General features: G+C 33.6%; 33 protein-coding genes. 12 read left to right on the top strand and 21 right to left on the bottom strand.

Features of this window, described 5'->3' with window-relative positions:
- Nucleotides 1-54 precede the first annotated feature (54 nt).
- The 4 genes from KQA_RS19785 (at nt 55) to KQA_RS0202020 (ending at nt 4,963) form a co-directional block, all read left to right on the top strand.
- Nucleotides 55-567 carry a peroxiredoxin family protein gene (locus tag KQA_RS19785; RefSeq protein ID WP_081483225.1) on the top strand — a complete coding sequence of 171 codons (513 nt, stop codon included), beginning with the start codon at nt 55-57 and terminating at the stop codon, nt 565-567.
- 123 nt (nt 568-690) lie between these two features.
- Nucleotides 691-960 carry a 30S ribosomal protein S15 gene (gene rpsO / locus KQA_RS0202030; RefSeq protein ID WP_010177556.1) on the top strand — a complete coding sequence of 90 codons (270 nt, stop codon included), beginning with the start codon at nt 691-693 and terminating at the stop codon, nt 958-960.
- Between the two features lie 272 nt (nt 961-1,232).
- Nucleotides 1,233-3,449, top strand: coding sequence for a polyribonucleotide nucleotidyltransferase (locus KQA_RS0202025; protein ID WP_010177554.1), 2,217 nt, complete (start codon nt 1,233-1,235; stop codon nt 3,447-3,449).
- 173 nt (nt 3,450-3,622) lie between these two features.
- The gene (locus tag KQA_RS0202020; RefSeq protein ID WP_010177551.1) at nt 3,623-4,963 is read left to right on the top strand and encodes a M28 family metallopeptidase; all 1,341 of its coding nucleotides are present in this window, start codon (nt 3,623-3,625) and stop codon (nt 4,961-4,963) included.
- Nucleotides 4,964-4,975: 12 nt separating this feature from the next.
- Here the strand turns inward: KQA_RS0202020 and KQA_RS0202015 are convergent, their stop codons facing one another.
- The 7 genes from KQA_RS0202015 to KQA_RS0201985 all read right to left on the bottom strand — a co-directional run bounded on the left by KQA_RS0202015 (nt 4,976) and on the right by KQA_RS0201985 (nt 14,319).
- Nucleotides 4,976-5,842: a DUF5694 domain-containing protein gene (locus KQA_RS0202015; protein WP_232285834.1), complete on the bottom strand. Its 867-nt coding sequence runs from the start codon at nt 5,840-5,842 to the stop codon at nt 4,976-4,978.
- Between the two features lie 11 nt (nt 5,843-5,853).
- On the bottom strand, nt 5,854-6,429 hold the full coding sequence (locus KQA_RS0202010; protein ID WP_010177547.1) for a MarC family protein: 576 nt from the start codon (nt 6,427-6,429) through the stop codon (nt 5,854-5,856).
- A 41-nt stretch (nt 6,430-6,470) separates the two neighbouring features.
- A complete protein-coding gene (gene pruA, locus KQA_RS0202005) occupies nt 6,471-8,099 on the bottom strand; it encodes an L-glutamate gamma-semialdehyde dehydrogenase (protein ID WP_010177545.1) in 1,629 nt (542 codons plus the stop codon).
- Between the two features lie 3 nt (nt 8,100-8,102).
- Complete coding sequence (locus KQA_RS0202000; RefSeq protein ID WP_010177543.1) at nt 8,103-9,356, bottom strand: arginine deiminase family protein; 1,254 nt, start codon at nt 9,354-9,356, stop codon at nt 8,103-8,105.
- A 24-nt stretch (nt 9,357-9,380) separates the two neighbouring features.
- On the bottom strand, nt 9,381-10,379 hold the full coding sequence (gene ctlX / locus KQA_RS0201995; RefSeq protein WP_010177541.1) for a citrulline utilization hydrolase CtlX: 999 nt from the start codon (nt 10,377-10,379) through the stop codon (nt 9,381-9,383).
- Nucleotides 10,372-11,640 carry an ornithine--oxo-acid transaminase gene (gene rocD, locus KQA_RS0201990; RefSeq protein WP_010177539.1) on the bottom strand — a complete coding sequence of 423 codons (1,269 nt, stop codon included), beginning with the start codon at nt 11,638-11,640 and terminating at the stop codon, nt 10,372-10,374. The genes ctlX and rocD overlap by 8 nt, the downstream gene beginning before the upstream one ends.
- A gap of 84 nt (nt 11,641-11,724) precedes the next feature.
- On the bottom strand, nt 11,725-14,319 hold the full coding sequence (locus KQA_RS0201985) for a TonB-dependent receptor (RefSeq protein WP_010177537.1): 2,595 nt from the start codon (nt 14,317-14,319) through the stop codon (nt 11,725-11,727).
- A gap of 155 nt (nt 14,320-14,474) precedes the next feature.
- On the opposite strand from KQA_RS0201985, the gene KQA_RS0201980 reads away from it, so the two are divergent.
- The 5 genes from KQA_RS0201980 (at nt 14,475) to KQA_RS0201960 (ending at nt 20,865) form a co-directional block, all read left to right on the top strand.
- On the top strand, nt 14,475-14,933 hold the full coding sequence (locus KQA_RS0201980; RefSeq protein ID WP_010177534.1) for an Lrp/AsnC family transcriptional regulator: 459 nt from the start codon (nt 14,475-14,477) through the stop codon (nt 14,931-14,933).
- Between the two features lie 174 nt (nt 14,934-15,107).
- A complete protein-coding gene (locus tag KQA_RS0201975; RefSeq protein ID WP_010177533.1) occupies nt 15,108-15,971 on the top strand; it encodes a sigma-70 family RNA polymerase sigma factor in 864 nt (287 codons plus the stop codon).
- A 187-nt stretch (nt 15,972-16,158) separates the two neighbouring features.
- Nucleotides 16,159-16,818, top strand: a complete 660-nt coding sequence (rpe, locus tag KQA_RS0201970; RefSeq protein WP_010177530.1) for a ribulose-phosphate 3-epimerase — start codon at nt 16,159-16,161, stop codon at nt 16,816-16,818.
- Nucleotides 16,819-17,032: 214 nt separating this feature from the next.
- Complete coding sequence (locus KQA_RS0201965) at nt 17,033-19,588, top strand: sugar-binding domain-containing protein (RefSeq protein WP_010177529.1); 2,556 nt, start codon at nt 17,033-17,035, stop codon at nt 19,586-19,588.
- Between the two features lie 83 nt (nt 19,589-19,671).
- Nucleotides 19,672-20,865 carry a glycoside hydrolase family 117 protein gene (locus KQA_RS0201960; protein ID WP_010177527.1) on the top strand — a complete coding sequence of 398 codons (1,194 nt, stop codon included), beginning with the start codon at nt 19,672-19,674 and terminating at the stop codon, nt 20,863-20,865.
- 131 nt (nt 20,866-20,996) lie between these two features.
- Here the strand turns inward: KQA_RS0201960 and ftsY are convergent, their stop codons facing one another.
- From ftsY to KQA_RS0201920, 8 genes are all read right to left on the bottom strand, one after another.
- On the bottom strand, nt 20,997-21,950 hold the full coding sequence (gene ftsY / locus KQA_RS0201955) for a signal recognition particle-docking protein FtsY (protein ID WP_010177525.1): 954 nt from the start codon (nt 21,948-21,950) through the stop codon (nt 20,997-20,999).
- Between the two features lie 112 nt (nt 21,951-22,062).
- Nucleotides 22,063-22,215, bottom strand: coding sequence for a DUF4295 domain-containing protein (locus tag KQA_RS19780; protein WP_010177523.1), 153 nt, complete (start codon nt 22,213-22,215; stop codon nt 22,063-22,065).
- Nucleotides 22,216-22,222: 7 nt separating this feature from the next.
- The gene (gene rpmG, locus KQA_RS0201945; protein ID WP_010177521.1) at nt 22,223-22,405 is read right to left on the bottom strand and encodes a 50S ribosomal protein L33; all 183 of its coding nucleotides are present in this window, start codon (nt 22,403-22,405) and stop codon (nt 22,223-22,225) included.
- Nucleotides 22,406-22,432: 27 nt separating this feature from the next.
- Nucleotides 22,433-22,672, bottom strand: a complete 240-nt coding sequence (rpmB, locus tag KQA_RS0201940) for a 50S ribosomal protein L28 (protein WP_010177519.1) — start codon at nt 22,670-22,672, stop codon at nt 22,433-22,435.
- Between the two features lie 136 nt (nt 22,673-22,808).
- Entirely contained in the window at nt 22,809-24,071 is a 1,263-nt protein-coding gene (locus KQA_RS0201935; protein WP_010177517.1) for a competence/damage-inducible protein A, read from the bottom strand.
- Between the two features lie 6 nt (nt 24,072-24,077).
- Nucleotides 24,078-24,419: an Hpt domain-containing protein gene (locus tag KQA_RS0201930; RefSeq protein WP_010177515.1), complete on the bottom strand. Its 342-nt coding sequence runs from the start codon at nt 24,417-24,419 to the stop codon at nt 24,078-24,080.
- Nucleotides 24,420-25,031: a fumarylacetoacetate hydrolase family protein gene (locus KQA_RS0201925; RefSeq protein ID WP_010177513.1), complete on the bottom strand. Its 612-nt coding sequence runs from the start codon at nt 25,029-25,031 to the stop codon at nt 24,420-24,422.
- A gap of 6 nt (nt 25,032-25,037) precedes the next feature.
- The gene (locus KQA_RS0201920; protein ID WP_010177510.1) at nt 25,038-25,805 is read right to left on the bottom strand and encodes a 3'-5' exonuclease; all 768 of its coding nucleotides are present in this window, start codon (nt 25,803-25,805) and stop codon (nt 25,038-25,040) included.
- Nucleotides 25,806-25,954: 149 nt separating this feature from the next.
- Here KQA_RS0201920 and KQA_RS0201915 point away from each other — a divergent pair, with 149 nt between their 5' ends.
- Together KQA_RS0201915 and KQA_RS19435 are read left to right on the top strand one after the other, a co-directional pair.
- The gene (locus KQA_RS0201915) at nt 25,955-26,569 is read left to right on the top strand and encodes a glutaredoxin family protein (RefSeq protein WP_010177509.1); all 615 of its coding nucleotides are present in this window, start codon (nt 25,955-25,957) and stop codon (nt 26,567-26,569) included.
- Nucleotides 26,570-27,203: 634 nt separating this feature from the next.
- Entirely contained in the window at nt 27,204-33,857 is a 6,654-nt protein-coding gene (locus tag KQA_RS19435) for a putative Ig domain-containing protein (RefSeq protein WP_010177507.1), read from the top strand.
- Nucleotides 33,858-34,039: 182 nt separating this feature from the next.
- On the opposite strand, the gene KQA_RS0201905 is transcribed toward KQA_RS19435, so the two are convergent.
- From KQA_RS0201905 to KQA_RS0201885, 5 genes are all read right to left on the bottom strand, one after another.
- Entirely contained in the window at nt 34,040-35,104 is a 1,065-nt protein-coding gene (locus KQA_RS0201905; RefSeq protein ID WP_010177505.1) for a hypothetical protein, read from the bottom strand.
- 154 nt (nt 35,105-35,258) lie between these two features.
- Nucleotides 35,259-36,053: a hypothetical protein gene (locus KQA_RS0201900; RefSeq protein ID WP_010177503.1), complete on the bottom strand. Its 795-nt coding sequence runs from the start codon at nt 36,051-36,053 to the stop codon at nt 35,259-35,261.
- Entirely contained in the window at nt 36,040-36,615 is a 576-nt protein-coding gene (locus tag KQA_RS0201895) for an RNA polymerase sigma factor (protein WP_010177501.1), read from the bottom strand. Before KQA_RS0201895 ends, KQA_RS0201900 begins: the two co-directional genes overlap by 14 nt.
- A gap of 135 nt (nt 36,616-36,750) precedes the next feature.
- Entirely contained in the window at nt 36,751-37,926 is a 1,176-nt protein-coding gene (locus KQA_RS0201890; protein ID WP_010177499.1) for a GlmU family protein, read from the bottom strand.
- A gap of 138 nt (nt 37,927-38,064) precedes the next feature.
- Nucleotides 38,065-38,316 carry a type B 50S ribosomal protein L31 gene (locus tag KQA_RS0201885; protein WP_010177497.1) on the bottom strand — a complete coding sequence of 84 codons (252 nt, stop codon included), beginning with the start codon at nt 38,314-38,316 and terminating at the stop codon, nt 38,065-38,067.
- Nucleotides 38,317-38,671: 355 nt separating this feature from the next.
- On the opposite strand from KQA_RS0201885, the gene KQA_RS0201880 reads away from it, so the two are divergent.
- Complete coding sequence (locus KQA_RS0201880; protein WP_010177496.1) at nt 38,672-39,919, top strand: OmpA family protein; 1,248 nt, start codon at nt 38,672-38,674, stop codon at nt 39,917-39,919.
- Nucleotides 39,920-40,305: 386 nt separating this feature from the next.
- Here KQA_RS0201880 and KQA_RS20645 read toward each other — a convergent pair.
- A partial coding sequence (locus KQA_RS20645) for a DNA gyrase C-terminal beta-propeller domain-containing protein (protein ID WP_010177495.1) occupies nt 40,306-41,434 on the bottom strand: 1,129 nt, incomplete at its 5' end.

The raw sequence follows: 41,434 nt of genomic DNA, 5'->3' as shown, positions 1-41,434 counted from the left end.
AGAGTAGATGATTTTGGCATCCTTAAATATACGAAATATTTATATTAAAAGCGTATTATTAGCAAATCATATAACAAAGCTAATGAGCTAACCAAAAATTCAAAATACGGAAAAATAATAGGCACATTTATTAAGTTAAGTAAAAACCCTAAAAAAGGAGATCAATTCACTGATTTTACACAAAATGACTCCAATGGAAAATCGATTACTTTTTCAAATGTAAAAAAGAAATATACACTAATTGATTTTTGGGCTTCGTGGTGTTTACCCTGTAAAAAATTAAATCCAGAATTAAGAAAAGTTTACCATGAATTCAACGCTAAAGGTTTTGAAATTGTAGCCGTATCATTAGATCAAAATCAAGAAGCTTGGCTTAATGCCATTCGTAAGGATCAATTAGATTGGATACAATTAAGTGACTTAAACGGATGGGAAAATCCTGTGGGCTATATGTACGGAGTTAAAAATATTCCCGAAAACTTTTTAATAGATACCAAAGGAACTATTATTGACACCAGACTAAATCCTAAAAAGCTCAGAAAAGTACTTTCTAATGTCCTAAATTAATATGTATTAAAAAACATCCATTATATTTTACATATTAAGCAAAATATAATAATAAAAATGGTACATTTGCAGCCTTGAAAGAAAATCTTTCAAATGCATAATAATCATTTAAATAATATTGGAATGTATTTAACAAAAGAAGTTAAAGAAGAAATCTTTGCTAAACACGGTAAAGGAAAAAACGATAGTGGAACTGCAGAAGCACAAATTGCTTTGTTTACACACAGAATTACACATTTAACTGAGCACTTAAAACAAAATCGTAAAGATTATAATACTGAGCGTTCATTAGTAAAATTAGTAGGTAAGCGTAGAAGTTTATTAGACTACTTAATCAAAAAGGATATCTTAAGATACCGTGCAATTGTAAAAGAGCTTGGTTTAAGAAAATAAGCCAACGATATTTATATAAAAAAAACGGAGCTAATGGCTCCGTTTTTTTTTATCACCAAATGAAAAGAAAAACGTATCTTTCGTCAAATTACAGATTAAGCTTTTTTTTGAAAAACACCTTTTCAAAACTTACTTTTTTAATAATTTAAAAAACAAAGCTTTATATAAATTGTCTCCCTTGCTAAAAGGAACTTCTCACGAAGCCTAGCAACACAACAACAAATGATTTGCCACCAACAAATCGAGACAAACTAAAATGATTAAAAAAAATTATGATTCCACAAGTTTTTAAGGAGGTCATTGACCTTGGTGACGGTAGAGAAATTACTATCGAAACTGGAAAATTAGCAAAGCAAGCCCACGGGTCTGTTGTTGTAACTATGGGTAAAACAATGTTGCTTTGTACAGTAGTATCAAACTACAAGCAATCTGATGTAGACTTTTTACCTTTAACTGTTGATTACAGAGAAAAATACGCTGCCGCAGGTCGTTATCCAGGTGGTTTCTTTAAAAGAGAAGCGCGTCCTAGTACCGAAGAAATTTTAGTAATGAGAATTGTTGACCGTGTATTACGTCCACTTTTCCCAAAAGATTACCATGCAGAAACTCAAATCATGATACAATTAATGTCTCATGATCCAGAAGTAATGCCAGATGCTTTAGCTGGTCTTGCTGCTTCAACTGCCATTCAATTATCGGATATTCCTTTTGAAGCACCTATATCTGAAGTAAGAGTAAGTAGAATAAATGGCGAATTCATAGTAAATCCAACTTTTGCTCAGTTAGCAGAGTCTGATATTGATATGGTTATTGGTGCATCAGCCGATTCTGTAATGATGGTAGAGGGTGAAATGGATGAAATTTCTGAAGAAGAAATGATTGAAGCTATCAAAGTAGCTCATGAAGCCATAAAAGTACAATGTGCTGCGCAAGTACGTTTAGCCGAAGCTTTTGGTAAAAAAGAAACGCGTGAATACACACCAGAAGATACTGACGAAGAATTAGCAAAAGTAGTTAATGATTTTGCTTATGATAAATGTTATGCGATTGCCAAACAAGCATCTGCTAAACATGATAGAGGAGCTGCTTTTGGAGAAATTAAAGAAGAATTACAAGCGCAATATTCTGAAGAAGAATTAGCTGAAAAAGGTGATTTAATTTCTAAATATTTTAATAAAACACAAAAAGAGGCCGTTCGTAATCTTACGCTAGAAGAAGGAATTCGTTTAGATGGACGTAAAACAACCGATATACGACCAATATGGTGTGAGGTTGACTACTTACCAACCACACATGGTTCTGCAATTTTTACGCGTGGAGAAACTCAAGCATTAGCTACAGTTACCCTAGGAACTTCTCGTGATGCAAATATTATAGATAACGCTTCGCATGAAGGAGAAGAACGTTTCTATTTACATTATAATTTCCCTCCATTCTCTACTGGAGAAGCAAGACCGTTAAGAGGTACTTCTCGTCGTGAAGTTGGACACGGAAACTTAGCACAACGTGCATTAAAAGGTATGGTACCCGAAGATTGTCCTTACACTGTTCGTGTAGTTTCTGAAATTTTAGAATCAAATGGTTCTTCATCTATGGCAACGGTATGTGCCGGTACAATGGCACTAATGGATGCTGGTGTACAAATTAAAAAACCAGTATCGGGTATTGCAATGGGATTAATTTCTGATGGTGATCGCTATGCTGTATTATCTGATATTTTAGGAGATGAAGATCATTTAGGTGATATGGATTTTAAAGTTACAGGTACAGAAGATGGTATTACCGCTTGTCAAATGGATATCAAAGTTAAAGGCTTAAGCTATGAAATTTTGGTAAATGCATTAAAGCAAGCTCGTGATGGTCGTTTACATATTTTAAGTAAACTTACAGATACCATTGCTACACCTGCAGGAGACGTGAAAGATCATGCCCCTAAAATGGTTACACGTGTAATTCCTAATGAATTTATTGGAGCTCTAATTGGTCCTGGAGGTAAAAACATTCAAGAATTACAAAAAACTACAGATACCACTATTGTAATTAACGAAGACCCTGTTACGGAGGAAGGAATTGTTGAAATTTTAGGAACAGGTGCCGAAGGTATTGATGCTGTTTTAGCACGAATTGAAGCCATGTTATTCAAACCTCAAGTTGGTAGTGTGTATGAAGTTAAAGTAATTAAAATACTTGATTTTGGTGCCGTTGTTGAATACAAAGAAGCTCCTGGTAACGAAGTTCTTTTGCACGTATCTGAATTTGCATGGGAACGTGTTGAAAACGTTACCGATGTATTAAACCTTGGTGATGAGCTTGATGTTAAATATTTTGGTATAGATTCAAGAACTCGTAAAGAAAAAGTTTCAAGAAAGGCGTTACTACCTAAACCAGAAGGTTATGTAGCACGTCCACCAAGAGACGATAAAGGAAAAGGCAGAGATAACAGAGGAAGAGACAATCGTGATCGTAAACCTCGTGAAAAAAGAGATTAACCCACCAGTGGGCTTATTCTTTTGAATAAATTACTATTAAAACGCCTCAACAAATTTAATTTGTTGAGGTGTTTTTTTATACATACAAGCATCTAAAAAATACATTCGTTAGCGCTTTGTTAAGGTTACTCATAGATCCTTAGTTTTTATTTATTTTAGAAAAAAATATTGCTATGAAGAAAGGCCTACTTTTAGTTTCGTTTTTATTTTTAATCAAATTTTCATTCGCACAAATCGAATCCAAAATTTATGATATTATAGAAAATGTTTCTGCCAAACAAATAGAAAAAGACATTCGTAAACTCGCTGGTTTTGGTACTCGAAATACATTTAGCGACACCCTTTCTGAAACTCGAGGCATTGGAGCGGCTAGGCGTTGGATTAAGGCTGAATTTGAACAAATTTCAAAAAACTGTAACCATTGTTTGGAAGTTTCTTATCAAAAAGATTTTGTAACAAAAAGTATGAGCAAAAGAGTCCCTAAAGATGCTTGGGTGGTAAATGTACTCGCTATTCAAAAAGGTTCAAAATATCCAAACCGATATGTAATAATGAGTGGTGATATTGATTCTCGCGCAAGCGACACTATGGATTTCACAACAGATGCTCCTGGTGCTAATGACAATGCTAGTGGAATGGCAGGTACTATTGAAGCAGCTAGAGTATTATCAAAATACACTTTTGAAAATAGCATTATTTATGTTGGTCTTTCAGGCGAAGAACAAGGCTTATTTGGAGGAGCAGGTTTAGCTAAATATGCCAAAGAACAAGCTTGGGACATTATAGGCGTACTCAATAACGATATGATCGGAAATATAAAAGGAGTAGATGGAGTTATTGACAACAGATCATTTCGAATTTTTTCGGAACCTACAAATATTACTGATACCGAGGATCAAATAAAGCGTAGACGTTATTATGGAGGAGAAGTCGATGGGATATCTCGCCAATTAGCACGTTATGTACATAAAAGCGTACAAACCTATATGCCCGAAATGAATCCAATGCTCATTTATCGTTTAGATCGTTTTGGTCGTGGTGGTCATCACAAACCTTTTAATGATTTAGGTTATGCAGGTATTCGAATTATGGAAGCACATGAAAATTACACCCAACAACATCAAGATATTCGTACCGAAAATGGTATTGATTATGGAGATACTGTAGAACATGTAAATTTTGGTTATGCAGCAAAATTAACTGCTGTTAATGCTATAAACTTAGCGCAATTAGCTTGGGCTTCTCCCCCACCTACCGAAGTAAAAATAGGTGGTATCGTAGAATCTTCGGTAAAATTGAAATGGAAAAAAATAAGCGATAGCAATATCAAAGGCTATAAAATTTATTGGCGTAGCACTACTTCCCCAACTTGGGATTATTCTCGCTATGTTGGGAATGTTGATCAATTTACTTTAAAAGGAATTGTTATTGACAATTATTTTTTTGGTGTTTCTAGTGTAAGTATGGAAGGTATTGAGAGTCCTGTTGTTTTTCCTAATGCGGTTTTTAAGTGATAACTAAATTATTCATTTTAAATAATCAAATGTATCTACCATTTTATATTTAGGACTTCTTTTAATAAAATCTCTAAAAAAAGCTGTGTGAGATGCCCCCATAATCATAAAAACGCGATCTGTAGGTTCTAATTTGATTCTATTTAAATTTGAATACATTCTTAAATTTCTTTTGTAATATTTTGCTGCTTCATCTGCTCCTTCAAAATTAGCATCTGTCCCAGCATGAGTAAGTATATCTGCATTTGCTTCAATAAGAAAATCTAAGTAATCATCTTGATTCGTTAATTTTAATTTATCAAGCAGACTTAATTTATCCTCATCTACATTAATTTTGGGGTAATACAGTAGTGGGTTTATGTCAAATTGATTATACATAGTAGCATCTATTTGATTCTTAATTTCGTCACCTATCATGTAATTATAATCCATATGGTGATCAATCCCATACATTCTTTTTGTATTACTCAGTCTCCCAACTTCGAATGCTAAAAGTTCAATTTCGCTAGGATTTTTAAAAGACTCCTTAGGATTTTTTATGTACTCATTATAGCTAGCAAGCAATTTTTTATCATATTTAGGTAATCTCTCTACTATTATAACCGTTGGTTTAAATTTGGCAAGTGCGTTGGCTATTTTATGAACTTTTCTTTTATTTTCTTCATTTTTTTCATCAAATTCGGTTTTACGAGCATCATTGGTATTGCCCATGTGAAATGTTCCAAAATTAAGTATTGGCACTTTAGAAATTTCTTCTTCGTTTGAAAGGTGTGATCTGGAAATAAATTCTGTATCAGCTTCTGCTATTTGTGGCACTTCTTTTTTACATGCCGATAATGATAATAACATTGACACATAACAAAATAAAATTAATTTCATAAAATAATAATTTAGGCTAACAAACCTTTAATATTGGTTGTAAATAACTTTACTGCTATAGCCAATAAAATAACACCAAAAATTTTCCTTACTACATCTATCCCTTGATTTCCAAGTACTTTTTCAATTTTGACTGAAGATTTTAATACTATGTAAACCACCAAACAGTTAATCAATATGGCTATTATAATATTTACAGGTTGGTACTCTGATCGGAGTGATAAAATTGATGTTAGCGTACCGGCCCCAGCTATTAAAGGAAAAGCCAAAGGGACTATGGCCGCAGTTTGTAAACTTTCGGCTTTGTACAATTGAACACCTAAAATCATTTCCAAGGCTATAAAAAAAATAATAAATGACCCCGCAACGGCAAAGGAATTTACATCAATTCCTATAAGTTCCAACATTTGCTTTCCTACAAATAAAAATGTGACCATTAATATTGCTGAAACTATAGTCGCTTTTCCACTCTGAATATGCCCTACTTTTTTACGTAAATCAATAATAATGGGAATGCTACCTACAATGTCTATAACCGCAAATAGAATCATGGTTGCGGTAATAATTTCTTTAATATCAAATACCATAATAGTTAATTTAAAACATGATAAAACACTTTTACTTAATATTATTCTTCCAAAAATGGATAGCTATAATTTGTAGGAGGTACAAAATTTTCTTTTATAGTACGCGGAGAAACCCAACGTAATAAATTATAAATAGAACCTGCCTTATCATTAGTTCCTGAGCCTCTGGCTCCACCAAATGGCTGTTGCCCCACTACAGCTCCAGTAGGCTTGTCATTAATATAAAAATTACCTGCCGAATTACGGAGTATAGCTGTTGCTTTTGTGATCACAGAACGCTCTTGGGCAAAAATGGCTCCTGTTAATGCATATTCCGAGGTTTGATCTACTGTTTTTAAAACTTTTTCCCATTGTGTGTCTTCATACACATAAATACTTAAAATAGGTCCAAATAGCTCTTCCGTCATTGTTCTAAAATTGGGATTTTTAGCAACTATAATTGTTGGATCAACAAAGTAGCCAATATTATTATCATAGCCCCCTCCAAAAAGTATGGATGCATCATTTGAGGCTTTTACAAATTCAATAATTTCTACTAATTTTTTAAATGAAGCTTCATGAATTACTGCATTTATAAAATTTGAAACCTTACGTGGAGAACCTACCCTTATCGTTTTAAGTTCAGCTTCTAAAAAAACTTTCAATTCGGCCCACATTGACTTTGGAATATACGCCCTAGAAGCTGCTGAACATTTTTGCCCTTGATATTCAAATGCGCCTCGGATAAGAGCTGTTCCAACTATAGCTGCATCCGCCGATGGGTGCGCCCAGACAAAATCCTTCCCTCCTGTTTCCCCTACAATTTTTGGATACGTCTTATAATGATCTAAATTAAGTGCTATTTGCTTCCATAAGGTTTTAAACACTTTTGTAGAACCTGTAAAATGAAGCCCACTAAATTCTTTATGATTAAGTACACTGTCTGATATCATAACCGGGTCACCAGATACCATATTAATTACTCCTTTTGGTAAACCAGCTTCTATTAAAACTTCCATAATAATGTTAGCCGAATACATTTGGCTTTCCGAAGGCTTCCAAACACAAACATTTCCCATTAAAACGGGTGCCGCTGGCAAATTTCCCGCAATTGCGGTAAAATTAAATGGGGTAATGGCATATACAAAACCTTCCAAAGGGCGGTATTCGGTTCTATTCCATATTCCAACAGAAGAAATGGGTTGCGAACTATATATTTCTTCTAAAAACTTAGCATTAAAATTAAAGAAATCGATTAATTCACAAGCGCTATCAATTTCTGCTTGATATACATTTTTAGACTGACCAATCATGGTAGCGGCATTTATTTTATACCGATAGGGTCCCGAAATTAAAGCTGCAGCTTTTAAAAAAATTGCCGCTCTATCCTGCCAAGGCATTTGCTCCCAATCCGCCTTTGCTTTTAAACATGAATCAATGGCACTTTTAACATGACTAGGACTAGCTTTAACATAATCTCCTACCACATGATTAAAATCGTGTGGCGGCCTAATTGCCTCTTTATTTTCAGTAAAAATTGCTTCCCCATTAATGTACAGAGGAACCACAATTCGCCTTTTATACATTTCATCGTAAGCCTCAAATAATAATTTTCGCTCTAATGATCCTTTAGCATATGATTTTACTAATTCATTACTTGGTTCTGGAATGGTATAAAAAGCATTACTCATACATCATATTTTACGATTAATAACTTGGGTGGTACAATGTGCCGCACCCCAACCTTGTTTTAAATTTTCAAAATCGACCCACTCGACAGCTACATTATGAAGTGCCATTTTATTTTTATAATCTTCAGACTGCCCTTTTACAGCTATAATATTCCTTGGACTAATACATAAAAAATTTAAGCCATAATTTTTTTGATCTTCGTCAGAAATTACAATCACCTCTACTTTTAAATAATCTTCTAAATACTTTTTAAAAGGAATGGATACTTCCGTCAATTGATATGAAGCTGCACCTTTTACATAAATATCAACTAATAACTCTTGTTTAGTACCTGGTCCAGCGTTATAACGATTATGCGAAATAGCTACCAAATCCTTATCAATAATATTAAAATAAGTATCCAAATGCATTTGAGGTTGATAGTGATAGTTATCCTTTATCAGAGCTACTTGCTCTGTCCCAATCACATCGGCTTTCATTAAAATTTCAATAGCCAATCGATTACTTCTCATCCCTTCACCTATTAAGGCTATGTTATTTAACATAAAAAAATCTCCCCCTTCGATATGAGCACTTTTATTTACTTTAGAAAGGTCTAATAGCGGTTTAATTCCTATTTTTTTTAAACACATACATAAAATACGTGTTTCTATTTCTCGCTGAGGCGAATTCAAATTGGTCAATACAACTCCTTTACCTGTAGTAATAATTTGATCTCGGGAAAAATATAAGTTCATTACTGGATTTGCATTATAATCCGCTGTAACAAATGTATTTGTAAGTGTTCTTTTTAAAATTAAATTAGGTTGTAACAAAATAGTACGCACTAAGTCAACAGGATGCATTTTTTTAAACACCTTGTCTAAATAAATATGTTGTTCTACAATTTCATCATAACTTAAACCTGTTAAACTTGGTGTGTTTAAACGCACGCATGAACGGGCAAAATCTCTAAATTCCTCCAACTCTTTACCTTCAATAGGTTCACCTAACTCATCTACTACATTTTTCAATAAAGCTTCTTTAACAGTAAAAACTTCAATACCTCTGTTTTTTAGTAATTGCTGAAATTGCTTGTGTTCTTTAGCCGCTTTGGCTGCATTAAAATAAGAATCAAAAAGAGCCGCATGTGGATGCAATACACCATAATATAATTCACTAGAGGGTTCATGCATTATTACTGCTTGCGCCCTATTGAATTCGGCTTGCACACTATATTTTGGTTGAGAATCTATAAGTATTTTTGTTTCTTCCATTAATTGGATATTAGTATAAATTGTCTATTTCCCATGTAAGGGTTTTAAAAAAATTTCAGCGATCATACAACGCGCTCCTCCTCCTCCATAAGTTTCAATTACATCCAGATCAGCATGTATAATTTTAGCATAATTTTCCATTTCAATTAGTTGCACTTGGGTCAATGAATTAAATGCTTTAGAAGACATAACCAATAAAGATTCTTCATTTTTATTTTTAAGCTGTATCATATTTCCCGCAAACTGTTCCATTTGCGGAATGGATATGGGTATTATGGCTTTTCCTGTTTCTTTAAATAATGCTTCTAGCTTTTTACGGTCAACAACAGAAGCAATACTTTCCATGCAAATGATTACAAAATCTACTCCAACAGTCATCATCACATTTGTATGATAAATTGGCTGTCCTTTTTTATCTACTGCATCAAAAAGTATGGGAGTAAAATGTAAATCTTCACAAAATTTATTGAATAGATATTCATTTGTTCGAATAGATTTACAAGCATAGGCTATTTTATGAGTGCGATCAAAAACAATACTTCCTGTTCCTTCTAGAAACATTTTTTCTTTCTCGAAATGTTCAAATTCAAATTGCGCCTTTATGCTATATGCTAATTTTAAATCATCAATAATTTCTTTTCTCCGTTCATTTCTTCGTTTTAATGCAAACATTGGATAAGTAACCACAAAATCGGGATGATGAAAGCTTATCCAATTGTTAGGAAATACAGCATCTGGATTTACAGGAAATTGTGGATCCTGAATTACTTCTACATTTACATCATTCTTTTTGAGCATAGTTACAAAACGATCAAATTCCTGAACCGCTTTTGCAGCTATTTCTGCTGTGGAAATCTCGGTATTATTTATCTGAAATGCATTATTTTCAGCTGTTTCATCATTAAATCCAAAATTAGCAGGTCGCACCATCATTACGTTAGAAGTTAATGCAGGCCGTTGAGAAAAAACCTTTGTTCCTTCTGTGTTTACTTTATCCTGTACCATGCTATTTCCCTTATTCATGACAAGAAAATTTTTGTAATGATTTATTAATAATACACACACACTCATCTATTTGATCGTATGTAATAATCAATGGAGGTGCCAATCGAATTTTATTCCCGTGAGTCGGCTTGGCCAATAAACCATTGTCTCGAAATTCTAAACAGATTTGCCAAGCCAATTCTGACTGCTCCGAAGAATCTATTTCAATAGCATTTAACAAGCCTTTACCTCTTACCGAAATAATTAACGGGTATTTATCTTTTAACATCTCTAATTTATCACGTAAATAAGCTCCTTTTTCTTTTGCTTGTATTGTCAGTTTTTCTTCAATAATCACATCCAAAGCAGCTCTTGAAACTACACAAGCTAAAGGATTCCCTCCGTATGTGGAACCGTGTTCCCCAGGTTGTATACAAAGCATTACTTCATTATTTGCTAAAACTGCCGAAACTGGATACACTCCACCTGACAAGGCTTTTCCTAAAATTACAATATCTGGTTTAATTTCTTTTGTAAGATTACACCTATCGGTACATTTGCAATCACCACATGAAGCCAACAAGTTTCCTGTTCTTGCTATTCCTGTTTGAATTTCATCTGCTATATACAATACATTATACTCCGTACAAAGTGCTCTTACTCTTTTTAAATAAGTAGCATCTGGTAAAATCACACCTGCTTCTCCTTGGATAGGTTCCACTATAAATCCCACTATATTTTTATTTGTACTCAAACAGACTTCCAAAGCCTCAATATCATTGTAGGGAACTATGCTAATCCCTTCCATATAAGGTCCAAAACCATTTTTACTTACTGGATCCTGCGAAGCAGAAATAATTGACAATGTTCTCCCGTGAAAATTACCGGTTACAAATACTAATGTTGCCTTATTTTGCGCTACTCCTTTTTTCTGATACCCCCATTTCCTCGCCAGCTTCATAGCAGTTTCGACTGCTTCGGCTCCGGAATTCATTAATAAGACTTTATCATAACCAAACATTTTTGATATAAACTCCTCAAAAGGCCCTAGTTGATCATTAAAAAAAGCTCGAGAAGTTAAGGTTAACTTATTCGCCTGACTAGTAAGTGCTTCTATTATTTTAGGATGACAATGCCCCTGATTTACTGCAGAATAAGCAGAAAGAAAATCATAATATCTTTTATCATCAACATCATAAACATAAACTCCTTCTCCTTTTTTGAGCACCACTGGAAGTGGATGATAGTTATGTGCACCATACATTTCCTCTTGGTCTATAAACGTTTTTTCTAAATTCATTTGTTTATGGTATTTAAAACGAGTTTGACTATTCCAATTTACAAATACAGAATTGCCTTCTTTATATTTTTTTACTAAAAAAAACTAAAAACTATAACTTAAACGTGTATAGTAAAATGCGCCACCGAATCCTTGTTGCACGGCATCATAAATTCCAAAGCTTTCGGTTCCATTGGGATCTTGTTCATCTGGATATTGATTAAACACATTATTAGATCCTATAGTAATCTTTATATTGTCTGTAATGCTATAAGCAACACTTATATCTGTAGTTGATGTACTGCCGTAAGTATTTTTTAAGCTTGAATCATCATTACTTACAAAAGGTCCTACATTACCAAAAAATGTGGTTACTATATTGGCACTGTATTTAGAGTATGCGTAATCAACACCTAAGCTAATTTTATATTCTGGAGACGAAAATTTTAAAAATGCTTGCTCCCCTTCACCAAAAAATGTATCAATATTCGCTTCAGATATATCACCGGTATTAATTTCTGTTATGTTAAGCTTGTTTAAATTCCCTATAAGGTTAGCCCCTAATTTATGTTCATCAAAGCGGGTAGTATAGGTAAATACGAAATCCAAACCTAAGACTTCGGTATCCACCCCATTTGCAAAAAAGCGTGCTGCAGCTACTCCTAAATTCGGATTTAACCCACTGGACTCATTAAAACTACCTGTTAATACAATACGATCATCTACTTTAGTGTAGTAACCATCTATAGAAGCAGAAAAACCATTTCCAGAATAACTAAAACCAACACTGGCACTTTTAGCTTTTTCCTCCTTTAATTTACCAATTCCAAATGATTGGGTTACAGGACTAGCATTTTGAGAAAGTAGTGTTTCGGTTAACTCGCCTGCTTCAAAATCACTAAACTTTAAATTATAAAATAATTGAACTAACGAAGGTGCTCTAAAACCAGTACTTAAAGAGCCTCGCATATTTAAATTTGGAATTAGCTTTAATCTTGAAGATAATTTTCCGGTAAATGTTGACCCAAAATCACTGTAATGTTCAAACCTTCCTGCCAAAGCAATTAAAAAATTGTCATTTACATCAAGTTCTCCATCAATATAAGCAGAAAGATTTGTTCTAAATTGATCTACTTCATTTGCTGGGCTATAACCCGGAAAACCTTGCGAACCGCCTGGTCTACTTTGTGCTGCGGTTGGTCTATCTTCAACTGGGGTGGCAGATGATAAAGGAACCCCTTTTAAATCATATTGGGTGTATGATGCCTCTTCGCCTGTAAAAATGTTAAAGTTTTCAATTCTATATTCACCGCCAAAGGCAATATTAAGCCCAGATAATACATCAAAATTTCTGGTCAAATCTATTCCTGTTGTATTTTGACTTAAACTATGTCCTCCCGCATCAAATTCTGTTGGTGAAGCTTCCAATAATGACGCATTTAAACTTCCTTTGATAAAATAATGAAACTCATTAATACCATAAGTAGTATTAAAATCTACATCCCAGTCTCTAAATTTAGACTTAATTCCTGCAGATATAGAACGATCTCTAATTATAGAACTAATTCGAGGTGTAAATCCATTTGGATAAATTGTTGTTACATTTCTATTATCATTAGCACCTCGATCAAACGCAAAAGCATCTGTATCTTTTATACTTGCTCCTCCAAAAGCATAAAATGTTGACAGGTCATTTATGGGAATTTCCGAATTAAAAAAACCATGAAAAGCATCAATACTTGCTTCTCCAAATTTTGATCTAAAATCGGCACCAGGTCTAAATGTTTTTTCCTTTTTTAAAAACTCACCAGTTACATTAACATAGCCTCCTTTTTCATTTAAAGCTACCCCATAGTTTGCTGTTGCTTTATACGTATTTCCATCTAATCCTTCTTTAGCTGGTATACCAAAGCCTCCGTTATCATTTACATCACTAGCTCCATAAAAAACTTCGCCTGTTAACTTATTTACACTTGTTTTTAATACAATATTAATTACCCCAGCAATAGCATCAGATCCATATTGAGCAGATGCCCCATCTCGTAAAACTTCAATTCTTTTTATTGAAGAAGCAGGAATAGCGTTTAAATCTGTCCCCGTGTTACCCCGACCTCGGGTTCCAAATAAATTAACTAATGAAGATTGATGCCTACGTTTACCATTAATTAAGACCAATGTTTGATCTGGTCCTAACCCCCTTAGTGTTGCTGGTGTTATATGATCTGCACCATCTGCTCCAGATTGCTTTTGAGCATTAAAGGAAGGCGCTGCAAATTGCAATAATTCCGTAATTTCAACTTTCCCAGTTTTAGAAGTCACCTCGGCTATATCAATAATATCAACGGCAACAGGACTATCAACCACAGTACGCTTGGGACTCCTACTCCCCACTAAAACAATTTCTTTTAGTGAATTATCTGGATTCAGTGTTATTTGAAAAGAAGTTTGTGTTGTTATTTCGATTTCTTGTGATTCAAATCCAACATAACTAATTACAATTGTAGCTCCTTTATTAACTTCCAACTTAAAGTTCCCATTAAAATCAGTTGTCGTACCATTGGTTGTTCCTTTTTCTATAATATCAGCATTGGGAAGAAAATTCCCTATATTGTCTGTAACCGACCCTGTAACTTCAATTTGGCCAAGCATTCCAAATGTGGACAATAACAACAATCCTAATAAAAAGTTAATTTTAATCATAAAAATACCTTAAAAGTTAAATTTTAAATTTATTAAGCAATTTATGATTTAAAATAATTTTTAAGACACTTGAAAAAGTAAATTTAACAATTAATTAAATTTATATTAATTTGAAAAAAATTTCATCGCTAATTTTAAAATTCTTAGTTTTCAGCATGGAAAATTTTGAACTTGACAACTACGACAGAAGCATCATAAAAGAATTAGAGTTGGACGGAAGAAAAGCCTACTCTGCAATTGCTCAAAAACTAGATATTTCTAACACAATGGTCAACCAACGTGTCAATAAAATGATCGAAAACGGGATATTGACAGGCATTGGCCCTATAATTAATGAAAAAAAGGCGGGTTATGATTGGGGGGCGTTTACAGGGCTTACCCTAAAAAAAGATCATGACAGTGAAAAGATTATAAAAAAACTAAAGGAAATTCCTGAAATAACTGAATGTTACTTTGTGACGGGATCTTTTACACTTTTTGTACGCATCAATGCAAAATCTCATGAGCACATGCGCGAAATTTTATACAATAAATTAGATCATATAAAAGGAATTCAAAAAACTGATTCTATAGTTGATTTAGGTTGTGCGTTCAAGCGGAATATTACTTTATAGAAAAAACTATATATCACTACCTAATTATCTCAAATCTAATTCCATAAACCAACATAAAACAGCTACTAACTACTAAGATTATCAAAAACTTAAAAAAAATTTAATTTTTTTGTAACATTAATCTCTCAATTTACGTAATAGACTGTACATAACCATTTAAACACAAGTGCGTAGATGAGACAACTAAAGATTACCAAGCAGGTTACCAATAGAGAAACAGCATCATTAGATAAGTATTTACAAGAAATTGGAAAGGTAGATCTAATTACTGCTGATGAAGAAGTGGAATTAGCACAACGAATTAAAGCAGGTGATGAACGTGCTTTGGACAAGTTGACTAAAGCTAACTTACGTTTCGTAGTATCGGTTGCCAAGCAATATCAAAATCAAGGACTTACGTTACCTGATTTAATTAACGAAGGTAATCTTGGACTTATTAAAGCTGCTAAACGTTTTGATGAAACTCGTGGTTTTAAATTTATCTCTTATGCTGTATGGTGGATTCGTCAATCTATTTTGCAAGCCTTAGCAGAACAATCACGTATTGTACGTTTACCATTGAACAAAATTGGTTCTATTAACAAGATCAATAAAACATATGCTTTTTTAGAGCAGTCTCATGAACGCCCTCCAAGTGCTGAGGAAATTGCAAACGAGCTAGATATGACTATTAGTGATGTAAAAGAGTCTATGAAAAACTCTGGTCGTCACGTATCCATGGATGCTCCTTTAGTTGAAGGTGAGGATTCTAACCTATACGATGTTTTACGTTCTGGAGAATCACCAAATCCTGACCGTGAATTAATGCACGAATCATTACGCACGGAAATTGAACGTGCTTTGGAAACATTAACTCCACGTGAAGCTGATGTGATTCGTTTATATTTCGGCCTTGGAAATCAACACCCAATGACATTAGAGGAAATTGGAGAAACTTTTGACCTTACTCGTGAGCGTGTTCGTCAAATTAAGGAAAAAGCAATTCGTCGCTTAAAGCACACTTCAAGAAGTAAAATTTTGAAAACTTATTTAGGATAAATTCCTTAAAAATTTATATTTAATTAGACTGTCTGCAATTGTAGACAGTCTTTTTTTTCGCTTAAGCGAAGAATTTAATACTTTTGAAAGTCTGGCGTATTGATCAACTATAAAATTAAAAATATAGTACAAAACACTATATTCTTTCTTAATTTAACTTAAACCAACGCTATTAACTATAAAAACTATGGGAATTACAAAAATTGCACCTTCCGTACTTGCAGCTGACTTTGCAAACTTACAACGCGATATTGAAATGATTAATAACAGTCAAGCCGATTGGTTTCATATTGATATTATGGATGGTGTTTTTGTACCTAATATTTCATTTGGAATGCCTGTTTTAAAAGCTATTCAAAAACACGCCACTAAACCATTAGATGTACATTTAATGATTGTTGATCCCGATCGTTATATTAAAACTTTTGTTGAATTAGGCGCCGAAATCATTACCGTGCATTACGAAGCTTGTACGCATTTACACCGTACACTTCAATTAATTAAATCATATGGAGTAAAAGCAGGAATTGCCCTTAATCCGCACACTAATATTGAATTATTAAAAAACGTACTTACCGAAACTGATCTGGTTTGTTTAATGAGTGTAAATCCTGGTTTTGGTGGACAATCGTTTATTGAAAACACCTATTCAAAAATTACAGCATTACGTCAAATGGCAACCGAACAACAAACCGATTTACTTATTGAAATCGACGGAGGTGTTTCCAATAAAAATGCCAATCAACTTATTGATGCTGGTGCAAACGTATTGGTCGCGGGGAGCTATATTTTTGGAGCTAGCAATCCTGTTGAAACCGTAAAAAATTTAAAAGAGCAACTCTTATAACAAAACAAAACCATAGTAAAAAATTATCACTTTTACCCATTTATACCTAAAGCCAATCTATTTGTGCTATAATGTACCACATATGTAGATTTACAAATAGGGAGATAGCTTTTCACTGGTAAAATAAGTACTTTTGATCAGGTATGATTTCATAGCAAACAACTACTACAACGATATAATTAATAAAATTTCACTCATAGAATATTGAACGAAAATGAAGCTATTTTTCCTTATTTCATCACTGGCACTTTTTTTTATATCGTGCAACCAACCAAAGTCCCAAGACACAGTTACTCCAAAAATCACTGATTTTAATTTTGGTTGGAAATTTTATTTAGACAAAGGCACTACAGATGCAAGTAGCGAAAACTTTGACGACTCCAAATGGAATGCCGTGCTATTACCTCATGATTGGGTTATTGAAGAATCCATTGATACTACAAACGCATCCAATCAATTATACATGGGATCGGGCTATCGAAAAGGGGAAGGCATTGGTTGGTACCGAAAATCATTTGCTTCTCCTTCAAAAGATAAAAAAGTGTACATTTTATTTGATGGAGTGTATAATAATTCTGAAGTTTTTTTAAATGGAAAATCATTAGGCATTCATCCCTATGGGTATTCTCCATTTTATTTTGATATATCGAACAAATTAAAAACCGATGCTACTCAAAATATCCTAGCTGTTAAAGTTGATCATCGCACTTATGCCGATAGTCGTTGGTATTCTGGAGCAGGTATTTACCGTAATGTTTCCTTAATAACTACGAATAAATTACATATTCCTGTTTGGGGAACTTTTATTACAACACCTAAAGTAAGTAAAGAGAGTGCTGACGTTTCTATTAAAACAACACTTAAAAACAACACTCAAGCAACTCAAAATTTTACACTCAAAACAGTAATCATTGACCCTACTACGGACAATATTATAACTTCTAGCGCAAGCGAACAAACAGTTGAAACTAATACAACTATTGAAGCCACTCATATTTTAAACATTACGTCTCCTAAATTATGGGATATTAAGCATCCCAACTTGTACAAAATTGAAACCACAATTACTCAAAATGACAAAATAATAGACCGTGATCAATCTAGTTTTGGAGTAAGAAGTATTCGTTTTGACTCAAATACTGGATTTTTCCTTAACGGAGAAAACCACAAAATAAAAGGAGTCTGTCTGCACCATGATGGTGGTCTTGTGGGAGCGGCTGTACCCAAAGGAGTTTGGAAACGCAGGCTTTTAAAATTAAAGGAAGGAGGCGTAAATGCCATTCGAATTTCGCATAATCCAGCCTCTAACGAATTTTTAGACTTATGTGACGAAATGGGATTTTTGGTACAAGATGAATTTTTTGATGAATGGGATTATCCTAAAGACAAACGTTTTAATCAAAAAGAAAAGAAAGCACTCCCAGAAACGGAAGGCTATCCACGCTTTTTTCAAGAATGGGCTGAAAAGGATTTAAAAAACACTATTCTAAGTCATCGCAATCATCCATCGATTTTCCAATGGAGTATTGGGAATGAAATCGAATGGACCTACCCTAGAAATGCTGCTGCGACTGGATTTTTTAATAACATGAATTGGGATGGAAATTATTTTTGGTCCGAACCTCCTTACGCTCCCGAAGAAATTAAAAAACAATTAGAAACACTTCCTAAAGGAAAGTATGATATTGCCACTACTGCCCAAAAATTATCTAAATGGACAAAAGAATTGGACAAAACACGTCCAGTAACGGCGAACTGCATCCTACCCTCGGCAAGTCATTTGTCGGGTTATGCTGATGCCCTTGATGTTGTAGGTTACAGTTACCGAAGGGTATTGTATGATTATGGTCATAAAAACTACCCTAACAAACCAATTATGGGTACCGAAAACTTAGCACAATGGCATGAATGGAAATCCATAATGGAACGCCCTCATATTTCGGGTACTTTCCTATGGACTGGAATAGATTATCAAGGTGAAATTAGAGAACCTTGGCCTACTGTAGTACAACCTTCGGGCTTATTAGACATTGCAGGTTTTGAAGGTGGCTCGTTTGGTATGATGCGCTCTTTATGGAACAATAAGCCAAATATGTTTGTGACTACACAACACATTGAAAAATCCTTATACAAATTAGACAACAAAGGTAAAATCATTGCAAAAGACCCCGAAGCTTGGAAACATGCTTTGTGGCAATGGCACCCTATTAATAGACATTGGAATTACGAAAATGGAAAAATGATTGCCGTTGAATCTTATTCTAACTGTACCGAAATAGAACTATTTTTAAACGGAAAATCATTTGGTAAAAAATTCTTAATAGACAATGATGACCACATATACAAATGGGCCGTTCCATTTAATGCTGGTACTATTAAATTAGTCGGGATAAAAGATGGAAAAACAATCACAGAAAATATAACTACCGCTGGAGCGCCTACTAAAATTAAATTAAGCGTTGACAATTCACAGCTTACTAACAACAACTACGATGTATCGCACATTGTAGCTCAATTAGTAGATAAGGATGGTAATCCTGTTAAAACTGAAGAACAAAAAATCACATTTAATGTACCTGCATCACTTCGTGTTTTAGGTGTTGATAATGGTGACAAACAAAACAACCAAGATTTTAATTCCAACAGCCTCACAACAAGTAAAGGAAGAGCTTTACTAATTGTACAATCCACCGAAACTATCACCGAAGCTACAATCAACGCTACGTCAAATACACTTAAATCTAACGAAATATTAATAAAAGTTAATTAATCAAAATCTTAGACCAAAATTAAAATTTTTGCTAATATTGCTATAGCTACTTATGTGGCGTGATAATAAGTAAAGTAAAGAAAATGAGCACACAAAAAGAGACTAATCTTAGAGAAGAATATCAATTAACGGATGAAATAATTGACAAATTTGGGATTACCAATCCAGATAAGTTAAGTGCTGCTACTAAGCGAGCTTTAAAATGGCCAAGAGACCTTGGTAAAGATTGGTTTTTTGAATATGAAGTTTATGATTTAAAAGGAGACCTTGCTTACGAGGAAGGTGTTGTTCGAAGAGATCCTAGTGCCTTAATAAAGGTTGACGGATTATATTATGTATGGTACACCCGTAGTACTGGTCCTAGCCAAGGATTTGGTGGTGATATCGAAAATGATAAAGTATTTCCTTGGGATCGTTGTGATATTTGGTACGCTACTTCGGAAGATGGTATTACATGGAAAGAACAAGGTCCTGCGGTTGAAAGAGGTCCTAAAGGAGCTTATGATGACCGATCTGTTTTTACTGTTGAAATTATGGTACACGAAGGGGTTTACTACTTAAGTTACCAAACCGTAAAATCACCTTACACGGTTCGTGTAAAAAATCAAATTGGTTTAGCTTGGTCCAATTCACCTAATGGACCGTGGACTAAAAGTGAAGAGCCTATTTTAAGTCCTGCCGACAATGGAGTTTGGGAAGGAACAGAACAAAATAGATTTAGAGTAGAGAAAAAAGGTGATTTTGACAGCCATAAGGTACACGACCCTTGTATTATTCCATTTAATGGGAAGTTTTACTTATACTACAAAGGAGAACAAATGGGTGAAGAAATTACATTTGGTGGACGTCAAATTCGCCATGGCGTAGCCATTGCCGATAATCCAAAAGGACCTTATATTAAATCTGAATATAATCCCATTTCAAATAGTGGACATGAAATTTGCGTATGGCCATATAACAATGGTGTTGCCGCATTAATCACTACCGATGGCCCTGAAAAAAACACCGTACAATGGTCACCCGATGGAATTAACTTTGATATTAAATCTGTTATTAAAGGTGCGCCACATGCTATTGGATTAAACAGAACCTTAGATAGTGAAAAAGGACCCGTAGAAATTCTACAATGGGGGGTTACTCACAAATACATGAATTATGATTATCAATACATCCGAGGATTTAAAACTTGGACCATTGAAAACCATACCGCCCCTGGTGAAGCTACAAAAGATGGTACTACATCCAATGAAGGATCTGTAATTACTGATAAATTCTAAGAAGCGACACATCACAATCATAGAAAAAAAAAGACCAAACTTATAAAAGTTATGGTCTTTTTTTTTATGATCCATTCTTTCTATATGCTTCATAAAAGATCCAAGCGGAACTCTTATCAATATTTCTTCTCCTATTTAAAAAATGAATCTACGAATTCAAATTTATTAAATACCTGTAGATCATCAATCCCTTCACCTACTCCAATATATTTTACGGGAATTTGGAATTGATCACTAATTCCGATCACCACACCACCTTTAGCGGTACCATCCAGTTTTGTAATTGCCAGACTACTCACCTCGGTAGCTGCTGTAAACTGCTTCGCTTGTTCAAAAGCATTCTGCCCTGTGGAACCATCTAAAACTAACAAAACATCATGTGGAGCATCGGGAATTACTTTTTTCATTACATTTTTTACTTTCGTAAGCTCATTCATCAAATTAATCTTGTTATGCAGACGTCCTGCTGTATCAATAATAATTACATCAGCATTTTGTGCTACACCCGATTTTAACGAATCAAAAGCTACCGATGCGGGATCACTCCCCATACTCTGCTTTACAATAGGCACATCCACTCTATCTGCCCATACTTGTAGCTGATCAATAGCAGCTGCTCTAAACGTATCTGCTGCACCTAAAACAACGCTCAAACCTTGTTTTTTAAATTGGTTCGCCAACTTTCCTATAGTAGTTGTTTTACCTGCTCCGTTTACACCAACCACCATTAACACATAAGGTTTTTTATCCTTAGGAATAACAAATTCTTCCGCTTCGCCTAAATTAGTTTCAGATAAAAGTCCTGCAATTTCTTCTCTAAGAATTTGATCCAATTCTGCAGTTCCTAAATATTTATCCTTAGCTACACGCGCTTCAATGCGATCAATTATTTTCACTGTAGTTTTAATCCCTACATCACTACTCACCAAAACTTCTTCTAAATTATCTAAAACCTCATCATCTACTTTTGATTTTCCGGCTACTGCTTTACCTAGTTTAGAAAAAAAGCTAGTTTTAGATTTTTCCAGTCCTTTATCAAGACTCTCTTTTTTATCTTTTGAAAAAATTTTCTTAAAAAACCCCATAATTTATATGCTGTATAGTTTGAGTGGTTATATAACAAAGATAACAACTTAGCCATAACCAAAAAAAGCCATTCTGCAAATGAAGAATGGCTTTTTATCTATTTTGAAAATACTATTTCTTGTTGAAAAAATCTTTCGTTGCGTCTGGCGCCATGATAGATTCTACAAAAGTATATGATCCTGACTTAGGAGATTTCACCATTTTGATGGCTTTAGTTAATCTCTTTGAACCTGTCTGTAATGTTGCTACTGATTTCTTTGCCATAACTTAATTATTTAATCTCTTTATGAACAGTCATGCGCTTTAAAATAGGATTGAATTTTTTGATTTCAATTCTATCTGGCGTATTTTTTTTGTTCTTTGTTGTTATATATCTTGACGTTCCTGGTTGCCCGGTTGCTTTATGCTCCGTACATTCCAAAATTACTTGAATTCTGTTTCCTTTTTTTGCCATGGTGCTTTATTTAACCCTATTAAGGAATTATTTTTTATAAATACCTTTCTCTACAGACTCCTTAATAGCAGCCGAGATTCCGATCTTGTTAATTGTTTTTAACGCTGCAGTTGACACCTTAAGTGTTACCCAACTATTCTCTTCAGGAATAAAGAAACGCTTTTTGATTAAATTTGCATTAAATCTACGTTTAGTTTTATTCATTGCGTGAGAAACATTGTTTCCCACCATTGCTTTCTTTCCGGTAAGCTCACAAACTCTTGACATGGTTGTATCTTTTGTATTATTTCAAAACAGGGTGCAAATTAACGAATTTTTTACCTTTCAAACAAACTGTTTTTTAAAATAAATTAGTTTTTTTTTATTTAATTACTTTTTAGATAACATTACTTAAAAAACAGCACTATTCTGCAGTACCTAAAACTGCTAAAATTTGCTCCTGAAGTAACTCTAATGACTTATTAACTGCCTTACCTATGGTACGCTCTCGGTGGTTACTAAACACAAATTGTTCAGAAACTACGCCTTTCGGCGAGGCAATTGCAATACAAACTGTCCCCACTTCGGCATCACTATCTCCTTTGGTTGGCCCAGCATTACCTGTGGTAGCTATCGCAAAATCTGATTGAAACAGTTTTAACGATTGCTCGGCCATTGATGCTGCCACTTGGGTACTCACTACCGAATGCGCTTCAATTAAAGCTTTGGGTACACCTAAAATAGTTGTTTTTAAAGCCGTATCATAAGGCACTAAACCTCCTTTAAAATACGCTGAAGCTCCTCCTATTTTAGTAAAACCTCTAGCGATCTTACCTCCCGTACAACTTTCTGCCAAAGCTAATGTAAAATTATGAGTAGTAAGCAAATTAGCTATAACATGTTCTAAACTTTCATTCTCATCAAAACCAACGATAATATCTCCAATTAAATCTTTTAATTGCTCAACAGCTTTAGCTATTCCTAGTTTCAATTGTTTCTCATTGTCTCCACGGGCACTTAAACGTAATCGTACACGACCTAAGCTTGGCAAATAAGCCAATTTAATATAAGTAGGTAGGTTATTTTCAAAATCTTCTATCCGTTCCGCAACCCTACTCTCCCCCATACCATAAGTTAATATTGTTTTATGGAGTATGTAAGGACGATTAAATCGTTCTTGCAAACGGGGTATCAATTGATCTTTTACGATCGCCTTCATTTCAAAAGGTACTCCCGGCATGGATACAAAAACAGTATTTTTATCAACCAACCACATTCCAGGAGCTGTTCCAAATTCATTAGTAAGCACTTCTGCTTTACTTGGAACCAAGGCTTGCTTTTTATTTACTTCCGAAATCGGAGATTTAATATACTTATCAAATAAACCTTTAACATGCTCAAGAACATCTTTATTTTCAATTAAAGTATCATTAAAAAACTCACAAAAAGTATGTTTTGTAATATCATCCTTAGTTGGGCCTAATCCTCCGGTAACCAAAACTAAATCTACTCGTGATTGTGCTTCGGCGAGTGCTTTTAAAATATGCTCACGATCATCCCGTATGGAACTAATCTGATGTACATCTACTCCTATTTTATTGAGTTCAGTCGCAATAAAAACGGAATTGGTATCCACAATTTGACCAATGAGTATTTCATCACCAATCGTTATAATTTCTGCTAGCATTTGATGTTACTTATTAAGTAATTCCCTAAGCGAAACAATCGCTTTTTCGGCTTTTTCTTCCACAACAAGTAATGCCACCTTAGCTTCATCAAAAGTTATTTCTTCATTAGCCCAAGATTCAATACGTTTTATATGATCAATAACATCAATGCCAAACAATTGAAAATTAGGTTTCATTTTATGCGCATATTGATAAGCTACTTTAGCATCATTAACAGCCACAGCATCGGACATATTTTTTAAATCCTCTGGTATCTCCTCTAAAAAAGTTTGCAATAAAATTTCCACAAAACTTTCATCCCCACCTGCCAATTCTTTAACCTTTTCCAGGTCATACGATATACTCATCTATTTAACTTTTATGTGAAACATTTCTTCTTCTTCCAAATAACCCTTTAATTGATCATTTACTGCCACCGGACTAACCCCTGCTGGGGTTCCTGTGAAAATTATATCTCCTATTTTTAATGTAAAATATTTTGAAACATAGGCAATCAACTCATCCACCGAATATAACATTAATTTAGTAAATCCATCCTGAACAACTACATCGTTTTTGTAAAGTTTAAAATTTACATTCGATATATCCGGGAATTTTGATTTCGAAACCCATTTACCAAGCACTGTAGCCCCATCAAAAGCTTTGGAACATTCCCATGGTAAACCTTTAGCTCTAAGTTCATTTTGAACATCTCGTGCCGTAAAATCTATTCCAACACTAACCTCATCATAATATTTATGTGCAAACTTTGGATTTATATGCTTTCCTATTCTATTTATTTTAATTATAAATTCGATTTCATGATGCACATCATTACTAAAATCGGGCATAAAAAATGGTTGTTTTTTTAACAATACCGAAGTATCTGGCTTTAAAAAAACTACAGGATCACTTGGCTTTTCATTTTTCAACTCCTCAATATGTGCCGCATAATTACGACCTATACAAATTATTTTCATAAACAATTAAGCATTAAACTTACGTAAACGAATGGCTGTTAAAATCTTTTTTGTATACAATGGAAAATCTGCATTTTGGATCCATCCAAAATAACCAGGCTCTTTATCCAACACTTCCTCAACTAATTTCCCTTTATGCTTTCCAAAGGTAAACACCTCTTGTTCTTTTTCATTAAAGGCTATAAAACCAGCAAAATCTGCTGTTTTTCTTCGTGTACTAAATTCAGATAAAAACTCCATATCATTTTCCAAATCTGGATATTTATCTAATTGAGAACAAAGTACCTCATAGGTTGCCGTAGTATCGGCTTCGGCGCTATGCGCATTTGTTAAATCCTTATCACAATAAAATTTATACGCAGCAACAAGTGTACGCTGTTCCATTTTATGAAAAATATTTTGCACATCAACAGCCACGTTATTTGACATATCAAAATCCATATCAGCTCTAAGCATTTCTTCTGCTAATAGTGGAATATCAAATTTATTTGAATTATACCCCCCTAAATCACAACCCTTAATCATATCACTTATTACTTTTGCTAGTTGCTTAAAAGTAGGCTCGTTTGCTACTTTTTCATTAGTCACACCATGAACAGCCGTAGTTTCCGTCGGTATTGGCATTTCTGGATTCACTAACCAGGTTTTACTTTCTTTATTTCCGTTAGGGAAAACTTTAAGAATTGATATTTCTACAATTCTATCTTTAGATATATTAACACCCGTAGTTTCTAAATCAAAAAAACAAATGGGGCGACTCAACTTTAATTCCATAAATAAATTTAAAAAGTAAAGTTACTAATAAACCTAATCAAAGCCTAATCGTGATCATTACTAAGAAACTATGATAAAAAAATAATTAAAAGCAATTTCAATAACAGTTTTAAAAATAGTAAATTTATTGATAATCAAATATATAAACTATGATTAAAAACCTATTTTTAACCATTTCAATCCTATTCTTTTTAAACACGTACAGCCAAAAAAATGGAGTTAATATTATTGAAGAAGTCGGAAAAAAACGCACATTAATTTTTGCAAAGAACACTACCAATAAACCAAGAAGTGTGTTTTTTAAAGTACATGCTAATGGCTATCGCAGAAGCGGAGATAGACCCGTTATTAAACAACTGCCTCCCAATTCCAAAACACTTTTAATTACATTAATTCCACTAGTTGATGTTCCTTCAAGATATACCTATACTTTTGTAGCTAACAAAACACTTGAAAACATTCAACTAAAAGGAAAAGAGGAAAGCGAAGCAGATGTTGCCGAATTAATGAAACAAGAAATTGTTGTTTTTACAAATAGCTCCTGCAGCAAATGTGACAATTTAAAAAAGCAACTCAATAACAAACACATTAAATATCGAGAAATTGATATTGATTTACGAGAACGATTTTATAAATATACTTGGAAATTACTCGAAAAAAAAGGTTACAGAACAGACACCCTTAAACTCCCTTTAGCCTCCGTAAAAGGCAAAATTTTCCATCCAATTAATAGCATAGCTACTTTTTTAAATGAAATTGAGTAATACAAAAAATATCAATCTCAAAAAATAGGCTGTTTAATGACACAAAACTCAAATTGTAAGAAAAAAACAAATTACTTATTATAATTAAAAATCCTATTAAAAACCAATCAAGTAACCCCCTCTTTATCAGATCTAATTATTATATTTTTAACAATTTAGACAAAAAACAAACCAAGCTCAAAAAATTGAACTAGCCCATTCAACTAAAAAAAGACAATCATTAACGACACAAACTCTCCTGTTTGCGAAGAAAAATCACCCAAAAACTCAAATTTAACAAACATTAAGCTTTATAAAAATGTTGAAAAAAAAATTAAAATAGTTGTAAGGTTTTCAAAAAGACAAAACACATCTTCTCTATTAAACATTACATCATAAGAAATTGACTACATGTTATTTAGTTTAATTCTTAAAATACTTGATACATCCTTTTTTTATATTCATTTAAAGATTTTTTACTAAAATTTATCAGCTCAATACTAATTCTGATAAAAGCCTTAAAAACCAAATTAACAGTTTAGCACAGCCAATAAAATTGTTAAAAAATCAGCTAACCCAACATCAAACTTACAATTCATTCAAAGTATATTTATAAGTGTATTAAACTGTACAACAAATAAATAGAACCACCTTTATGAAAACAAAAACACTTTATCTAGTGTTACTATTTTTAGTGACACTGAGTAGTTACGCCCAAACTTATGAGGCACGAATCAACTTCCAAAACAACCCAAACATCACCACTCCACCTACTGGATATATAGCTGATCACGGTAAAGCTTTTGGAACATCTCAGATCACCATTGATAACAGCAACTATAATTATGGTTGGAAATTAAAAAGTGACGATACCCCTTTTGATGCTTCGGCAGATGTTCCAGGAAACAACAATGGAATTGGAAGAAACAGACTTGGTATAGCTTACGATAACGCTACAGACATCGAAAAATTAACTGGTACACTCGTCCATTTGCAAGGAAATCACATTTCAACTTGGGAATCACAACCTCGAGGAAATGAAATATACTGGGAAATTGAAATTCCTAACGGAATATATGATATCACTATTGGAGTTGGAGATGTAAGTAATTCCATAGATAGTCGCCATGCATTAACCATTGAAGGTATTAGCATTGTACCTGGTTTTATACCTACTCCAAGAGAAACTAGAGAAGAAACATTAACTATCGAAGTTACTGATGGCTTATTAACTGTTAATGCTTTGGGCGGGTTTAATACAAAAATCAACTACATCAACATTGATACATCAACGAACACTGCTGATCTAAATAGTTTAAACTTCACCAACACTAATGTATCAACCATTACTCCCGAAAACACAACAGTTACGTTAATTGAAGAATTAACAGCCTCTTCCGATCCTGCAACACTCACGCTATCAATAGAAAACCTGCTGGAAGTTCCTGCAGACACCTCAATAACTAATGGATGGCTTACTATTCAAAAAACAGGAATAGTAGGCAACTATACTTTTGAAATTAACACTTCAAATTTAGCAGATGGCACACAAGAAACAGCTACAATAATAGCCACAACAAAAGGCTACAAACCTGCTATAATAAACCTAGCATTAACTGTAGGCATTATTCCTTGCAACCCAATTAGCACCTTAGATTGCAACCAATTAAAAGCTAAACTACCACTTCAATTAACTTTTGATGGTAGCCAAGGTGGTATTTCAAATACTGGATTTACCATGGTCGACGCTCCATCTGCTAGACTTGCTAGCGACCAACCTATTTTTTCTAATGAAATACCAGGGTACGAGCCTTCTAAATTACTTTTAGAAAACAACCAATTAATTATCACAGCTACAAAAGGAATAGCCTATCAGGACAACACTACTAGCCGAAACACAAACTCACAAATAAACGCCTTAGGAACTGGTATCGATTTTAGCGAACTAACCAATTTTGATATTATTACCACTATTAATCAACCCTATTCAGACACTTCAAACAATTTTGAACAAGCAGGAATATGGTTAGGTCTTAATGAAGATAACTTTATCAAATTTGTAATCCGAAATGGCAACAATCTTGAAGTACTCACCGAACTTAACGCTTTGGCTCCAAATGCTGAAAGAATAAACCTAAATGTCCCTAATTTAAATACAAGTAAAGTTCAACTAAGGTTACATATTGATGTTAACACCAATAGTATTACCGCTTTTTACAAATTAAACGACACTACAGAAGTTTCAATAGGAACTATTGAGTTACCTCAAGAAATTCGAGACGGAAACACCAACTACCAAAACTTAAGCTTTGCCGGTATTTATGTTTCAAAAAGAAATGAAAATGAGAACACCGAAGTCACTTATACATTTGAAGACTTTTCAATTATCCCTACTATAGAAGAAGAACTTATTAATTTAAAAATTAACTTCACCACTAACGGAAGCCCTGATATTATTGATTATCTTAAAGATACAGGACTTCCTTTTGAAGATAGAGGAAACAACTTTAGCTACGGTTGGCTAACTACAGATGGTACTTCGCCTTTAGATTTATCTAGAAATACACGCAACAGAAACACAAATGGAGTAAGTGAATTACAAAACACATTGCTACACATGCAATATGGTGACACCGGGGGCAACAACGGTAATACAACTGAGGGTATATGGGAACTAGAACTTCCCGAAGGACTTTACAACATAATAGTATCTGTAGGTGATCCATTAGTTGATAGTCCTGCCACAACACCATTACACACAATTAATATAGAAGGCATAAATACCATTAATGATTTCACTCCTACTGGAAACGCCACTACTGGCAATCGTTTTACGACAGCAACCCTAACAACTAATATTACCGATGGAAGACTAACTATTGATGCTAGTGGCGGGTTCAACACTAAAATAAATTCAATTGAAATTGAACAAATTGCAAATAGTGTACGTCCATTTTTTACTGATGTAAATCCTGCAAATAACACCACTGATGTAGCCCTAGAAAATTTCCAAATTGGAGTAAGTTTAATAACTCCAAACGGATATGAACTGGATGAAAATACCATTGATGGAAACGTAAATCTATTTGAAGTTACCCCTACTGGAGAAGTTTTAATCCCATCAAACTCTAACGATACGGGTGGAGGTGATTTTATTAACCTTACTCCACTTACTCCTCTTAAAGAAAATACTACATATATATACCGAATCACATCAAATGTTGAAGCTAATTTAATTGGGAATTTAAATGATCGTTTATCATTTTTCCCTTTCGAATCTACCTTTACTACAGGCATGCGAAGCACTCAAGGCTCCAACTCTCGTGATTTAACAGGTGTAGCTTTCCAAAAAGTATTTGGAACTGATCTAGGAGATGGTACAGAAAATGAACGCTTTTCAAGCTTAATCATTGGCCCAGATGGAAAACTTTATGCTAGTACCATAGGAAATTTTGCTTCTGATGGAAAAATACATCGTTGGACCATTGAAACCGATGGATCACTTTCTAATTTAGAAATACTTTCTCCTGAATTAAACGGTGCTCCTCACCCTATTGATGGCATACGTGATAATGACACTAGGCTAATTATTGGACTCACTTTTGATCCGACCTCAACACCAACCAACCCTATCGCTTATATTACTCATAGTAAATCTGCTTTATCTAATGCACCAGAATGGGATGGAGTACTTAGCCGTTTAAGTGGTCCAAACTTAGAAGTTGTTGAAGATATCCTTATTCACCTTCCCAGATCAGCAAAAGATCATTTAACCAATAGTCTGGCTTTTGATGAATCAAATGATTTATACATAAGCCAAGGGAGTAATAGTGCAGGTGGTGAAATTGACCCTGCTTGGGCATTTCGCCCCGAAAGACTTTTAGCGGCAGCTATTCTTAAAGTAGAACTAGATAAATTACCCACAAACTTACCCTTAAGTGTATACACCACCGATGATATTTCGGTTATTAATAATGCCCCAAGTGATAACATTTTAATGAGTAACAATACATATAATCCATATGCCACAAACTCTCCTGTTACCATTTTTGCTAGTGGGGTACGAAATGCTTACGACTTAATATGGCACTCTAATGGCTGGTTATACGTCCCAACAAATGGAACAGCGGGAAACAATACTAATTCCCCTAACGCTCCCTCCACCGCGGATTATACATTAGCTAGAAGAATTGATGGACTAACAAGTATACCAGATGTACCAGCCCTTCAAGGAGGAAACACACAAAAAGATTGGTTATTTAAAACACAAGGAGGTTCATATCACGGTCATCCAAACCCTTACCGAGGTGAATTCGTATTAAACCACGGAGGACTAGCTTATAGTAATTTACCAGGACAAGAAGATAATCCATATATAGATGTACCCAAATATCCCTCTACAGTACTTCCCGATCCTAATTATCAAGAACCTGCTTATGATTTTGGTTTTAACAAATCACCCAACGGAGTAATTGAATATAAAAGCAATGCTTTTGGAGGTCGCCTGCAAGGTCTTTTGTTTGTATCTCGATTTAGCGGTCAAGATGACCTACTTGGGTTAGATGTCAATAGCGCCAGTGGAGATGTTATTGACGCTTACAATGCCATACCCGGTTTACAAGGTTTTGATGACCCATTAGATGTTGTTGAAGATGTTACTACAGGAAATTTATATGTTTCCGAATATGACAGAGCTGGAGGAGGAACACCTCGATTGACTTTATTAAGGGCTTTATCTGGTCCAAATAACATAGCCGTATCATCGGATGAATTGTTTTTTGAAACTACCGTTAATACCGATGGTCCAATGACCGAAACCAATACCATTAGTGTTAGCAACACAGGACAAAGTACTTTAGAAATTAATACCATTAGTCTTTCTGGAAATTTTTCAAATCAATTTAGCTTCAGCCCAACAGCAACTGCAGTAAGTATTAATCCTGGCGAAACTTATGAATTGGATATTATTTACGCACCTGACTTAAACCAACAAGATCTAGGTTTTCAGGATGCTATTTTAACTATTGAAAGTAATAATCCTGCCAATCCAAATACCAGAATTAACCTGTACGCACTTAAAAAGAGAGGCTTTGAAGGCGGAGAAGAACCTACGCTACAAAGTGTTGTTAACACCATTGGTGTTGGTATTGATGTAGGATGGACAACATTAGCTAATGGTGTAAATCCTGATCCTATTGGTGACGAAGTTGAAACAGAATTATGGGTAAAAGCCTCAGATGCTCCTGTAACCTTGACTCCTGTAGCTAGGTATTCCCCTGCCGAGGAATTACCTTATGGATGGTACACTAACCAACAAACAACACAACAATTTAATGTAATTGACACCTTGGAAACTGGTTTACAAAATGCGCAAAGATTATTTCCTCCTTCTAAATCTGGAATTAAAGAATTTGACCCTCAAAATGAAGTCTTTGGAATATTTGTCGAATCCCTTTTCTTTAATAGAATAAGTTATACGCAAGATCCTTTAAATATAGATGTTGCACATCGAACTCGTATTTATCCTAATAAAGATAGAAATGGAAGTATTATTGAAAACAGTTTTTTAATTGCTTTTGAAGATTTGAACAATGGCGATTATCAAGACTATGTTTTTATTCTGGATAATGCTACTCCTGCAACCATACTTCCTACTTCAAATGGAATACTTAGTTTAGAAAATTTAACTAAAATCCCAACAACCAATATCGGATTCCCTGCTGAGGACTACCTTACATTTCATAAAATAAGAGACATTAGACCAAATACCGACGTTCAAGATTCAAACACCCTACGATTAAACAATGTAGGTACTGAAGCTTTAGTTGTTTCGGACATTAAAATTTCCGGTCCATCAGTTTTTAGCTTTTCTATTTTAGATACTACAGGGAATCCTATTAGTCTACCTTTTAGTATTGAAGCAGGTAGTTTTGCTGATTTACCTATTATTTTTGATGGAGATGGCAGTGATGGTAAAAGCTTTTTTATAAATGAAATGACCGTAACATCTGATGCTATTACCACACCAGAAGTTAAAGCCACACTTAATGGATCACACCAACAGGGTCAAGAAGGTGGTCGAGAAATTAATGCACAGCAGGTATTTGATGCTTTTGGCTTACAAACATCCATGTTAAGTATCGTAAATGACAATGGTACCATTACACCTCCAAATTTTAGATCTTTTAGACCTTCTTCAAATTTTCCTATTGCCACAAATATTGACATGGGCTATGAAGGTGATATGATTTTTTCTGAAGCTTTTGTTCAGGCCGATCCTACTCAACCTGTGATTGGATTTCAAATTTCGGCAATGCATGGTCCAGGTGGAAATGGTGCTCGATTTGTTGCACTCGACAATACCGATACGGTTGGTGATATTAACTTTTTTCATTCGCGCACATGGTTCCAAACTTTATTACCCCGAAATAATAGAGGTGACAATATCAGTTTTGATACCGCGACTACTATTAGTGAACCTTTTAGAATTGCAATTTCCAATTACCTAACTACAGGTGGAAATAATATTGATGGCAGAAGACCTGACCTACTTGGCGCACGTGTTTATCGTGTGATAAATAATAAAGGTGAGCTTATTCCTAATGAATATATTGTACTGCAAGATTTTGTACAAAATGGATGTGGCGCAGGTTCTGCTAATTGTGATTGGAATGATAATATTTTTTACTTTAAAAATATAAGACCACAAGCCGTGCCTACTGCAACCGCGATAACTAATCAAACGGCAACTATTGCTCAAAATTTTGAATTAAATGTTACTGATTCTTTTGATAAGGGATACCCCGGAAATAAACTAACTTATATTGTAAATTTAAGCAACGGAACAGCACTACCAAATTGGTTAACATTTAATGAAGCTACAGGAACAGTATCTGGAATTCCTCCAGTAAATTCACAAGGCTCCATACTAAGCATTGCTATTGAAGCAATAGACTTTAATGGATTAACAGCCAGTACCGAATTTACTTTAGCAATAATTGATACTAATCCTCCTACTCAACCTATAGTTACAACGAATGCTACCACCACAAATAGTGATATTATAATATTCCCTAATCCGACTAGTGACTTAATAAATATTCAAACACAAGATATCAATAGTATTCAGAGCATTGATTTTTTTGATAGTAATTCTGCCATATTAATCGCTAGTTTTACTACCAATCAACTAGAGACTCCTAATGGGCTACAATTTAGTACAATTAGCTACCCTCAAGGAATATATCTATTAAAAATTAACTTTAACAATGGTACAAGTGAGGAACATTTAATTGAAATTTCTCGCTAAATTTCAACACAACTCCTACCTTAAATTAATCTAAATTTAGGTGGGATATATAAAAAATAAAGAGCTTCTTTTTTTAAGATAGCTCTTTATTTTTTATATAATTAATATCATGTATAAATGATAGCTTTCTACTAATACGATTTACTGATAAGAATTTCGTATAATATTTTATCTGTACCTTTTTAATCTACATCAAAACGAATACCTATTGATATATTATTTTGATCAACATCTTGATTTTTAAAAATTGGAGATAAGTCATATTTTACATACAGTGTACTTGCCCCAAAACCAATATAACTACTCACGCCATAAATCAATTTAGTTCTATTAAAATCTCTTTTTTGCTTTTCTTTTACACGTTCGCCATCTTCTTTAAATTTTAGCTTTTGCTTAGTTCCTATATTTAGTCCTCCATAACCTCCAACACCAATTTTAAACTTATGCTTTGTTGAATACTTTGTATAAGTCTCTTTTTCTTCTTTTTTCGAAGGTCCAAATTCAAAATGCAAAGGCAATACCAAATTTGTCATGGTTAACTTAGACTTTTTAAGATTACTTGGGAAATTTGCCAACATTGTTTTATTCCCTTCCTGTACAAAAAACTTATTATCATCTGGCTTTAATCTATTTATTTGCATTGATAACCCATAACGAAGCCTCATAAAATTAGTATGTTCAAAAACTCTGGCATTCCATGCCCATCCAATTTCAAAAAAACGTGATCCTGCAAATTTATATGGAGAGTCCTCCAAATCCATTCCATCAAAAAGTGCATTATTAAAACCAAAGGCCAAGACCAAACCACTTTTAATACGCTTATCATATTCCTTTTCATCCGGAACATCAGATTCACAATCGATGCTATTAAATACTTCTTTTAAAGAATCACCTATTATCACTCCTTTGTAATTAGCATCCTTTTGATTCCGGTTTAAAATCAAAATTTTATTATTAATAATAGCTATTCGATTATCAATATTTAACGCTCGCTTTTTTGCTGCTTCCATTTTTTGTGACGCTGCTTGTTCTTTAGTTATTTCCTTTTTGCTATACAATTCATCAATAGCCGCCACCTCTTGCTTTAAAAATTCGCGCTCTTGTTTTTTAATATCAGCTTTTAAAGTTTCTAACTTTTTGATTTTAAATTGATTTACATCCTTTTGAATAGTATCCTGAGCATTGGCTACTTGGATATTCATAACAAACCCCAATACCAATACCATATATTTTGTAATTACATTCATGATTCTTTTTTTTTGAATTAATTATTATTTTTTCTGTTTGCTTAAAGACAATAGTTATCACCCTCAAGTAATTATACTGAGTCAACTATTAGTAATTATTTAAAAATTTAACTGGAATAAAAAACATCCTTTCGCGTAACGCTATCTGATCTAGCTAATCATCTCTACGTTGCACTATACCCGTTTTAACTTTGGAATAATTTTCTTTTAATGCTTTTAGCACTTTATTTCTAAAAGACATATCTAAATCATTCTCAACACTTTTTAGTAATGAACTAGCGTTGACTGTTTCTTTATTTTCTATCTGCGAATTTTCTATATCAATTTCTATTTGTGCTTTTAACAACAAATCTTCTATAATTTCATTAGACAATACTACCTCTGTTTCCTCTAAAGCATCAACCTCTACTAATAGCTCTTTTATTTTTTGATCTTGAAATGTTACTCCCTTTAACACCGTATCTTTTTTTTCCAAGTGTGCTACTTGAGAAGGCATCATCACTTTTTCTTTTGGTACAACATTTAGCACCACAAGCTTTTTAGCCTCCTTTTTTGAACTCTTTTCCTCTCTATTTACCAACGCAGTCTTATGCTTAACACTTTTATTTGAATCAATATTGAATTCTTGTTTTTCCGTGACTAAGGTTGTTGTTTTAAGTATTTTCTTTCTATTTAAATGATCTATGTCTTTATTTTCAGTAACCACAATATCAACATCTGTTGATCTAGTTATAAAATCACTATACAAAAATTGTTGTGTAATAAATAACGCCCCTATCAAACTGGCTGCAATACCCAACCACCAATACTTACGTTTATACTGCTTGTGTTTATTTTGTTGATCATCATCTAAACGTTTTGATAATCTATCCCAAGCATCTACTGAAGGTTGTATTGACCTAGCTTCTAACATTTCTTTATTCACTTTTTCAAACTCATTTTGTAGCATAGCCAGTCCTATTTAATTCATTAACCTTTTTTTGCAATAACTTTCTCGCTTTAAATAATTGCGATTTCGATGTCCCTTCTGTGATTTTTAGCATTTTTGAAATTTCACTATGTTTATAACCTTCAATAGCATACATCACAAATACTATTTTATACCCTTCGGGAAGCAAATCAATACAATGTTGTATTTGATCTACCTCAATAGTTGAATGAATATTATTTTCATATTCACTCTCTAATACTATAGTTTCTGTTATGAATTCAATTTTCTTTTGACTTCTTAAATAAGAAATAGCCTCTCTTACCATAATTTTTCGAATCCAACCTTCAAAACTACCTTCATTCTTAAATTTGTTCACATTTTGAAATACTTTAAAAAAACCATTTAACATCACTTCTTCTGCATGATGCAAATCTTTTATATAATACCGACAAACACTTAACATTTTTGGTGCATGCAATTCGTAAAGCTTACGCTGCGCACTTCGGTTGTTTTTTAACAGCCCTTTTAGCAGTGCTTCTTCATTTTTATAGAGTGCTATTACTTTCAAAAGTGATTTCATTTAGTCTTCTATTTATAAAGACGCTTTTTTTTCAACAATGGTTGTCTCATAATTTAAAAAAAATAAAAAAAGAGCTTTTATCTTAATGAAAAAAGCTCTTTTTTATTTGTTGATCAATATTAATTCCAGCAACTATTACTCTTTTCGCCAACGAACAGTTTCTTCAAAAACATGTTCCAAAACAGCTTGCTCTTGCGCTGTAAAATCAATTTTTCTACGCTGCATTACTTTTTCGGCCACTTCAAAAGCTTTATTTGTTTTATAAGTTACAAAACCGGCGCTTCCGCCCCAGCTAAAACTCGGAATAAAATTACGAGGAAACCCTCCTCCAAAAATATTAGCACTAACTCCTATAACTGTACCTGTATTAAACATGGTATTAATACCACTTTTTGAATGGTCCCCCATCATTAATCCACAAAATTGCAAACCTGTTTTAGCAAAGCCGCTCGTTTCATAACTCCATAAACGCACCTCCGCGTAATTATTTTTTAAATTTGAAGTATTTGTATCTGCACCTAAATTACACCATTCACCTAGAACAGAATTCCCTAAATATCCATCGTGCCCTTTGTTTGAATACCCAAAAATCACAGAGTTACCTACTTCCCCTCCTACTTTACTGTGAGGTCCAACTGTGGTTCCTTCATAAATTTTAGCTCCCATTTTTATTGTTGCATACTCACATAATGCGAAAGGTCCTCTTATTATTGCCCCTTCCATAACCGTAGCTTCTTTACCTATATAAATGGATCCTTTTGTAGTATTAAAAATAGCACATTCGACCGAAGCCCCTTCTTCTATAAAAACCCTACCATCACCTATTACTTTATTCGTTTCAGATAATTTTTGGCTTGTTTCGTCAACAGTTAATAACTCAAAATCTGCTTCAATTGCTTGTTCATTTAAACTAAAAATATCCCATGTATTTTTTACTTCAGCAAAAGCATCATTAAATTGAATTGCTTTATAAGAATCCAAATCAGGATCCTCCCCTTCGGGCACACAAAAAGCAATCAATTCTTCATTTTCTGAATACAAAACCTCTTTCAATTGTAAAGCTTTTATTGCTTTTACCAATTTTTTGGTAGGTAGAATGCCTCCACAAATAAATGTATTTGATTCCAGCTCAACCATTGGCCATTTTTCAGCTAAATAATCTTCGGTAACTGTTGAAGTAGTGCTTCCTAAATAGCGTTCCCATTTTTCTCGTATGGTTAATATTCCAATACGGATATCGGCAACAGGTCTTGTATAGGTAAAAGGTAATAAAGCTTGCCTTTGCGGTCCATCAAATAAAATATAGTTCATTTTGCTAGTATTTATACTTACGAAAATACTAATGTAAATATGCTGAAACAACTAAATACCTGAACATTTATTATTTTAATTAGGACAAACAAAAAAAGCCTTCTAAAAGAAGGCTTTTGCTATAAGAAAACTACAAAATTATTTTTTAAATTTTGCGTATTTGTTTTTAAATTTATCAATACGTCCTGCTGTATCGATAAGTTTAGACTTACCTGTATAGAACGGATGAGATGTCCTTGAAATCTCCAATTTTATTACTGGATACTCAACTCCATCGATTTCAATAGTTTCTTTTGTATTTGCTGCTGATTTAGTAATAAAAACATCATCATTAGACATGTCCTTAAAAGCTACTAATCTATAATTCTCTGGGTGAATACCTTGTTTCATTGCTAAAAATCTTTTCGTTTTCGGATGGCAAAAATACGCATTTTTTATAATTATACAACTAATAAACTATTTTTTTAATTAAAGTTCTTTTTTTCATCTAAGCAAAATACCATGTTAATTTGATATATTAAACAGAATACACCTTAGCTAAAAGTGTAGTTAATAAAAAACTAAACAAAAATATAGAATTTTAACATTTTAAATGCTAAAAATCTTCCTACAAAAAAAATGTCAAAACCTTATAAATTAATAAATTAACAAATAAAAACACCTACATTTAACAAAAAACATTATTTTTAATGTACTTTTTCATACTTTTGGTTGTAAATATATACTAATTTACTACTGCTTAACCATGAAAAAAACACTACTTATAATCATAACAACTTTAACTATAGGTGCTTTACATTCGCAAGAAAACACTTACAACAAATGGTCTATTGAACTTGATGCCGGGGCACTTAAAACATTTAATTTAGCTTCTCCAGGGCACTTTTCCCCAGTACCCGAATTTGTAGCAGGTAATTTTGGAGTACGCTACAGCCTTAATACTAAATTTGGAATTAAAGCAGATTTTGGTTATCAAGATATTAACAATGACGATAATTCTATTGAATTTGAAACTAAATACTACCGAGGATCAATACAAGGAGTAATAAACCTTGGCAATATCATGGGATTTAGAACCACTGCATTTAAAAATATTGGATTATTATTCCATGGAGGTGGAGGTTTATCCTCATTTGATTATAATACTTTGGGTAATACTGGTGACGAGCTTGCTGTTAATTTTATTTTAGGATTGACCCCTCAATTAAAACTATCAAAAAGAGTATCTTTTCAAGTTGATTTAAGCTACTTAAGGCATTTAGGACAAAATTTCAATTGGGATGGAGCCCAAAACGTTTCTGGTTTTGGATCAATGCTTACTGCTACAGCTGGTTTTGCTATTAATTTAGGTAAAAATGAAAATCACGCAGATTGGACTATTGAAGATGGAGCTAGTTCTAAACAACTTGAAGAGCTTAGTACAAAAATAGCTAACATTGAAGCCGACATGATTGATACTGATCAAGATGGTGTAGCTGATTATTTAGACAGAGAACCTAACACTACTTCTGGTGTAACAGTAAACACTAAGGGTGTTACTATTGACAACAACAGAAACGGTATTCCTGACGAATTTGAAACTGCTTTGGACCGAAAATACGCAAATGACACTCCTACTGCAACTACCGCTCCTGAAGTTTCTTATGACGAAGCTATTAAAAAACTATTAGGTGAAGGCTATGTTAATGTTTACTTTAATACTGCGAGTGCTACACCTAGTATTTACTCTCTTGACGCAATCAATTACTTAATTGAATACATGAAAGAACACCCAGAGGCAAAAGCCGAGTTAATTGGTTTTGCTGACCAAAGAGGTAGTGATTCTTTTAATTCAAGCCTATCAGCGAGAAGAGCAAAGAAAGTCTATGACATATTAATTGAATCTGGAATTGCTGCTGAAAGATTATCACACACAGGAAATGGTGAAACGGCATCTGGAACATCAAAAGAATCTTTACAATTAAGAAGAAAAGTAACTTTCAAATTGAAATAAGCTTACACATCAATAAAAATAAAAAAGACTGCTTGAAAAGGCAGTCTTTTTTTTTTACACCCAAAGCTTAGCTAAAGTTAAAACATCAAAAAAAACCACCGTTAACTTATATTCAAACTCAAATTTCGCAAGGCAACGCAGATAAATTTTAACCTTATCTCAACACCCCTTCCTTCATTATACAAAGCACACAGCCTATTTAATTTTTTTAATGATCATATTATAAATTACATTATTTAATTCAAACACAACAAATACTATAAAGATCAAGAGAATACTAATATCTAGTATACCTAAACACTCCTATCCCAAAGAGTTAAAGCAAAAAAAATAGGTCAAGTAAATAAATACTTAACCTATTTTTAATCCTAAGCTTATTTTTAATATTACTCCTCAGATTGAGAAGCATTATCATTATCAGCTTCCTGATCAGCGTCAGCAACTACATCATTACTTTCAATTACGTCCGCATTAGCACCCGCTACTAATTCCGCATCATCTATATCCTCATCATCATTCATTACCTTAGCTACCGCTGCAATCGAATCTTTTCCTTTTAAGTTAATTAAACGCACCCCTTGAGTAGCACGCCCCATAACTCTTAATTCTTCAACCGAAAGTCGAATTGCAATACCCGATTTATTAATAATCATTAAATCATCGGCATCAGTAACATTTTTAATTGCCACTAACTCTCCAGTTTTCTCAGTAACCGAAATAGTTTTAACTCCCTTACCTCCTCGGTTGGTTATACGATAGTCTTCTAGGCTTGAACGTTTTCCATATCCATTTTCAGAAACAACTAGGATATTACTTTCCGGGTCATTCACCGCAACCATCCCTATCACTTCATCTTTTTCATGCGCCAATCTAATTCCTCTAACTCCAGAAGCTCCTCGACCCATTGGACGCGTTTTGGCCTCTTCAAATCGAATTGATTTACCCGATTTTAAAGCTAGCATAATTTGACTTTCACCATTTGTCAATTTAGCTTCTAAAAGCTCATCTTCTTCTTTAATAGTTATGGCATTAATTCCATTAACTCTTGGACGAGAATACTGCTCTAAAGAGGTCTTTTTAACTTGACCCTTTTTTGTTGCCATAATCACGTAATGATTATTAATATACTCTTCATCCTTTAAATCTTGAGTACAAATAAAAGCTTTCACTTTATCATCTTGCTCAATATTAATCAAATTCTGAATAGCTCTTCCTTTTGTTGCCTTAGCTCCTTCTGGAATTTCAAACACACGCATCCAAAAACATTTTCCTTTTTGAGTAAAAAACAACATGTATTGGTGGTTTGTCCCAACAAATAGATGCTCTAAAAAGTCCTCATTACGTGTTGTACTTCCTTTTTGACCTACTCCACCTCTATTTTGTGTTTTGTATTCAGTAAGCGAAGTTCGTTTTATATAACCGGCATGAGAAATGGTAATTACCACCTTTTCATTAGGTATCATATCCTCAATACTAAAATCTCCTCCCGCATATTCAATTTGAGAACGACGTCCA

Source organism: Aquimarina agarilytica ZC1, from assembly GCF_000255455.1.
Classification (GTDB): Bacteria; Bacteroidota; Bacteroidia; order Flavobacteriales; family Flavobacteriaceae; genus Aquimarina; species Aquimarina agarilytica.
Note: the sequence above shows the minus strand (reverse complement) of the source record. Positions and strands in the feature narration are given on the sequence as shown.

What these genes read in the sequence shown, in the direction of transcription:
- KQA_RS0202015 (WP_232285834.1), bottom strand. Translation starts at nt 5,842, where the DNA reads ATGAAATTAATTTTATTTTGTTATGTGTCAATGTTATTATCATTATCG.
- KQA_RS0201960 (WP_010177527.1), top strand. Translation starts at nt 19,672, where the DNA reads ATGAGCACACAAAAAGAGACTAATCTTAGAGAAGAATATCAATTAACG.
- KQA_RS0201985 (WP_010177537.1), bottom strand. Translation starts at nt 14,319, where the DNA reads ATGATTAAAATTAACTTTTTATTAGGATTGTTGTTATTGTCCACATTT.
- KQA_RS0201930 (WP_010177515.1), bottom strand. Translation starts at nt 24,419, where the DNA reads ATGAGTATATCGTATGACCTGGAAAAGGTTAAAGAATTGGCAGGTGGG.
- KQA_RS0202010 (WP_010177547.1), bottom strand. Translation starts at nt 6,429, where the DNA reads ATGGTATTTGATATTAAAGAAATTATTACCGCAACCATGATTCTATTT.
- KQA_RS0201885 (WP_010177497.1), bottom strand. Translation starts at nt 38,316, where the DNA reads ATGAAACAAGGTATTCACCCAGAGAATTATAGATTAGTAGCTTTTAAG.
- KQA_RS19435 (WP_010177507.1), top strand. Translation starts at nt 27,204, where the DNA reads ATGAAAACAAAAACACTTTATCTAGTGTTACTATTTTTAGTGACACTG.
- KQA_RS0201915 (WP_010177509.1), top strand. Translation starts at nt 25,955, where the DNA reads ATGATTAAAAACCTATTTTTAACCATTTCAATCCTATTCTTTTTAAAC.
- rpmG (WP_010177521.1), bottom strand. Translation starts at nt 22,405, where the DNA reads ATGGCAAAAAAAGGAAACAGAATTCAAGTAATTTTGGAATGTACGGAG.
- KQA_RS0201880 (WP_010177496.1), top strand. Translation starts at nt 38,672, where the DNA reads ATGAAAAAAACACTACTTATAATCATAACAACTTTAACTATAGGTGCT.
- KQA_RS0201975 (WP_010177533.1), top strand. Translation starts at nt 15,108, where the DNA reads ATGAGACAACTAAAGATTACCAAGCAGGTTACCAATAGAGAAACAGCA.
- KQA_RS19780 (WP_010177523.1), bottom strand. Translation starts at nt 22,215, where the DNA reads ATGGCAAAGAAATCAGTAGCAACATTACAGACAGGTTCAAAGAGATTA.
- rpe (WP_010177530.1), top strand. Translation starts at nt 16,159, where the DNA reads ATGGGAATTACAAAAATTGCACCTTCCGTACTTGCAGCTGACTTTGCA.
- rocD (WP_010177539.1), bottom strand. Translation starts at nt 11,640, where the DNA reads ATGAATTTAGAAAAAACGTTTATAGACCAAGAGGAAATGTATGGTGCA.
- KQA_RS0201900 (WP_010177503.1), bottom strand. Translation starts at nt 36,053, where the DNA reads ATGCTACAAAATGAGTTTGAAAAAGTGAATAAAGAAATGTTAGAAGCT.
- ctlX (WP_010177541.1), bottom strand. Translation starts at nt 10,379, where the DNA reads ATGAATAAGGGAAATAGCATGGTACAGGATAAAGTAAACACAGAAGGA.
- KQA_RS0201980 (WP_010177534.1), top strand. Translation starts at nt 14,475, where the DNA reads ATGGAAAATTTTGAACTTGACAACTACGACAGAAGCATCATAAAAGAA.
- KQA_RS0201895 (WP_010177501.1), bottom strand. Translation starts at nt 36,615, where the DNA reads ATGAAATCACTTTTGAAAGTAATAGCACTCTATAAAAATGAAGAAGCA.
- KQA_RS0201925 (WP_010177513.1), bottom strand. Translation starts at nt 25,031, where the DNA reads ATGAAAATAATTTGTATAGGTCGTAATTATGCGGCACATATTGAGGAG.
- KQA_RS0202020 (WP_010177551.1), top strand. Translation starts at nt 3,623, where the DNA reads ATGAAGAAAGGCCTACTTTTAGTTTCGTTTTTATTTTTAATCAAATTT.
- KQA_RS0201935 (WP_010177517.1), bottom strand. Translation starts at nt 24,071, where the DNA reads ATGCTAGCAGAAATTATAACGATTGGTGATGAAATACTCATTGGTCAA.
- KQA_RS0202000 (WP_010177543.1), bottom strand. Translation starts at nt 9,356, where the DNA reads ATGGAAGAAACAAAAATACTTATAGATTCTCAACCAAAATATAGTGTG.
- rpmB (WP_010177519.1), bottom strand. Translation starts at nt 22,672, where the DNA reads ATGTCAAGAGTTTGTGAGCTTACCGGAAAGAAAGCAATGGTGGGAAAC.
- ftsY (WP_010177525.1), bottom strand. Translation starts at nt 21,950, where the DNA reads ATGGGGTTTTTTAAGAAAATTTTTTCAAAAGATAAAAAAGAGAGTCTT.
- KQA_RS0201965 (WP_010177529.1), top strand. Translation starts at nt 17,033, where the DNA reads ATGAAGCTATTTTTCCTTATTTCATCACTGGCACTTTTTTTTATATCG.
- pruA (WP_010177545.1), bottom strand. Translation starts at nt 8,099, where the DNA reads ATGAGTAATGCTTTTTATACCATTCCAGAACCAAGTAATGAATTAGTA.
- KQA_RS0201920 (WP_010177510.1), bottom strand. Translation starts at nt 25,805, where the DNA reads ATGGAATTAAAGTTGAGTCGCCCCATTTGTTTTTTTGATTTAGAAACT.
- rpsO (WP_010177556.1), top strand. Translation starts at nt 691, where the DNA reads ATGTATTTAACAAAAGAAGTTAAAGAAGAAATCTTTGCTAAACACGGT.
- KQA_RS0201890 (WP_010177499.1), bottom strand. Translation starts at nt 37,926, where the DNA reads ATGAACTATATTTTATTTGATGGACCGCAAAGGCAAGCTTTATTACCT.
- KQA_RS0201905 (WP_010177505.1), bottom strand. Translation starts at nt 35,104, where the DNA reads ATGAATGTAATTACAAAATATATGGTATTGGTATTGGGGTTTGTTATG.
- KQA_RS0202025 (WP_010177554.1), top strand. Translation starts at nt 1,233, where the DNA reads ATGATTCCACAAGTTTTTAAGGAGGTCATTGACCTTGGTGACGGTAGA.